This is a genomic window from Soehngenia saccharolytica DSM 12858, assembly GCF_059568515.1.
Genome location: NZ_JCANTN010000007.1, coordinates 1 through 57,671 on the forward strand (window position 1 = coordinate 1; position 57,671 = coordinate 57,671).

53 protein-coding genes, 7 tRNA genes, 1 pseudogene and 1 riboswitch (1 of these 62 running past the window's edge) are annotated in these 57,671 nt (G+C 32.8%); of the genes and pseudogenes, 50 read left to right on the top strand and 11 right to left on the bottom strand.

Going from position 1 to position 57,671, the window contains the following annotated elements:
* The 19 genes and pseudogenes from BO51_RS03110 to yihA all read left to right on the top strand — a co-directional run.
* Window positions 1–137: pseudogene (locus BO51_RS03110) on the top strand (IS110 family transposase); the annotation flags it as partial.
* Between the two features lie 308 nt (window positions 138–445).
* Entirely contained in the window at window positions 446–952 is a 507-nt protein-coding gene (locus BO51_RS03115) for a GNAT family N-acetyltransferase (RefSeq protein ID WP_496483887.1), read from the top strand.
* 23 nt (window positions 953–975) lie between these two features.
* Entirely contained in the window at window positions 976–2,145 is a 1,170-nt protein-coding gene (locus tag BO51_RS03120) for an AI-2E family transporter (protein WP_496483889.1), read from the top strand.
* A 6-nt stretch (window positions 2,146–2,151) separates the two neighbouring features.
* The gene (locus BO51_RS03125; RefSeq protein ID WP_496483891.1) at window positions 2,152–2,766 is read left to right on the top strand and encodes a DNA-3-methyladenine glycosylase family protein; all 615 of its coding nucleotides are present in this window, start codon (window positions 2,152–2,154) and stop codon (window positions 2,764–2,766) included.
* A gap of 208 nt (window positions 2,767–2,974) precedes the next feature.
* Window positions 2,975–3,048: transfer RNA gene (locus tag BO51_RS03130), tRNA-Gly, on the top strand.
* A gap of 11 nt (window positions 3,049–3,059) precedes the next feature.
* Window positions 3,060–3,136: transfer RNA gene (locus BO51_RS03135), tRNA-His, on the top strand.
* A 5-nt stretch (window positions 3,137–3,141) separates the two neighbouring features.
* Window positions 3,142–3,217: transfer RNA gene (locus BO51_RS03140), tRNA-Lys, on the top strand.
* 6 nt (window positions 3,218–3,223) lie between these two features.
* Window positions 3,224–3,299 (top strand) — tRNA-Lys (locus tag BO51_RS03145).
* A gap of 3 nt (window positions 3,300–3,302) precedes the next feature.
* Window positions 3,303–3,386 (top strand) — tRNA-Leu (locus BO51_RS03150).
* 87 nt (window positions 3,387–3,473) lie between these two features.
* Window positions 3,474–3,550 (top strand) — tRNA-Arg (locus BO51_RS03155).
* Window positions 3,551–3,629: 79 nt separating this feature from the next.
* Complete coding sequence (locus BO51_RS03160; RefSeq protein WP_496483893.1) at window positions 3,630–4,964, top strand: CCA tRNA nucleotidyltransferase; 1,335 nt, start codon at window positions 3,630–3,632, stop codon at window positions 4,962–4,964.
* A 20-nt stretch (window positions 4,965–4,984) separates the two neighbouring features.
* Window positions 4,985–6,328, top strand: a complete 1,344-nt coding sequence (gene glmM, locus BO51_RS03165) for a phosphoglucosamine mutase (RefSeq protein ID WP_496483895.1) — start codon at window positions 4,985–4,987, stop codon at window positions 6,326–6,328.
* 15 nt (window positions 6,329–6,343) lie between these two features.
* Window positions 6,344–7,207, top strand: coding sequence for a DegV family protein (locus BO51_RS03170; protein WP_496483897.1), 864 nt, complete (start codon window positions 6,344–6,346; stop codon window positions 7,205–7,207).
* A gap of 236 nt (window positions 7,208–7,443) precedes the next feature.
* Window positions 7,444–7,527, top strand: a tRNA-Leu gene (locus BO51_RS03175).
* Between the two features lie 124 nt (window positions 7,528–7,651).
* Window positions 7,652–8,953: a trigger factor gene (tig, locus tag BO51_RS03180; RefSeq protein ID WP_496483899.1), complete on the top strand. Its 1,302-nt coding sequence runs from the start codon at window positions 7,652–7,654 to the stop codon at window positions 8,951–8,953.
* Window positions 8,954–8,955: 2 nt separating this feature from the next.
* Entirely contained in the window at window positions 8,956–9,540 is a 585-nt protein-coding gene (gene clpP, locus BO51_RS03185) for an ATP-dependent Clp endopeptidase proteolytic subunit ClpP (RefSeq protein WP_496483901.1), read from the top strand.
* 10 nt (window positions 9,541–9,550) lie between these two features.
* Window positions 9,551–10,825: an ATP-dependent Clp protease ATP-binding subunit ClpX gene (clpX, locus tag BO51_RS03190; protein WP_496483903.1), complete on the top strand. Its 1,275-nt coding sequence runs from the start codon at window positions 9,551–9,553 to the stop codon at window positions 10,823–10,825.
* A gap of 47 nt (window positions 10,826–10,872) precedes the next feature.
* Window positions 10,873–13,233, top strand: coding sequence for an endopeptidase La (lon, locus tag BO51_RS03195; protein ID WP_496483905.1), 2,361 nt, complete (start codon window positions 10,873–10,875; stop codon window positions 13,231–13,233).
* Entirely contained in the window at window positions 13,220–13,801 is a 582-nt protein-coding gene (gene yihA, locus BO51_RS03200; RefSeq protein WP_496483907.1) for a ribosome biogenesis GTP-binding protein YihA/YsxC, read from the top strand. The genes lon and yihA overlap by 14 nt, the downstream gene beginning before the upstream one ends.
* 36 nt (window positions 13,802–13,837) lie before the next feature.
* On the opposite strand, the gene rd is transcribed toward yihA, so the two are convergent.
* Window positions 13,838–13,996, bottom strand: coding sequence for a rubredoxin (gene rd / locus BO51_RS03205; protein ID WP_135270866.1), 159 nt, complete (start codon window positions 13,994–13,996; stop codon window positions 13,838–13,840).
* Window positions 13,997–14,144: 148 nt separating this feature from the next.
* Here rd and BO51_RS03210 point away from each other — a divergent pair, with 148 nt between their 5' ends.
* The 3 genes from BO51_RS03210 to cls all read left to right on the top strand — a co-directional run bounded on the left by BO51_RS03210 (window position 14,145) and on the right by cls (window position 18,182).
* On the top strand, window positions 14,145–14,534 hold the full coding sequence (locus BO51_RS03210; RefSeq protein ID WP_496483910.1) for an ATP-binding protein: 390 nt from the start codon (window positions 14,145–14,147) through the stop codon (window positions 14,532–14,534).
* Window positions 14,535–14,892: 358 nt separating this feature from the next.
* Window positions 14,893–16,707 (top strand): translational GTPase TypA, encoded by a 1,815-nt coding sequence (gene typA, locus BO51_RS03215; protein ID WP_496483912.1) that lies wholly within the window; start codon window positions 14,893–14,895, stop codon window positions 16,705–16,707.
* Window positions 16,708–16,727: 20 nt separating this feature from the next.
* Complete coding sequence (cls, locus tag BO51_RS03220; RefSeq protein WP_496483914.1) at window positions 16,728–18,182, top strand: cardiolipin synthase; 1,455 nt, start codon at window positions 16,728–16,730, stop codon at window positions 18,180–18,182.
* A gap of 41 nt (window positions 18,183–18,223) precedes the next feature.
* On the opposite strand, the gene pepT is transcribed toward cls, so the two are convergent.
* On the bottom strand, window positions 18,224–19,450 hold the full coding sequence (gene pepT, locus BO51_RS03225; RefSeq protein WP_496483916.1) for a peptidase T: 1,227 nt from the start codon (window positions 19,448–19,450) through the stop codon (window positions 18,224–18,226).
* Between the two features lie 98 nt (window positions 19,451–19,548).
* Between pepT and BO51_RS03230 the strand changes: the two genes are divergently transcribed.
* From BO51_RS03230 to BO51_RS03265, 8 genes are all read left to right on the top strand, one after another.
* Entirely contained in the window at window positions 19,549–20,412 is an 864-nt protein-coding gene (locus tag BO51_RS03230) for a DegV family protein (protein WP_496483918.1), read from the top strand.
* 184 nt (window positions 20,413–20,596) lie between these two features.
* A complete protein-coding gene (locus BO51_RS03235) occupies window positions 20,597–22,489 on the top strand; it encodes an ABC transporter substrate-binding protein (protein WP_496483920.1) in 1,893 nt (630 codons plus the stop codon).
* Between the two features lie 137 nt (window positions 22,490–22,626).
* The gene (locus BO51_RS03240; protein ID WP_496483921.1) at window positions 22,627–23,613 is read left to right on the top strand and encodes an ABC transporter permease; all 987 of its coding nucleotides are present in this window, start codon (window positions 22,627–22,629) and stop codon (window positions 23,611–23,613) included.
* An 11-nt stretch (window positions 23,614–23,624) separates the two neighbouring features.
* Window positions 23,625–25,439, top strand: coding sequence for an ABC transporter permease subunit (locus BO51_RS03245; protein ID WP_496483923.1), 1,815 nt, complete (start codon window positions 23,625–23,627; stop codon window positions 25,437–25,439).
* A gap of 12 nt (window positions 25,440–25,451) precedes the next feature.
* Entirely contained in the window at window positions 25,452–26,444 is a 993-nt protein-coding gene (locus tag BO51_RS03250; protein ID WP_496483925.1) for an ABC transporter ATP-binding protein, read from the top strand.
* Window positions 26,437–27,975 carry an ABC transporter ATP-binding protein gene (locus BO51_RS03255; RefSeq protein WP_496483927.1) on the top strand — a complete coding sequence of 513 codons (1,539 nt, stop codon included), beginning with the start codon at window positions 26,437–26,439 and terminating at the stop codon, window positions 27,973–27,975. The genes BO51_RS03250 and BO51_RS03255 overlap by 8 nt, the downstream gene beginning before the upstream one ends.
* Window positions 27,972–28,178: a hypothetical protein gene (locus BO51_RS03260; protein ID WP_496483929.1), complete on the top strand. Its 207-nt coding sequence runs from the start codon at window positions 27,972–27,974 to the stop codon at window positions 28,176–28,178. Before BO51_RS03255 ends, BO51_RS03260 begins: the two co-directional genes overlap by 4 nt.
* 99 nt (window positions 28,179–28,277) lie before the next feature.
* The gene (locus BO51_RS03265; RefSeq protein WP_496483931.1) at window positions 28,278–29,003 is read left to right on the top strand and encodes an HAD family hydrolase; all 726 of its coding nucleotides are present in this window, start codon (window positions 28,278–28,280) and stop codon (window positions 29,001–29,003) included.
* Here BO51_RS03265 and BO51_RS03270 read toward each other — a convergent pair.
* Window positions 28,996–30,864: an ATP-dependent helicase gene (locus BO51_RS03270; protein WP_496483933.1), complete on the bottom strand. Its 1,869-nt coding sequence runs from the start codon at window positions 30,862–30,864 to the stop codon at window positions 28,996–28,998. The genes BO51_RS03265 and BO51_RS03270 overlap by 8 nt on opposite strands.
* 101 nt (window positions 30,865–30,965) lie before the next feature.
* Between BO51_RS03270 and BO51_RS03275 the strand changes: the two genes are divergently transcribed.
* The 5 genes from BO51_RS03275 (at window position 30,966) to BO51_RS03295 (ending at window position 35,515) form a co-directional block, all read left to right on the top strand.
* Window positions 30,966–31,529 (top strand): phosphatase PAP2 family protein, encoded by a 564-nt coding sequence (locus BO51_RS03275; protein WP_496483935.1) that lies wholly within the window; start codon window positions 30,966–30,968, stop codon window positions 31,527–31,529.
* Between the two features lie 17 nt (window positions 31,530–31,546).
* Window positions 31,547–32,353 (top strand): nitroreductase family protein, encoded by an 807-nt coding sequence (locus BO51_RS03280; RefSeq protein WP_496483937.1) that lies wholly within the window; start codon window positions 31,547–31,549, stop codon window positions 32,351–32,353.
* Window positions 32,354–32,390: 37 nt separating this feature from the next.
* The gene (locus BO51_RS03285; RefSeq protein WP_496483939.1) at window positions 32,391–33,329 is read left to right on the top strand and encodes a tetratricopeptide repeat protein; all 939 of its coding nucleotides are present in this window, start codon (window positions 32,391–32,393) and stop codon (window positions 33,327–33,329) included.
* 1 nt (window position 33,330) lies between these two features.
* Complete coding sequence (map, locus tag BO51_RS03290; protein ID WP_496483941.1) at window positions 33,331–34,083, top strand: type I methionyl aminopeptidase; 753 nt, start codon at window positions 33,331–33,333, stop codon at window positions 34,081–34,083.
* Between the two features lie 70 nt (window positions 34,084–34,153).
* On the top strand, window positions 34,154–35,515 hold the full coding sequence (locus BO51_RS03295; protein WP_496483943.1) for an MATE family efflux transporter: 1,362 nt from the start codon (window positions 34,154–34,156) through the stop codon (window positions 35,513–35,515).
* Here the strand turns inward: BO51_RS03295 and BO51_RS03300 are convergent.
* The gene (locus BO51_RS03300; RefSeq protein ID WP_496483945.1) at window positions 35,497–35,850 is read right to left on the bottom strand and encodes a DUF1667 domain-containing protein; all 354 of its coding nucleotides are present in this window, start codon (window positions 35,848–35,850) and stop codon (window positions 35,497–35,499) included. The two genes, BO51_RS03295 and BO51_RS03300, sit on opposite strands and share 19 nt — an antisense overlap.
* A gap of 70 nt (window positions 35,851–35,920) precedes the next feature.
* Here BO51_RS03300 and BO51_RS03305 point away from each other — a divergent pair, with 70 nt between their 5' ends.
* A complete protein-coding gene (locus BO51_RS03305; protein WP_496483947.1) occupies window positions 35,921–36,589 on the top strand; it encodes an MgtC/SapB family protein in 669 nt (222 codons plus the stop codon).
* 46 nt (window positions 36,590–36,635) lie between these two features.
* Window positions 36,636–37,253: a thymidine kinase gene (locus BO51_RS03310; RefSeq protein ID WP_496483949.1), complete on the top strand. Its 618-nt coding sequence runs from the start codon at window positions 36,636–36,638 to the stop codon at window positions 37,251–37,253.
* A gap of 14 nt (window positions 37,254–37,267) precedes the next feature.
* Here BO51_RS03310 and rodA read toward each other — a convergent pair whose 3' ends face one another.
* Entirely contained in the window at window positions 37,268–38,377 is a 1,110-nt protein-coding gene (gene rodA / locus BO51_RS03315) for a rod shape-determining protein RodA (protein ID WP_496483951.1), read from the bottom strand.
* Window positions 38,378–38,469: 92 nt separating this feature from the next.
* Here rodA and queG point away from each other — a divergent pair, with 92 nt between their 5' ends.
* The 9 genes from queG to BO51_RS03360 all read left to right on the top strand — a co-directional run bounded on the left by queG (window position 38,470) and on the right by BO51_RS03360 (window position 47,890).
* Window positions 38,470–39,471, top strand: a complete 1,002-nt coding sequence (queG, locus tag BO51_RS03320) for a tRNA epoxyqueuosine(34) reductase QueG (protein WP_496483953.1) — start codon at window positions 38,470–38,472, stop codon at window positions 39,469–39,471.
* Between the two features lie 62 nt (window positions 39,472–39,533).
* Window positions 39,534–40,721, top strand: coding sequence for a glycine C-acetyltransferase (locus BO51_RS03325; RefSeq protein WP_496483955.1), 1,188 nt, complete (start codon window positions 39,534–39,536; stop codon window positions 40,719–40,721).
* A 52-nt stretch (window positions 40,722–40,773) separates the two neighbouring features.
* Complete coding sequence (locus tag BO51_RS03330) at window positions 40,774–41,055, top strand: DUF503 domain-containing protein (protein WP_496483957.1); 282 nt, start codon at window positions 40,774–40,776, stop codon at window positions 41,053–41,055.
* A gap of 18 nt (window positions 41,056–41,073) precedes the next feature.
* Complete coding sequence (nth, locus tag BO51_RS03335; protein ID WP_496483959.1) at window positions 41,074–41,733, top strand: endonuclease III; 660 nt, start codon at window positions 41,074–41,076, stop codon at window positions 41,731–41,733.
* A 13-nt stretch (window positions 41,734–41,746) separates the two neighbouring features.
* Window positions 41,747–43,135, top strand: a complete 1,389-nt coding sequence (locus BO51_RS03340; RefSeq protein WP_496483961.1) for a VanW family protein — start codon at window positions 41,747–41,749, stop codon at window positions 43,133–43,135.
* Window positions 43,136–43,174: 39 nt separating this feature from the next.
* A riboswitch (cobalamin riboswitch) is annotated at window positions 43,175–43,352 on the top strand.
* Window positions 43,353–43,437: 85 nt separating this feature from the next.
* Window positions 43,438–44,361 (top strand): ABC transporter substrate-binding protein, encoded by a 924-nt coding sequence (locus tag BO51_RS03345; RefSeq protein ID WP_496483963.1) that lies wholly within the window; start codon window positions 43,438–43,440, stop codon window positions 44,359–44,361.
* A gap of 13 nt (window positions 44,362–44,374) precedes the next feature.
* Window positions 44,375–45,424: a FecCD family ABC transporter permease gene (locus BO51_RS03350; protein ID WP_496483965.1), complete on the top strand. Its 1,050-nt coding sequence runs from the start codon at window positions 44,375–44,377 to the stop codon at window positions 45,422–45,424.
* 10 nt (window positions 45,425–45,434) lie between these two features.
* Window positions 45,435–46,697, top strand: a complete 1,263-nt coding sequence (locus tag BO51_RS03355) for an ABC transporter ATP-binding protein (protein WP_496483967.1) — start codon at window positions 45,435–45,437, stop codon at window positions 46,695–46,697.
* 50 nt (window positions 46,698–46,747) lie between these two features.
* Window positions 46,748–47,890 (top strand): pyridoxal-phosphate-dependent aminotransferase family protein, encoded by a 1,143-nt coding sequence (locus tag BO51_RS03360; protein ID WP_496483969.1) that lies wholly within the window; start codon window positions 46,748–46,750, stop codon window positions 47,888–47,890.
* Between the two features lie 7 nt (window positions 47,891–47,897).
* On the opposite strand, the gene BO51_RS03365 is transcribed toward BO51_RS03360, so the two are convergent.
* Genes BO51_RS03365 through BO51_RS03385 form a run of 5 tightly spaced genes read right to left on the bottom strand, consistent with a single transcriptional unit; the run spans window position 47,898 to window position 51,993 of the window.
* Window positions 47,898–49,316 carry an O-antigen ligase family protein gene (locus tag BO51_RS03365; protein WP_496483971.1) on the bottom strand — a complete coding sequence of 473 codons (1,419 nt, stop codon included), beginning with the start codon at window positions 49,314–49,316 and terminating at the stop codon, window positions 47,898–47,900.
* A gap of 15 nt (window positions 49,317–49,331) precedes the next feature.
* Window positions 49,332–49,808, bottom strand: coding sequence for a DUF4330 domain-containing protein (locus BO51_RS03370; RefSeq protein ID WP_496483973.1), 477 nt, complete (start codon window positions 49,806–49,808; stop codon window positions 49,332–49,334).
* A 10-nt stretch (window positions 49,809–49,818) separates the two neighbouring features.
* On the bottom strand, window positions 49,819–50,307 hold the full coding sequence (locus BO51_RS03375; RefSeq protein WP_496483975.1) for a DUF4330 domain-containing protein: 489 nt from the start codon (window positions 50,305–50,307) through the stop codon (window positions 49,819–49,821).
* 11 nt (window positions 50,308–50,318) lie between these two features.
* Window positions 50,319–51,419, bottom strand: coding sequence for a glycosyltransferase family 4 protein (locus BO51_RS03380; protein WP_496483977.1), 1,101 nt, complete (start codon window positions 51,417–51,419; stop codon window positions 50,319–50,321).
* Window positions 51,412–51,993 (bottom strand): 5-formyltetrahydrofolate cyclo-ligase, encoded by a 582-nt coding sequence (locus tag BO51_RS03385; RefSeq protein ID WP_496483979.1) that lies wholly within the window; start codon window positions 51,991–51,993, stop codon window positions 51,412–51,414. Before BO51_RS03385 ends, BO51_RS03380 begins: the two co-directional genes overlap by 8 nt.
* Window positions 51,994–52,099: 106 nt before the next feature.
* Between BO51_RS03385 and ftsE the strand changes: the two genes are divergently transcribed.
* From ftsE to BO51_RS03405, 4 genes are read left to right on the top strand one after another with little or no spacing between them, the layout of a single operon-like run.
* Entirely contained in the window at window positions 52,100–52,786 is a 687-nt protein-coding gene (gene ftsE, locus BO51_RS03390) for a cell division ATP-binding protein FtsE (protein ID WP_496483981.1), read from the top strand.
* Window positions 52,770–53,672, top strand: coding sequence for a permease-like cell division protein FtsX (ftsX, locus tag BO51_RS03395; RefSeq protein ID WP_496483983.1), 903 nt, complete (start codon window positions 52,770–52,772; stop codon window positions 53,670–53,672). Before ftsE ends, ftsX begins: the two co-directional genes overlap by 17 nt.
* 13 nt (window positions 53,673–53,685) lie before the next feature.
* Window positions 53,686–54,816: a murein hydrolase activator EnvC family protein gene (locus tag BO51_RS03400; protein WP_496483985.1), complete on the top strand. Its 1,131-nt coding sequence runs from the start codon at window positions 53,686–53,688 to the stop codon at window positions 54,814–54,816.
* 53 nt (window positions 54,817–54,869) lie between these two features.
* Entirely contained in the window at window positions 54,870–56,096 is a 1,227-nt protein-coding gene (locus BO51_RS03405) for a S41 family peptidase (RefSeq protein ID WP_496483987.1), read from the top strand.
* A 117-nt stretch (window positions 56,097–56,213) separates the two neighbouring features.
* Here BO51_RS03405 and BO51_RS03410 read toward each other — a convergent pair whose 3' ends face one another.
* A protein-coding gene (locus tag BO51_RS03410) for a hypothetical protein (RefSeq protein ID WP_496483989.1) crosses the window boundary here: on the bottom strand, window positions 56,214–57,671 show its 3' portion. The gene runs 108 nt beyond the window's last position; the window shows 1,458 of its 1,566 coding nt (coding positions 109–1,566); its start codon lies beyond the right edge, outside the window — the gene reads right to left on this strand; the stop codon is at window positions 56,214–56,216.

The window sequence follows — 57,671 nt, forward strand, 5'->3', positions numbered from 1 at the left end:
AAAAGGTTGCATTAGGTGCTGTAATGAGAAAATTAGTAAATATTATATTCGCCGTCATGAGAGACAAAAAGCCTTTTGAGCTAAGAACCCCAGAAGAGCATGAGGAACTACTTCTTACTAGGTCTTCAGTAGCCTAATGATCTGTATTTAATGTTTAGTTTTCAAAGAACAATTTTAAATAACAGCTTCGTTTTTTAAACCAATAATCATTGGTTTATTAGGTGTGCATTTTTTTATTATTAATTTTTCAAAAAATATTTAATATTATTTTGCTAAAATCTATTGACTTTAATTAGCTGGTCTTTTTTTCTTGATGCTTAATCTATTAAATAATTACCCTAAAATATGGATAAAAAACAATTAAAAGATTTGTACAATTCGTATGCAACTGTATGATATAATCAGAATATAATTTTAATAATTTTAATTACTGGAGTGTGATTCCATGAATGAACTAGTACCTACTAAAGTTGAAGGCCTATACATAAGAAAAGCTACCAGAGAAGATGTACCTTTGATTTTAAGGTTTATTAAGGAGTTAGCTGATTATGAGAAAATGCTTGATCAAGTGGTTGCAACTGAGGAAATAATTGAGGACTCCATATTCAACAGAAATAAAGCAGAAGTCGTATTTGCAGTTTACAATGGGGAAGAAGTAGGATTTGCATTGTATTTTAACAATTTTTCAACTTTTTTAGGCAAACCTGGATTGTATTTAGAAGATCTATATGTAAGAGAAGAAATGAGAGGAAAGGGAATTGGGAAAACACTACTAGCTTATTTAGCAAAGAAAGCAGTTGAAGAAGATTGTGGAAGATTCGAGTGGTGGTGCTTGGATTGGAACAAACCATCAATTGATTTTTATTTGAAACTAGGAGCAATACCCATGGATGAATGGACAGTTTATAGAATGTGCGGCGATGCATTAGTTCAATTGTCAAGGGAATTCTAAATATTTTATATCTGGAGGATAAAATGAAGATAGAGTGGAATAAAAAATATACAACTATTTCTGTATATTCCATCATTGTTGTGTTTATCAGCATTGTTTTTTACATATTAATATCTGAATTTGGTGTATTCTTAGCTTGGTTAAATAGATATATAAAAGTATTTGAACCGTTTACTATAGGATTTACTATCGCTTATTTAGCTAATTTCATAGTAGATTTTACTGAAAGGAAAATGTTTGATAAATTGTTTAATCAACAAAAGAAAAAGAATGTCAAGAGAATAATGAGCATATTGCTCTCGTATCTATTACTGTTCTCTGGATTATTTTTGTTTATCTATCTCGTTTTACCTCAATTGATAAATTCTGTAACTGGAGCAGTATACACTGTTATTGACAATTATGATTCATTGTCTAAAAGTATAGTTGATTATATAAACAAACTAAATATATCGCAGTCATATATCGAGGACATTGTCTTAAAATGGAATAATTTCGTTGATAACTTAATAAATACTATCACCAATTCGTTGCCGTTGATAGGTTCTTATGCAGGCAAATTATTCTCAAGCATATGGAATATTGTATTAGGGATTATCATATCTATCTATATGCTGATTGACAAAGAAAGATTTTCTATGCTGATTAAAAAACTTGATTTTAGCATATTCTCAAAGGAAAGAGCGATGAGAAATATTGAATTGGCAAAAAGAGCAGATAATATATTTGGCAGGTTCTTAGTTGGAAAGATAATTGATTCGATAATAATTGCTATAATAACGTATATTGTTTTAATCGTTACAAAAATGCCATATTCGCTGTTGATATCATTTATAATTGGGGTAACAAATATCATTCCTTTTTTTGGACCGTTCATTGGAGCAATCCCATCATTTTTCATAATATTATTTGTTTCTCCAATAAAAGCAGTATGGTTTTTAGTTATTATATTTGCAATTCAGCAGTTGGATGGCAACCTAATTGGACCGAAAATACTTGGAGATACACTTGGTATATCTGCATTTTGGATATTATTTTCGCTGCTTATATCTGGCGAGATATTTGGATTTATCGGTTTGATCATAGGGGTTCCATTGTTCGTATTCATTTATTCAATCGTCAAAGACAATGTAGAGAAGCGACTTGAGAAAAAAGGCATGCCAGTGGAAACTATTAAATATAAGGAGTATTAGTAAAATATGTATTTTGAGTATGGAAATGAGGAAAAAGAATATTTATCTAAGAAAGATAGTACGATTGGAAAAGCTATTAGCCATTATGGCCATATATACAGAGAAGTAGAAAAAGACATTTTCAAAGCTTTAATAAAAAATATATTAAGTCAGCAAATATCAACTAAAGCATATGAGACTATTTTGAGCAGATTCATAAATCTAACGAATGATTTTGATGATATGAGATTAATGTCGATCGGTGAAGAAGATTTTAAAGAATGCGGAATAAGTAAAAGAAAAGCGGAGTATATAAAGACAATAATAGATCATAAATACATTTATAACTATGACTTTAATTCCCTAAAAGGATTGAATGACGATGAAGTGATAGAGTCTTTGATAAAGTTTCCTGGAATTGGCAAATGGACAGCGCAGATGACTTTAATATTTTCACTTGAAAGAAAAGATGTGTTAGCTTTAGATGATTTTGGAATTAGAAAAGGTCTGTCGATTATGTATCAAGTAAATGTGAATGACAGAAATGCAATGAAGAAATATAAAGATGTATTTACTCCCTATTCTACGATTGCCTCATTTTATATTTGGAGAGTTGCTATGGATAATGAATTTAGTAAATAGCATTATAGAGATTCAAAGAATAATTATTATTAATATCAGTTAAGTATATTGAGAATATTACAATTAAATTTTCAAATTTCTGCTAAAATTTATTTTATATTTGTATTGACAAGCACTAGTCAAATTGTTATACTTATTTAAGTCAGCACAAATTGGATATCGTTTATCGGATGTTAAACTTTTGCTCATCACTGATAATTTACGTTTTGCGGGTGTAGCTCAGTGGTAGAGCACTGGCTTCCCAAGCCAGCTGCGAGGGTTCGATTCCCTTCACCCGCTCCAACAAAAGCATGGTGGGTATGGCCTAGTTGGTTAGGGCGCCAGATTGTGGCTCTGGAGGTCATGGGTTCGAATCCCATTACCCACCCCATAGTTGATCCATTAGCTCAGTCGGCAGAGCACCTGACTTTTAATCAGGGTGTCCCGCGTTCGAGTCGCGGATGGATCACCATTATATGACTCATTAGCTCAGTTGGTAGAGCACCTGACTCTTAATCAGGGTGTCCAGGGTTCGAGTCCCTGATGGGTCACCATATGCGGGAATGGCGGAATTGGCAGACGCGCTAGACTTAGGATCTAGTGTCATTGACGTGGGGGTTCAAGTCCTCTTTCCCGCACCATATTAACCAGAGAATAAATTCTCTGGTTTTTAAATTATTATTTATTGTGATAAATTTGTGATATAATTAAATAAGCATAATTTATTAGCACCCTTAGCTCAGTTGGATAGAGTCGCTGGCTTCGAACCAGTTGGTCGGGGGTTCGAGTCCCTCAGGGTGCACCATTTAAGCCTTATCATTTGTTGATAAGGTTTTTGTTTTATTATATCAATTTTATGCTATACTTAACTAATGGAGGAGAAAATGAATATTTATATTCCCGAATACGTGAATAAAATTTTATATATGTTAGAATCAAATGGCTATCAAGCATATCTTGTTGGTGGCTGTGTGAGGGATCACTTAATAGGCAAAAAACCATCTGATTATGATGTGGCAACGAATGCGACTCCTGAAGAGATAGAAAAAATATTTAGCAGTTTTAAAATTGTAGATATAGGCAAAAGGTTTGGAACGATAACAGTCGTCATGGAAGAAGGCCAAGTTGAAGTGACGACATTTAGAGCAGAAGAGCAATATATCAAAGGCAGAAAGCCAAGTGATGTGAAATATATATCGAGCCTAATAGAAGATCTCAAAAGAAGAGATTTTACAATAAATGCAATTGCATATAACCCAAAAACTGGTATTATAGATCCGTTTGACGGTGTAAATGACTTAAGATTAAAAACGATAAGATGTGTTGGAGACCCAAATGAAAGATTAAAAGAGGATTATTTAAGGATACTTAGAGCTGTTAGATTTGCAACACAGCTAGGATTTACAATAGATGTGCGGACGGCGAATGCATGTGCTAAATTTTCTAGCAAATTAAAGGATATAAGCAAAGAGAGAATAAGAGATGAATTTATTAAAATTCTTCTTTCAGACAAACCATCTTATGGCATTAGACTTATGAAGGACCTCGGAATTTTGCAGGTTATTTTGCCTGAAATGATTCCTGCTATAGGATTTGATCAGAGAAATCCACATCACGACTTAACTGTCTTTGGACACACATTAGAGGTTTTGGATAATTCACCTAAAGTGTTGGAAGTAAGGCTTGCGGCATTATTCCATGATATAGGCAAACCCTATACTTTCGAGGTGGATGAGAATGGAATAGGTCATTTCTATGGACATGAAAAAATAAGCGCTGAGATAGCAAAAGAAGTTTTAACTAGACTCAACTTTTCAAATGAACTGATAAAAAACACTTTAGTTTTAATAAGCGGACACATGAATTATGCTAAAGAGTTAAATAAGAAGTATGTAAAAAAGCAACTACAAAAAATTGGCTACGAGAATTTTAACAATTTAATTGAACTCCAAATAGCTGATAAACTGAGTAAAAAAGGAGATAAGGACCTTAGCTATTTTGATGCGAAAAGAAGAATTCTAAGAGAAATTGAGGATGAACCTTATTCGAGAACTCATTTGGCTATTAATGGAGATGATTTAAAAGCACTAGGCATAGTTGAAGGCCCATTAATTGGCGAAATATTAGATTATTTACTCGAGATAGTAATTGAAAACCCAAAGAAAAATAACAAGGGTGAGTTATTAGATATAGTCAAGAAAAAGTACTTGAAAAAATAATTAAAACGGAGGAGGCTAATATGGGGAAATTATTTGGTACTGATGGAGTAAGGGGAGTAGCTAATAAAGACCTTACACCAGAACTAGCATATGAAATTGGGAGAGCTGGAGGATTTGTATTAACTCATGGGAATAGAGGGAAAGTAGTAGTAGGAAAAGATACTAGAGCATCTTCTGATATGCTTGAAGCTGCAATTAGTGCAGGACTTTGTTCTATTGGATTGGATGTAATACAAGTCGGAATAATGCCAACTCCTGCAGTGGCTTATTTGACAAGGAGATATAACGCTTTAGCGGGCGTTGTTATTTCAGCTTCTCACAATCCTTATGAATACAATGGGATTAAATTTTTTAGCTCAGAAGGGTATAAATTGCCCGATGAAATAGAAGATGAGATAGAAGATATTTTATTAAATAATAGGTCGATTGAATTGCGACCTATAAAGAATAGCATTGGAAGAATATACTACGAAAAAGATGCTCCAAGACATTATAAAGAGTTTTTGAAAGAGAAGATAGGAATTGACTTAAAAGGTTTTAAAATTGCCATGGATTGTGGGAATGGAGCATTGTATAAAATAGGACCTGAGATAATCAGAGAATTAAATGGAGAGGTAATAGCGATAAACACTGAACCTGATGGGACAAATATAAATGACAACTGTGGCTCTACTAATCCTCATCTTGCACAACAATTAGTTTTAGACACAAATGCAGATTTAGGTATTTCATTTGATGGCGATGGGGATAGAATAATTGCTATAGATGAAAAGGGCAGGATAATTGATGGAGATCATTTGCTGGCAATATGTGGAAGATTTTTAAAGAAACAAAATTGCCTAAATGAAAATACGATCGTAGGAACTGTCATGAGCAATATGGGACTTGAGGTATTTTTATCACAAAATGGAATGAAGTTGTTGAGAACACCAGTGGGAGACAGGTATATAATTGAAGAAATGAAAAGAGGAAATTATGTGCTAGGAGGGGAACAGTCAGGTCATATAATTTTTATGGACCTAAACACGACTGGAGACGGATTAGCCACGGGTTTGCAATTGTTAAAAATAATGATTGATGAGAAAGAAAAAGCATCGACTTTAAATGATTTGGTAGAAAATTTTCCACAAGTATTAATCAATGCTAAAGTTAAGCCGGAGAATAAAAATAAGTTTTTAGACTTTCCGGAAATACAAATTGCAATTAAAGAGTTGGAGAAAAAGTTCAGTGGAACTGGAAGGGTTCTTATAAGGCCATCTGGAACAGAGCCATTGGTAAGAGTCATGATTGAAGGAAGAGACTATGATTGGATAAAGAAAGAAGCAGAAAGTCTAGCTCTATTAATTGAAGATATATTATTATAGAATAGGAGAATGAATATGATGATTGTAGCAGATTCGAGCTGCGATGTTAACGAGCAATTACTAGAATCAATTAATATTAAAGAAATTGAAGAAAAAATCAATGACAAATTAGCAATAGATTTTGTGCCATTTAAAATATATGTAGACGGAGTTGAATTCATAGACGACGAAAATTTAAATAAAAACGAATTTGTCAATGCTATGAAGAATAGTCCAAACCCAATAAGAACTTCTTGTCCATCGCCTGGTGATTTTTTAAATTCATTTATGAAGAGCACTACATCTTTTGCCATTACAATATCTAAAGAGTTGTCCGGAGCATATAATGCTGCCATGACAGCTAAAGATATTGCATTGGAGCAAAAAGACAAGTTTATACATGTATTTAACTCTAAATCAGCTAGTGCTGGTGAGGTATTGGTGCTTTTAAAGCTCGTAGAAGAAATAAAAAAAGGCATATCTAACCTTGAAATAGTTGAAAATGTCGAGAAGTATATAGCTGAAATGAAAACCTATTTTATTTCTGAAGACTTGGGAAACTTAATAAAAAATGGAAGAATGTCAAAGGTAACTGGATTAGTTGCAAATATCTTAAACATTAAACTCATAATGAAAGCTAATGAATTCGGAGAAATAGAGTTGGCAGAGAAAGCAAGAGGAGTAGGAAAGGCATTTAAAAGACTGGCAGAGATAATAGAAAATACAAATGTCAATTTTTCAGATAGAATAGCAGTGATTTCACATGCGAATGCATTTGACAAAGCCTTAGGATTAAAAGACAGTCTAAAAAAACTAAAATTTAAGGACATTATTATTGTCGAAACTAATGGATTATCAACATCATATGTGAATGATGGCGGAGTGATAATCAGCTTTTAGAAACAGTTGTTAACTAAACTGTTTAGTTTTTGTAGTATTGCCTAGATTATACAAAATTTGCCTGTTTTTATTTTGACATAAGTTTGCAAGACTAAATTAGACTGCAAAGCAAAAAGGGGTCTAATTTAGTTTTACAATTAATGTTTTCTAGAAAAATAATGCATATTTTTGATATGCTGTTGACAAAATAACATTAAATGCTATAATTATAAAGGCAGGCAAATTTTATGCATTATGCGGGAATGGCGGAATTGGCAGACGCGCTAGACTTAGGATCTAGTGTCATTGACGTGGGGGTTCGAATCCTCTTTCCCGCACCAGAATCAACCAGTGGTATCGGCCATTGGTTTTTTTATATACTGTCTGTTTATATTAAAATTTTGTCAGTTGTGATATAATAAAACGATGAAATTAAAGCAAAAAATTATCATAGGGGGTTCATTAATGAAATTAGATTATGTAAAAAAAGAAAAAAATACCGTATATTTCGACGCTCAGTTTACTCCTGAAGAGTTTGAAGAAGCTGTACAAAAGGCTTATGTTGCTAATAGATCAAGATTTAACATACCAGGTTTTAGAAAAGGGAAAGCACCTAGACAACTTATCGAATTGAATTATGGCAAAGAAATCTTCTATGAAGACGCTATTAATGAGCTTTTACCAGATGCATATTCAAAAGCTATAGAAGAATTCAAATTAGAACCAGTAGATAGACCAGACGTAGATATTGATGATATAGAGAAAGACAAACCAGTAATTGCCAAATTTAGCGTAGAAGTAAAACCAGAAGTTAAATTAGGTGATTACAGCAGCATTGAAATTGAAAAAACTGACTACACTGTCACTGAAGAAATGATAAATGCAGAACTTGAAAGAGTTAGAGACATGAATGCAAGGATTATAGATGCTGGAGACAGAGAAATCGCAGATGGAGATATATTGACCATCGACTTTGAAGGATTTATTGACGGAGAGGCATTTGAAGGTGGAAGTGCTGAAGATCAAACACTCGAAATTGGTTCTGGACAATTTATTCCTGGATTTGAAGAAGGATTGATTGGAAAGAAAAAGGGAGAAGAAGTTGAAATAAATGTTAAGTTCCCAGAAGACTATTTTGAAGAATCTTTAAGAGGAAAAGATGCAACCTTTAAAGTGACAATAAAAGAAGTTAAATATAAGGAATTGCCAGAACTTGATGATGAGTTTGCTATGGATGTAAGCGAATTTGATACATTAGAAGAATACAAGCAAAGCATCAAAGAAGAATTAGAGAAATCATTAAAGGAACAAGAAAATATTGATATTGAGAACAAGATTGTTGAAAAATTAGTTGAGATATCTGAATTTGAAATACCAGAAGCTATGATTGAAGCTCAAATAGATTCTGAATTAGACAACTTTGATTACAGAATGAAAATGCAAGGCTTTAGCCTTGAAAAATATCTAGAGCTAACTAATATGACTATTGAGCAAATGAGAGAGAGCTTTAGAGAAATAGCAAAGAAAAAAGTAGAAGCCCAACTAGTTTTAGAAGCAGTAGCTAAAAATGAAAATGTTCAAGCAACTGAAGAAGATATACAAAAAGAATTAGAAAAAATAGCTGAATCATATAGCCCTGACAATAAAGAGAAATTCATTGAAGACATGAAAAAAGGAGATTTAAATTTCTTAACCGAGGGTATAATAAATGACAAGGTTTTAGATATGCTCAAAGAAAGAGTCAAATATGTTCAAATGGAGGGATAATCATGGCATTAGTGCCAATAGTTGTTGAACAAACAAATCGTGGAGAGAGGTCGTACGATATATACTCTCGACTATTAAAAGATAGAATTATTATGCTGGGTAATGAGATTAATGATCAAGTAGCTGAGTTAGTTGTAGCTCAGATGCTATTTTTGGAAGCTGAGGATCCAGAGAAGGATATTCAATTGTATATAAATAGCCCTGGTGGATCAGTAAGCGCAGGATTTGCAATTTTTGATACAATGCAATACATTAAGCCGGATGTAGTTACTATTTGCATCGGGAGAGCCGCTAGTATGGGAGCTTTTCTACTAGCAGCAGGTCAAAAAGGGAAGAGATTCGCATTGCCAAATGCTGATATAATGATTCATCAACCGCTTGGAGGAGCACAAGGCCAAGCTGAAGATATAAGAATTCAAGCTGAGAAGATTATTGAAATTAGAGAGAGAATTAATCGAATACTATCTGAAAGAACAGGACAGCCTCTAGAAAGAATCGCTAAAGATACAGATAGAGATTATTACATGAGTGCGTATGAAGCTGTAAAATACGGACTTATAGATGCAGTAATGGAGAAAAGAAATTAGAGGTGATTTAATGGCTAAAATTGATGATAAGCAACTTAGATGTTCATTTTGTGGGAAATCCCAGAATGAAGTCAAGAGGCTTATAGCTGGCCCAAATGTCTATATATGCAATGAATGTGTAGAATTATGTCAAGATATCATTGAAGAAGAATTTGTAGATTATGAATATGACTATGATTTTGAGGATTTGCCAAAGCCATCTAGCATTAAAGCTAGTCTAGATGAATATGTGATCCAACAAGAAAGAGCAAAGAAAGCTTTGGCTGTTGCTGTATATAATCATTACAAGAGAATAAATAAAAAGACAGACAAGAAAGATGACATTGAACTTCAAAAGAGCAATATTTTGCTGATTGGACCGACTGGCTCTGGGAAAACATTATTAGCTCAAACATTGGCAAAGATTTTAAATGTACCTTTTGCGATAGCTGATGCAACTGCTTTAACAGAGGCAGGCTATGTGGGGGAAGATGTAGAAAATATTATTCTTAAACTCATTCAAGCGGCAGATTATGACATTGAAAGAGCTGAGAAGGGAATTATCTATATAGATGAAATTGACAAAATTTCACGAAAGTCTGAAAATCCTTCAATAACAAGAGATGTAAGTGGAGAAGGTGTTCAACAGGCTCTATTAAAGATATTAGAAGGAACAGTTGCCAATGTGCCTCCTCAAGGTGGAAGAAAGCACCCACATCAGGAGTTCATTCAAGTTGATACATCGAATATTTTGTTTATTGTCGGAGGAGCATTCGATGGTTTAGAGAAGATTATCCAATCCAGAGTAGGGAAAAAATCCCTGGGATTTGGTGCTGAAATAAATACAAAAGAGCAAAATATAGCAAAACTATTAAATAAAATTCAACCTGAAGACTTGATAAAATATGGCCTTATACCTGAATTTGTGGGTAGATTGCCTGTAGTTGTAACTTTAGAAGAGTTAAATGAAGAAGCTCTAGTGAGGATTTTAACTGAACCTAAAAATGCTATTGTCAAACAATACAAAGAGCTTTTCAGCATAGATGGAGTTGAACTTGAATTTGAAGACGAAGCTCTAAAAGCAATTGCTAAAAAAGCTATCGAAAGAAAGACTGGTGCTAGAGGTTTAAGAAGCATCATTGAAGAGAAGATGGTGGATATAATGTATGAAATACCTGACAGAGAAGATATTGTCAGATGTATTGTCACAAAAGAAACCATCGAGAATGACCAAGGGCCTACTTTGGTGTTTTCAGAAAAAAAGACTAAAAACAATAAGAAGAGCAACAAAGAATCTGCATCATAAAGGCTCACGAATGTGGGCTTTTATTTTGCTATAAAGAGGTGAACAACTTGGATAAAATATATACAATAGAAGAAAAAACACTTCCCTTAATACCATTAAGAGGTGTATCCATATTTCCATATATGGTAATACATTTTGACGTCGGGAGAGAGAAATCTATACAAGCGCTAGAGTATGCAATGATGAATGACTCAATGATTGTGCTTTCGACTCAAATAGATCCCAAAATTGACGATCCCACTGAGGAAGACTTTTATGATGTAGGGACAATAGCGAATGTAAAGCAAATGTTAAAACTTCCAGGAGGAAGCATAAGAGTTTTAGTAGAGGGATTAAATAGATGCAGAATAAAAGATTGTGTTAAAACTGATCCCTTTTTTGAAGTGATAGTTGACGAGTACATTTACAACCCGGATAAGGTAGAAAAAACTCCTGAAATAGAAGCTGCAATGAGATTGATAATGAGTGATTTAGAGGATTATCTAGCATTAAACCCAAAGTCATCACAAGAGTTGTTGACAACTGTCGAGGACATAGAAGATCCGGGAAGATTTGCAGATGTCATTGCTAGCTACATCTTTTTAAAACAAGAAGATGACCAAGCTATATTGGAAGCATTTGATATATCAGAAAGATTAGAAGTTTTACACAAAATATTGCAAGCTGAAATAGAGCTGTTAAAAATTGAAGATAAGATAAACCAAAGAGTCAGAAAACAAATAAGCAAAGTTCAAAAAGAGTATTATTTGCGAGAACAATTAAAAGCAATTCAAAAAGAGCTAGGGGAAGAAGAAGACTATTCCTCAGAAATCGAAGAGTATAAAGAAAAAATAAGAAAGGCTAAGATGAGTAAAGAAGCAGAAGAGAAAGCTCTTAAAGAAGTTGAAAGATTATCTAAGATGCCTAGCTATTCTGCAGAAGTAGGAGTAATAAGAACCTATATTGATTGGCTTATCGATCTGCCTTGGGCTAAAGAAACAAAGGAAAAGATAGATATAAAGAAAGCAAGACTTATTTTGGATGAGGATCATTTTGGCTTAGATGATGTAAAAGAGAGAATACTAGAGTTTATTGCTGTTAAAAAATTAACAGGAACACTTAAAGGACCAATTCTTTGTTTAGTTGGTCCTCCTGGGGTAGGAAAGACATCAATAGCAAAATCTATCGCAAAAGCTTCAAATAGAAACTTTGTAAGAATGTCATTAGGCGGGGTTAGAGATGAAGCTGAGATAAGAGGGCATAGAAGAACATATGTCGGAAGTATGCCCGGTAGGATAATCTCATCGATAAAAAAATCAGGAAGCAAAAACCCAGTTTTTTTATTAGATGAAGTTGACAAACTGGCAAATGACTTTAGAGGAGATCCTGCGAGCGCATTATTAGAAGTATTAGATCCAGAACAGAACTCAACATTTACTGATCATTATTTAGAAGTTGCTTTTGATTTGTCAAAAGTAATGTTCATAACAACAGCTAATACAACTTCCACAATACCTCAAGCGTTATTAGACAGAATGGAAGTCATTAGAATTAGCGGATATACAGAAGAAGAGAAATATGAGATAGCACGTAGACATCTTATGCCAAAACAATTAAAAGATCACGGACTTACTAAAGACAATCTTTCGATTTCAGAGCAAGCTTTAAGAATGGTAATCAGCAATTATACACGTGAGGCTGGTGTTAGAAATCTAGAAAGAAATATCGCTAATTTATGTAGGAAGGCCGCAAAAAAGATTGTTGAAGAAAAAATCAAGAAAGTATCGATTAACGCCAATAATCTCGACAAATATTTAGGACCACCTAGATTTAGATTTGACACTGTTAAAGACGAAGATTTAGTAGGTGTAGTCAATGGTTTAGCTTGGACTGAGGTTGGCGGGGATACATTGAGCATCGAGGCTATTGTGATGAAAGGGAAAGGCAACATTCAGCTAACTGGCCAATTAGGCGATGTAATGAAAGAGTCTGCCATGGCTGGAATAAGTTATATAAGGGCAAATGCTGAAAAGTTTGGAATAGACCCTTATTTCTATAAAGATTATGACATACACATTCATGTACCTGAAGGAGCAATACCAAAAGATGGGCCGTCAGCAGGTGTAACAATGGCAACTGCAGTAATATCAGCGCTTAAAAATGTAAAGGTCAAAAAAGATGTTGCTATGACTGGTGAAATAACTTTAAGAGGGATTGTACTACCGGTTGGCGGAATCAAGGAGAAAGTTCTTGCAGCACACAGAATGGGAATAAAAACGATTATATTGCCTGAAGACAACAAGATAGATCTAGATGAAATACCTGAAAAGGTTAAAAAGAGCATAAAATTTGTATTTGCTAAGAAATTAGATGAAATATTAGAAATAGCTCTACTTAGCTCAGATGGTGTTAAAGATGAAAGTAAATAAATCGGAATTAGAAAAAATAGCTGTAGATAGAGAACATTATCCTAATGATGAATTGCCTGAAATTGCTTTTGTCGGAAGATCTAACGTTGGAAAGTCTTCATTGATCAATGCTTTGTTAAACAGAAAGAATTTAGCTAGAACTAGCAGCAAACCTGGAAAGACAAGAACAATTAATTTTTATTTAGTGAATGATAAAATTCGATTTGTAGATTTGCCAGGATATGGGTATGCTGAAGTTTCATTTTCAGAAAGAAACAAATGGGCTGACATAATTAATGAGTATCTGATCCATAGAGTAAATTTGAGAGCGATAATAATGATAGTAGATATAAGACATGAGCCAACTGACAATGACTTAATGATGTACGAGTTTTTAAATGCTTATGGTTACACAAATATTGTGGTTGCGACAAAAGCAGATAAAATATCAAAAGGCAAATGGCAAAACAATTTAAAAATCATCAGAAACAAATTAAAGCTTAAAGATGAGACTTTGTTAATTCCTGTATCTTCGGTTGACAAGGCAAATATTGAGAAGCTTTGGGAAGTAATAGATGGGTTGATATAACAGAAAAAGACCAGTATCTAGTACTGGTCTTTAGAATTATTCTTTTTCAAACATATCCTTTGTAGCTCCACAAACAGGACAAACCCAATCATCAGGGAGATCTTCAAAAGCTACACCAGGAGCTATTCCTCCATCTGGATCGCCTTCAGCTGGATCATAAACATAACCGCAAGGACCGCAAACCCATCTTTCCATAAAAACTCTCCTTTCATAATATATTGATTGTTTCAAGCTCATTATATCACAGTTTTCATAAAATTAATATTACAATTTGATTATACCAAGATTATATATGTGAAATATGGGTAAAATACTATTGAATATATAAACGGATGTGGTGAGAATGAACTATATTTATAAGAGTGCAGTTTGCAGTGATTTAGAGAATATAAAATACTTTATAGATAGAACCATAAAGACTTTAAATTACGTAATATCTAATAAAGATGTATTGTTTGACATTAAAGTTATTTTAAATGAATTGATTGTAAATGGTGCATTACATGGCAATGAGTGCATGAAGGATAAATGCGTAAATCTTACCATTACGCTAAATGATAATAAATTAACTATAGAAGTTGAAGATGAGGGCAAGGGAATATCCTATGACTTCGACGAATACAATCCATTTGATTTCAAGTCATGGGGAAGAGGATTAATACTTGTGAAAGGTTTGTCAGATGAGTTTAGAGTTGAAAACAACAGAGCTATATCAATAAAAAAACTATGCTAATATAGATACTTATATGCAATTATATGACAATTTTAATTTTTATTTGTCTTTTATGAAGTCCTTTTATTGTAAATTAAACATATCATGTTTTTGCTCCATAAAAATTAAAGCGCATGAGAGATTTTTATGTCAATCAATATCCCAATTGTTAAAAATCTCACAAAAATTCAATTTTTTCAAATGAGAAAATTTTAATTAGAAATAAGATTTTATCTTATAGAAAAATAAACTTGATCTTTGCCTTAATTAAACCTAGATTTGATAAATTTAGGTTTAAATTATTATATATTTATGGTAAACTATTAAGGTTGAGAAAGAATATAATTTTAAAAGTATTTTTAGGAAGGAAATGTAATATATGAAAAGAGAAGACATTAGAAATATTGCTATAATAGCCCATGTTGATCATGGCAAAACTACATTAGTTGATAGTTTATTGAGACAATCAGGAGTATTTAGACAAAATCAAGTAGTAGAGGAAAGGGTCATGGATTCTAATGACATAGAGAGAGAAAGAGGAATCACTATTTTATCTAAAAATACTGCTGTTATTTACAACGGTACTAAAATAAATATTGTGGACACCCCTGGTCATGCTGATTTTGGTGGAGAGGTAGAGAGAGTTCTTAAAATGGTCAATGGGGTAGTATTGCTTGTTGATGCATTTGAGGGACCAATGCCACAGACAAAGTTTGTGCTAAAGAAAGCATTGGAATTAGAATTACCAGTAATCGTGGCAATTAATAAAATTGATAGACAAGACGCAAGACCTGATGAAGTGATAGATGAAATTTTGGATTTGTTTATAGAATTAGGAGCTAACGACAAACAATTGGAAGCGCCATTTGTATTTATCTCTGCTAAGCAGGGCACAGCTACATTAGATGTAAATGATCCAAAAGAAGACATGAAAGATTTGTTTGAGACCATTATTAACTTTATTCCAGCTCCAGAGGGAGAAGAGAATGGGAAAGGACAAGTTTTAATTTCAACAATAGATTATAACGATTATCAAGGGAGAATTGGCATAGGCAAAATTGAGAGAGGAGAACTAAGAGCAAATCAAGATATCTTCGTTGTCAACTATGCTCACCCAGAAAAGAAAGAAAAAGCAAGAATATCTAAATTATATGAATTTCAAGGGTTAAACAAAGTAGAGATAGAAAGTGCAAAATTCGGGAGTATTGTTGCCATCACAGGTCCTTCGGATATAGAAGTTGGTGATACAATATGCGATGTTGAAGAGGTTGAAGCTTTACCCTTTGTAAAAATATCCGAGCCAACTCTTTCAATGACATTTAGTGTCAATGACAGTCCATTCGCTGGAAGAGAGGGACAGTTTGTTACATCGAGACAACTTAGAAACAGATTGTTCAAAGAATTACAAACTGATGTCAGTTTAAGAGTAGAAGAAACAGATAGCACTGATGCTTTTAAAGTTTCAGGTAGAGGGGAATTGCATCTTTCAGTTTTGATTGAGAACATGAGGCGAGAAGGTTATGAGTTTCAAGTTTCAAAACCAGAAGTTCTTTATAGAATGATCAATGGGAAGAAATACGAACCTATTGAAAGAGTTATAATTGATGTTAGCGCTGAGTTCATAGGTATTGTAATTGAAAAATTAGGGCAGCGAAAAGGTGAAATTGTGAGTATATCAGATAATTCATCAGGGTATTCTAGATTAGAATTTTTGATTCCTGCAAGAGGGCTAATAGGATACAGACAAGAATTCTTAAGCGACACTAAAGGCAATGGCATTTTAAATTCTTTATTTGAAGGGTATGAACCTTACAAAGGTGATATTCCAAAAAGAAAAGTTGGATCATTGATTGCATTTGAGACAGGTGAAGCCACTGCATATGGATTGTATCAGGCTCAAGACAGAGGGACACTCTTTATTACACCTGGTACAGAAGTTTATGAAGGCATGGTTGTAGGTTCAAATCCAAAAGGGCTTGACATAGAAGTAAATGTCACAAGAAAGAAACAACAATCAAATATCAGAGCTGCTGGCTCAGACGAAGCATTAAGACTATCTCCAGCTAAATCATTAAGTTTAGAAGAAGCTCTAGAATTTATTGAAAATGATGAACTAATTGAAGTGACACCTAAGAATTTCAGAATTAGAAAGAGAATATTAGATTCTAATTTAAGATATAAATCAAAGAAGTAATTAATATTTGGGGTGTTTAAATGAACGATTTTGCATCAGCTTATTTTCTCATTTTTTCCAATTTGTTTTGGGTCAATTTAATATTAGCGGTGATTTTGGTTTTCTTTGAGAGAAGAAATCCTACATCTACTTGGTTATGGCTGATGGTATTGTTCTTTTTACCTGTTGTAGGTTTTATTTTTTATTTAACTATTGGTCAAGACTTATCTAAGAAAAAGACATTTAAAGTCAAGGCTGATGAAGATGACTGCTTTGATGAAATGGTGAAAGAGCAAGAAGAACTATTTAACTCAAAAAAATTTAGAGAAGAAAATTCCGAATACTTTATTTATGAAGACATTATTAATTTACACTTAAAAGGAGATAAGTCTATATTTACTTATCACAACGATGTAGAATTAATTTTTAATGGAAAGGACAAATTTAAAGAACTATTTGAAAGCATAAAGAAAGCTCAAAACTATATTTACATTGAGTACTATATATTTAAAAGCGACCATATAGGAAGTGAACTACTTGGTATTTTAACCCAAAAAGCAAATGAAGGTGTTGAAGTAAAACTTTTAGTCGACGGTATGGGAGGAAGAAAATTGACTAAGAAATCTCTCGAGCCGTTAAAACAAGCTGGTGGAGAGGTGGCTTTTTTCTTTCCATCGATTATCCCATACATCAATACTAGAGTAAATTATAGAAATCATAGGAAAATATGCATAGTAGATGGGAAAGAGGCTTTTTTGGGAGGATTTAATGTAGGAGATGAGTATCTAGGACTATCTAAGAAATTTGGAAATTGGAGAGATACTCATATTAAGATAAGAGGAGAAGCTATTAGCTTTGTCTTATGGCAATTTTTTGTTGATTGGAGATTTGCAACTAAAAAAGAGCTAAAAGGTTGCCAGACTTATATAGACAATCCAGATAGTAGAAAGACTGGTATTCAAATTGTTAGCAGTGGACCAGACTCAAAATGGCCAGGCATTAAGGATGGCTATTTCAAAATGATATCAAATGCAAAACATAAATTATACATTGAATCGCCATATTTTATACCAGATGATAGCATCTTTGAAGCCATAAAAATTGCAAGTCTCTCTGGAGTAGATGTGCGTGTGATGGTACCTAATAAACCTGACCATCCGTTCGTATATTGGGCAGGAACGAGTTATATGGGAGAATTGCTGGAAGCTGGAGTTAAGTTTTATACTTATCAAAAAGGCTTTTTACATTCTAAAGTAATCATAATGGATGATTTTGTTTCATCCGTTGGAACCGCTAATTTAGATATAAGAAGTTTTAAGTTGAATTTTGAGATCAATGCATTTATTTACGATATGGATATAAATGCAAAACTAACTGGAAGGTTTCTAGATGATATTGAAAATTGCAAAGAAATGACATTAGAAGAGTACAATAACAGATCAAATATAATAAAAATGAAAGAATCCTTTTCAAGATTGCTTTCGCCAATATTGTAAAATATTAAAAGCTCAGCATTTGCTGAGCTTTTAATATTTTATTAAAATTTTTCAGTTGATAATCTGATTATCTCTAGTACAGTTTCAACTGCTTTTTCCATGCTTTGAATTGGAATGTACTCATATTTTCCGTGGAAATTGAATCCACCTGTAAATATATTAGGACATGGCAATCCCATGAAAGATAATCTAGCTCCATCGGTGCCACCTCTAATTGGCTGAATCTTTGGTATTATACCAACATTTTCCATAGCTTCTTTTGCAAGATCCACAATGAACATCTTAGGTTCGATCATTTCTTTCATGTTGTAATAAGAATCTTTCACTTCTAAAGTGATGATATCACCATATTTCTTGTTTAAAAAATCCACGATTTCTTGCAATAATATTTTCTTGTTTTCAAATAATTCTCTAGAATGGTCTCTAATTATATAAGAAATAGTAGTATTTTCAACTGTTCCACTTATATTTGTCAAATGATAGAACCCCTCGTATTTTTCAGTGAATTCTGGTCTCTCATTTACAGGTAGCATAGAATTTAATTCCATGGCTACTAAAGCTGAATTAACCATTTTACCTTTTGCACTACCTGGATGTACGTTTCTACCTTGTATTGTTATTTTAGCGCTAGCTGCGTTGAAGTTTTCGTACTCCAATTCTCCAATAGGTCCGCCGTCAAGCGTGTAAGCAAAGGAAGCTCCAAATTTTTTTACATCGAATAAATCTGCTCCTCTTCCTATTTCTTCATCTGGTGTAAAAGCAATTCTTATTTTACCATGTGGAAGCTCAGGATGAGATAATAAATACTCCATAGCAGTTATTATTTCAGCTATTCCTGCTTTGTCGTCTGCTCCAAGTAGAGTAGTGCCATCTGTGGTTATTAGATCTAGACCTATATTATCTAATAGTTCAGGGAAATCTGAAGGGGACAATACAATACCCGCTTCTTTATTTAGTTCTATATCTTTTCCATCATAATTTTTTACTATTTTAGGATTCACATTTTTCCCTGACATATCTGGGCTAGTATCCATATGAGCAATAAATCCGATAACAGGAAGATCTTTATTAGTATTTGCAGGACATGTGGCCATTACATAACCATTTTCATCGACTTCTACTTCTACTAACCCTATTTCCTTTAATTCATTTGCTATTTGTTTAGCAAATTCTAATTGATTTTTTGTGCTAGGGTAAGTAGGTGAATTTTCATCTGATGTTGTTTCAATTTTTACATAGTTTAAAAAACGTTCTGTTAAATTTTGCAATTTAATCCCTCCCAAAATTATTTTATATCAGTCTATTGTATAAGTATAGCTTTTCTTATATTATATAATAAACTATAAAGAAAACGGAGGGATTATTTATGGAAATAAAGATATTGACAGATTCAGCAAGTGATTTGCCAGAAGAACTAATAAAAGAGTATGATATAGACGTATTACCTATGACGACAATAAAAGATGATAAAGAGTATAAAGATAAAATAGACATATCGCCTAAGGTAATTTACGACGGAATGAGAAACAAAGAAGTATTTAAGACGTCGCAAGTTACACCAGTTGCATTTGAGGAGAAATTTGAATATTATGCAAAGCAAGGCATACCTGTCGTATATGTTGGGTTTTCTTCAGAATTATCTGCAACCTATCAATCGAGCGTAATAGCGCGAGACAATGTTTTGGAAAAATATCCTGATGCTAAAATAGAAGTAATAGATACTTTAGCAGCATCTGGTGGATTTGGACTCATTGTTTTGGAAGCTGCAAAGTTAGCAAAATCAGGAACAGATGTCAGGGCAATTTTAGAAAAAGTAAATCAAGCAAAAAAATCTATTGACCATATATTTACGGTAGATGATATTGAGTATTTGTATAGGGGAGGTAGAGTTTCTAGAACCTCGGCTGTTCTTGGAGGCATGTTAAATATAAAACCAATACTTGAAGTCAAAGATGGAAAACTAATTCCTTTAGAAAAAATAAGAGGGAAGAATAAAGTTTTTACTAGAATGGTGGAACTCATGGGAGAAAGGAGCATAGATAAAGACTTTTCAAACGCAACTATTTGCATAACTCATGGCGATGATTTGGAAGGCGCCCTTAAATTAAAAGAAATGATTGAAGAAACGTACAATGCTAAAAACTTTGTCATAAACATGATAGGTGCAACAATTGGTGCTCACTCTGGACCTGGAACATTAGCATTATTCTATCCTAAGACAAGACTTTAATGATAACAAACTTTAAAGCAATATAAATATTATACAAAATTCAAGCAATTATATAAATTAAAAACATATTGAAATTCTTATGGGATTAATATATAATCTCATTAATACCTAAATTGGTCAGAATATTCTTTCGAGACTCAAAATAGGTAATTCAGTGGTAAAAAAAAACAAAGGGGGAAATTTCATGAAGAGAAAAGGTATAGTATTGCTCTTGGTATTCACAATGGTACTTACATTGTTGGCTGGCTGTACTAGCAAAAATGAGCCGACAACACCAGAAGAACCGACTACAGAAGAACCAACTGGCGAGAAACCAACTAGCCCTACAGGCAAGTTGACTATTGGTAACACTACAGAATTGTCAGGGGACTGGGTTCCATATTGGCAAAACAATGCAGCAGATTATGATATTTACAATTTCATAACAGCTCTATCGACTGTAGACATGACATTTGAAGGCGAATATCTAGTAAATGAAACTGTTGTAGAAAAATACGAAACCACTGTAAACGATGACGGATCAAAGACTTACACTTGGACAATTAAAGATGGACTAATGTATGATGATGGGACTCCAATTACTGCAAAAGACTATGTCGCTACTGTTCTTTTATGGTCATCTTCAGTAATAGGGGAAATGGGAGCAAATAATGACTATGGCTATTATCTAAAAGGATGGAAAGATTATTCTACTGGAGCGACAAAAGAGTTCCCAGGAGTCAACTTAATTGACGACAAGACATTTGCTGTAACGATTGCAGCTGAAAACATCCCTTACTTCTTTGAACTTTACCTTGCAAAAGTCGAACCAACTAAATTATCATTCTGGACAGATGAAACTGTTGAAGTAAAAGATGATGGAAATGGAGCATATTTATCAGAAAACTTCACAAAAGAAAACTTTGAAGAAAGACTTAATGCGGCAAGAAGAGAAGTTCCTAGACCTTCTACTGGACCATATGTATTAAAGAGCTATGACGAAGCTGCAAAAACAGCAGTTTTGGAAGTAAATCCAAACTTCCCTGGCGATTACACTGGTCAAAAGCCATTGATTCAAACTGTTATCTACAAAAAGGTTAATCAGGAAACAGCATTTGACGAATTGTCTACAGGCTCTGTAGATTTACTATCGGGTATGGCAAGTGGAGACGAAATAAATGCAGGACTTGATTTAGTTGAAAAAGGCGGATTTGCATATACTGATTATCCACGTTCAGGCTATGGAAAAATTCAATTCCAATGCGATCATGGTCCAACTCAATTTGTTGAAGTTAGACAAGCAATAGCACACTTAATTGATAGAAACGACTTCGCTAAAGCATTTACTGGTGGATTTGGATCAGTTGTAAATGGCCCTTATGGAGAATCAATGTGGTTCTATCAAGAAACTAAAGCAGAATTGAATCAAAAATTAAATCAATACCCATACAGCCTTGATACAGCAAAAGAACTATTGGACAAAGCAGGATTCAATCTTGATGCAAATGGAAATCCATATGAATCAGGAATCAGATATAAAAAGATGGACGATGGTACTTTAATGCCATTAATAATTGAATGGGCTTCAAGTGAGCAGAATGCAGTATCAGACTTATTAGTAGTAAAATTACAAGAAAATCCAGACTTGGCAGCTGCTGGAATTCAGATAAATCAAACTGTAATGACATTTACTGAATTATTAAACTATCTATACAGAGATGCAACTCAAGGCGCTAAATACGGAGTGCCAACATACCATATGTTCAACTTGGCAACTAACTTCAATCCTGTATACGATCTATCGACAACTTATACAACAGATCCAGATATGTTTGCTCAAGGCTACAATACAAACTTTATTTTGGATGAAGAGTTAGATAAATTATCTAAAGAAATGGTAATAGTTGATCCTGAAGATAGAGAAACATTTAAACAAAAATTTGTCGCTTTTGTTGAAAGATGGAATTATTTGTTGCCAGATGTTCCATTGTATTCAAATATTTACCATGATTTCTACAATGAGAAATTAAAAGATTACAACATAAATTCACTAGTTAAAATCTCAAAAGCTATACTATATTCATATGTAGCTGAATAATTTAATTAACAATTAAATATAGATTAAGAAATAGGGGATATCCCCTATTTCTTAATCTAAAGAATAATTTACTGATGTAAATCTATAAATTCTGTAATACTACGAAAAAATAAAATTTTATTTAAGGCGGGGAAAAAATGGTAAAGTACGTAGGAAAGAGAATTATGTATATGATTTTAGTGTTTTTAATCATGTCTATAGTACTCTTCTTCTTGTATAATTTGATTCCAGGGGATCCAGCTAGAGCTGAATTGGAACCAATTAAAAACAAGATAACACCAGAAGAGTATCAATACAGATATCAATTAGCAAGGCAAAGACTGGGACTAGATGATCCTATGCCTGTTAGATACGCAAAGTGGATGAATGGAGTTCTACATGGAGACTTAGGCATGTCATCTATATATAAGGCTCCTGTCAATCAAGTGATAGTTAATCCAATGAAAATAACGGTTTTTATTAATATATTCTCAATAATAATTACATTGGCTATTACTATACCGCTTGGGATATTCACAGCAGTTAAGAAGAATTCAATTTTCGATAAATCAGTGCAAGTATTGACTATTATTGGGTATAGCATTCCAATTTTTATAATTGCACTATTATTCATATATCTTTTTGCAGTAAAACTAGGGTGGTTCCCAGTTAGTGGACTTAATACTCCAAACTTCTCGGGGACTGCATGGGAAGAGTTTAAAGATACAATGTATCACTTGGCGCTTCCATTGGGAGTAATGACTGTAGGCTCATTAGGAGGACTAACAAGGTATATAAGAGCTGCTATGATAGACTCATTGAGCATGGACTACATAAGAACTGCAAGGGCAAAAGGACTAAAAGAAAGAGTTGTTATATTTTCTCATGCTTGGAGGAATGCATTACTTCCTATCATAACATTGCTTATTAGCTGGCTTATGAGTGTATTTGCTGGATCACTAGTAGTTGAAAGGATGTTTAACCTTAAAGGTATGGGAGACTTTTACATCTCAGCGTTGGTTAATCAAGACTACAATGTCGCACTGGCTATCCAATTATTTTATATAATTCTTGCTCTGCTTGGCAACTTACTGTCAGATTTAAGCTATGGTATAGTTGATCCAAGAGTTAGAGTAAATAAATAAGGAGGAGAACTATGTCAAAAGAAAAAGATCAAAAGAAGAAAAGATCTCCTCTCCTTAAGATGCTATTTGGCGGGAAAGGTGATTTATCAATATATGAAGAAGAACTAGTGCAAAGTCCTTTGAGAACTATCATATCAAATTTTAGAGACAATAAAGTTGCCATGACAGGTTTTATTGGTTTCATTATAATACTTTTAATAGTCATTATTGGACCATTTATATACCCTATCGACACATCTTTTTCTGAAGTTTCTCAAATAAACGTAGCGCCCGGACTTGATATGATGGATGTACCTAAACAACTTCAGGGGAACATTAAACAAATTTCTATTGGACCTACTTTTTCGGTTGGTATTTCAAATGATGGAGAAGTCTTCATCTGGGGTAAAACAAGGATATCATCAGCTTTAGATGTCGCAAATATTCCGGAAGACATGGGGAAAATAGTTCAAGTTTCTGCTGGGTTTGACCACATTATCTTTTTAAATGAAGATGGGAAGCTATTCTTCTCTGGGAACAATAGGCAAAGGCAATGTAGCCCTCCTTATGAAGTCGAAAACTTAACAAATATAAAACAAATTGAAGCAGGTTATCAATCTTCAATAGTAGTCACTGAAGATGGATATGTGTATTATTTTGGGAATTCAATGAACAATGATTATAACGAGATGAATCCATATCAAGGCCAAATCGATAAAGTAGTTACAACTGCTGATGGAGTTATTGGATTAACTAAATCAGGAGAAGTCGTATACCTAGGAAATCAGCAAAATGCATATACTAGATTTCCTGAGAACATGGGGAAAATTGTAGACATAGGGACAACTGCAAGTACAGTAGCTGCTGTTAACGAAGATGGCAAAGTCTTTGTATGGGGCAATATCTCAACTAAAGGAGAAGGAAAACCTCCTGTATTGGAAGAAAAAATTATTTCTATTCAAGGTGGGAGATACCATTATACAGCTTTAACCGAGAATGGAAAGATTGTATCGTGGGGAGCTAATAATTACAAACAATCCGAAGTTCCATCAGAGCTAAAAGATGTCAAGATAGTAAATTATTATACTGACTATTATCAAAACTATGCAATTGATGAAAATGGAAATCTTCATACTTGGGGTTTGAAAGGATATGTATTTGGAACAGATGAATTAGGAAGGGATATTCTCTCCAGGTTGATTAATGGTGGAAGAATGTCCGTGTTTATTGGTGCGGTAGCAGTAGTTATTTCCACAATTATAGGGATCATCGTAGGTAGTATTTCAGGATTTGTCGGGGGTAAGGTTGACACAGTTTTACAGAGAATATCTGAAATGGTTGCATCATTGCCATTCTTGCCATTTGCAATGATATTATCTTCGCTCATTGGGAATGCGCTTACTTCAAATCAGAGAATATTTATGATAATGGTAATTTTAGGGCTATTATCTTGGCCGGGATTACAAAGACTCGTTAGAGCCCAAATATTGTCAATTAGAGAACAAGAATATGTAACTGCTGCTAAATCAGTTGGTATAAAACAATCAAGTATTATTTTCAAACATATATTACCAAATGTCGTTTCTGTAATTATTGTATCTGCTACTTTAGACTTTGCGACAAGTATGCTTACAGAAGCAACATTATCCTACCTTGGATTCGGGGTACAGCCTCCTCAGCCAACATGGGGGAATATGCTATATGGTGCTAACAATAGTATAGTTATTCAAAATTACTGGTGGAGATGGGTATTTGCTTCCATTATATTAGGTGTATGCGTAATTTGCATCAACTTAATTGGTGATGGTTTAAGAGATGCGATTGACCCTAAATCTCAAGAACGTTAGGGGGAAGAATAGATGGCACTATTAGAAATTAAGGATCTTCACACATTTTTCAAAACAAAAAGAGGCATAGTAAAAGCTGTAAATGGTGTAACTTATTCAGTTGACCAAGGTAAAACTTTGGGGCTTGTTGGCGAGTCCGGAAGTGGAAAAAGCGTATCTGCAATGAGCATTATCAAGTTGTTAGATGGCAATGGCTATATAGAAAGTGGAGAAATTCTATTCGACGGGAAAAATTTAGTTGAAGTTCCAATTAGAGAGATGACTCATATTAGAGGGAATGATGTTTCAGTTATTTTCCAAGAGCCAATGACATCATTAAACCCTGTATTTACCATAGAAAGACAAGTAGCAGAACCTTTCATGATTCACCAAAAAATGAATAAAAAGGAAGCTAACAAAGAAGTAGTTAACATGCTTTCTTTAGTAAAAATACCCAACCCTGAATCAGTAGCAAAACAATATCCTCATCAATTGTCAGGCGGTATGAGACAAAGAGTAATGATAGCGATGGCATTAGCTTGCATGCCAAAATTGTTAATTGCAGATGAACCTACCACAGCTCTCGATGTAACAATACAAGCGCAGATATTGAAACTAATGAATGAACTTAAGTCAAAAATAGGCACATCGATTTTATTTATTACCCATGACTTGGGAGTAATAAATCAAATGGCTGATGATGTGGCTGTAATGTATTGCGGCCAAGTTGTAGAAAAAGCTCCAAGAAGAACAATTTTTGCGGATATAAGTAAATACATGCATCCTTATACTGAAGGATTGATGTATTCTATACCAAGATTGGATACAGAAAAAGGTAAAAGGCTAGAAGCTATTCCCGGTTCGGTGCCACATCCATTGGACTTACCAAAAGGATGCAAGTTTGCACCGAGATGTAAATATGCTACTGATAAATGCAACAATGAAGAACCCGAACTTCACACAATAGAAAATGATCATCAAATAAGATGCTTTTATCCACAGAAAGGGGTGAGAGCAAATGCCTAAAATAAAAGATGGTAAAAAAGTATTAATCAGAGTGGAAAATTTAAAGCAGTATTTCCCTGTTAAAAAAGGATCTATCTTTAACCCAGAGCATTTGTTTGTTAGAGCCAATGATGATGTAACTTTGGATATTTATGAAGGAGAAACTTTTGGACTAGTTGGAGAGAGCGGTTGTGGAAAGTCCACACTAGGAAGAACTTTACTCCAATTGTATGAACAAACAGACGGAAGGACATTATATTATGGAAGAAGCATTGATGATATAACACCCAAATATGTTTTGGAAGTTTATAAGAATTTAGATAAAGAAGTTAAAGAACTCCATCAGCTTAGACACAGAGAGAACGAAGACAAAGAAAACTATGAAAAACTAACCGATGGAAATGAAAAGTACAAAGCTCTTGAAAAATATCGAGAATCAGAGAAAAAAGCGAGAAACAAATATCTGGATATTGTTGAACTCGTTGGAGGCTTTTTAGTAGCTGATGATTTTACTGAGATTTCAAAAGTGTTAACAAGCCAATATGAAGTAAAAATACAAGCTAAAGAAATTAGGGATGAAATAAGAAAATTACAAATTGAATCGACCGAACTAAAAAATAAGGGCAAGTCAAGTGATAGTCAGAACAGTAAAATAGAAGAATTAAGAAAAGAGCTTGAAAAGAAAGAAAAGGCTATTGCTGATTTTGAATTAGAAGTCGAAAAATTAAAAGATAAATATAATAGTCACCCTGATTTTGAAAAATACGAGAGCAAAAAAGACGATGGGATTAATTTAGCCAAATTGGAAGAAGAGGAAATGAGAAGACTAAGAAAGGACTTGCAACTCATATTCCAAGATCCTTATTCTTCTCTAAATCCTAGATTAACTGTGGGGCAAATTATTTCAGAGGGCTTGTATGCGCACAATATGTTCCCTAAAAATAGCGAGGAAACTCAGAAATACATTTTGTCAACCATGGAAAAATGTGGGCTAGCACCTTATTTTGTCCATAGATATCCTCATCAATTCTCAGGTGGACAAAGACAGAGAATTGGGATTGCTAGATCAGTTGCATTGGATCCTAAGTTTATAGTATGCGATGAGGCTGTGTCTGCACTAGATGTATCCATACAATCGCAAATAATAAATCTTTTAATTGATTTGAAAGAGCAAGAGAACCTAACTTATATGTTTATTAGCCATGATTTAAGTGTTATTAGGTATATCAGCGATAGAGTTGGGGTAATGTATTTGGGGAATATTGTAGAATTAGCTGATACTGAAGAAATATTTGAAAACATGATGCATCCTTATACTCAGGCATTACTGTCAGCCATACCAACTACTGACCCTGAAGGAACTAAAATAGAAGTGCTTGAAGGCGATATACCAAGCCCTATTAAGCCACCTACTGGATGTAAGTTCCACACTAGATGCAAGTATGCAACAGAAATATGCTCGCAAGTACAGCCACAATTTGAAGAAGCTAGACCTGGGCATTTTGTTGCCTGCCATCACAAGCTGAATGAGCAAAATAAAGAAATGATGTGATTAAAGTGTTTTTCCAAAGCAAAATAGATCGTGCTTTTAAATGGTTAAATGAAAAAAACAATAAGGATGAAAGCTCTGAAGAGAATGAAGACATTGAATTAGAAAAAATGGATATCTTAGCTATCATCATATCTGCAATTATTGTTTTTTTACCCATTTTCATAGTATTAGGCTTAATCATATTCTTTGTATTAAAGTTATAAATATCGGCACTTATGTGCCGATATTTATATTTGACAATAATTATTATTAGCATTATAATAGCCCAAAGTACAATCAAAAAATTCAAAGGAGTGATTAATATGAGCAATACTGCTGCGTTTTTTGATATTGATGGAACTATTTTTAGAAAGTCTTTAATGATAGAGCACTTTAGAAAATTAATTGCTTTTGAGATTATAAGCCCTGAAATTTGGTATACCAAGATAGAAAAGGCATATTTAGACTGGGAGAAAAGATATGGCGATTTTGAGGAGTATTTAGAAATACTTGCTGATGTATATGTTGAAGAATTAAAAGGGATAAGAAAAGACTATATGGAATTTATTGCAAAGCATGTAATAGAATTGAATTGGGACATGGTTTATAAATATTCTAGGAGACAAATAGAATGGCATAAAGAAAATGGGCATGACATATTTTTTATCTCCGGAAGTCCGGACTTTTTAGTTTCTGAAATGGCAAAAAAATATGGAGCTACAGAATATAGAGGCTCTGTGTATCTAGTCGATGAAAACAATTGTTTCACTGGCGAACTAATCAAGATGTGGGATTCTGAAAGCAAGGAAAAAGCACTAAATGAGATAATTGACAAATATGATGTGAATTTAACACAGAGCTTTGCTTATGGCGATACTTCTGGCGACTTTTCAATGTTGAAATTAGTTGGCAATCCGATAGCAATAAATCCAAACCTTGAATTACTAAATATGATAAAAAATGACGACTCCTTGTCAAAGAAAATTCAAATAATAGTAGAAAGGAAAAATGTAATATATAAACTAAATTCGGATGTTGAACTCATTTAGCGCTATTTATTTTATTCAATTCATCGATGAATTCAGATTGTTTTACAAATGTTGAGTCTAAGACATTGTAACATGTGAGTGTAAGTTCTTCTTTTGCTCTAGTCATGCCCACATAGAACAATCTGCGTTCCTCTTCAAAGTCGAATATATTTCCTCCATTTTTTAAATCCAAACTAGAAGAACTAGGAAACTGGCCATTAATTAGATCGATCATTATTACTTTATCGAATTCTAAGCCTTTAGCTCCATGAATTGTGGATAGCAATAAATTGCTTTTTTCCTTAGAGGAATCTTTTATGATTTTTTCTAGGTTTGTCAATTTGGAGCGAAACTCATCAACTGATTTTACATCTTCTGCTATTAATTTCAAATAAAAAATCATTTGCATAATTGTTTCGTACGTGTAGCCAAGCCTATTGGAATTTTCTTTTATGTAGTCATGGTAATTTAGGTTAAAGACTATATAGTCAATTGCGTCTTTTATGTTTAAATTGCTTATTTTCTTAAAATCAAGCTCTAATTCTCTAATTCTGGTTTTGTAAAATTCACTTAAACCAGGATAAGATAACAAATTAGAAAACACACTTCTACTACTTGGGTGTGTATAAGCCCAAGCAACCATTTTTTTTGAAATATATCCCTTCTTTTTGTAATAAATCTTTGAATACAATTGCACATCTGTTGGTTTACGAGAAAATTCTATAAAGTTAAATATGTCTTTTAGCAACCAGTGATTAAAAAACTTCAATTTAAAATCCCTCATGTAGAATTTGTAATTTTTTTTAGTCAAAAAGTAGATTAATCCAATTGAAGATAAATTATTTCTGTAAAGGACTGCCATTGATTTATCTAAATTATTATTTATTTCATCAATAATAAACCCATATTGATCTAAGATAGATTTAAATTTTAATATTTTTACAGGTGATTTATAAGGATTTCTTGTAAAAATATCTTTATCATATCTATTTATATTATTTGATATGAATGAATAACTTGCATTTACTATATTTTTTGACGAACGATAATTCTCTTTCAGGTAGTAAACTTTTCCATTTGGGTACATTTTATTAAATTCTAGCAATTGCTTCGGATAAGCGCCTCGAAAACCATATATTGATTGATCATCATCCGCTACAATAAATATATTGTTAGATGGACTTGAAATTAGGTTGATGATTTTAAACTGAATAATTGAAGTGTCTTGTCCTTCATCGACTTGTATAAAGTCATATTTATTTTTATAATAATTTAAGATTTTCTTGTCATTGGATAGGATTTCATACGCCATTGATAACATATCGTCAAAATCAATATAATTATTGTCTTTCTTGTACTTTTCGTATAAATAAAATATATCAATGAAATTTTCTACATCAATTTTTTTGTTTTTTATAAATTCTTCAGGCGTAATACACATATTTTTAATATATCCTGCATATGAAAAGAAATTTTCAAGTTTTTCTTCTGTTATCATATTTTTATTTATATTTAGATATATACTTGATATTAAAGTATATTTATTTATTTTTGTAGCCTCATTTTCTATTAAGAAGTAATTTTTATTAGCTTTCTTTGAATAAGCTCGAATGACTTCATAACAAAAAGCATGAATGGTCATAAAAGGTGGAACCATTGAATCTTCATGAAATAATTGCTGATATCTCATTTTCATATCAAGAGCAGATGCTTTGCTGAATGTGATTGATAGTATTTTATTAGGGCGAATTTTATTTATGTTAACTAAATTATATATACGATGAATTAAAACTGTAGTCTTTCCTGAACCTGGCACTGCTAAGATCAGAGCTGGACCATATAAATGGGAGACTGCAGACTTTTGTTCTTCACTTAATTGCATTTTATCCTCCTTATCAGGTAATATTATATCTCTGTTTTTAATTATACTCTTTATTCATTTGTAATAATATACTATAATAATAGTAAGTCAAGAGGTGAAAGATGAAAAAATTATTTCATAGATTTGATGACTATTTTATAGACATATTCAATAAGAGAATTAAAAATGGTTGGCTTGACAGAATAATGTATTTTATAACAAATTTTGGTGGAGCAATATTTAATACGATTATATCATGCATATTGATATTGTTCGGAAGTGGGAAGATAAGGTATTTGGGAATTGAACTACTTGTGGCGCTTATGTTCAGTCAATTTTTTGTACAAATTTTAAAAAGAACACTTGGCAGGCAGAGACCGTATAAAGTATTAAATGATTTAAATACTTTCGGAATAGAAATGAAAGATTATTCATTCCCGTCAGGGCATACTACGGCTAGTTTTTGTGTGGCCGTAGTTATTTCAATAAACTATCCACAGATGTTGCCTTTTACCGTATTGTTTGCCGTTTTGATTGGCATAAGCAGAATTTATCTGGGAGTTCATTTCCCATCAGATGTATTAGCGGGTGTCATTTTGGGAATAACCTCTGCATTTATAGTTCACTATTATTTCCAATGGGCAGTGCATATGTTAAATAACTTATTTACAGTATTCAAATTATAAAATTGAGGGGGATTATTATGAACATGATGAATTTTTTAAAGACTCGAAAATCAACAAGAGAATTTAAAGATAAACCGCTTACAGAAAGCGATTATAAGAAAATTGAAGATATTATAGCGGATATTAATTTTAAGGCGCAACAACATTTAATTAAGATGAAATTATATGAGTATGGTAAAAATATTTATAAAAATTTAAAAGGCGTAGCTGGCTATTCAGGAGTTATGATAGAAAGCCCTCATTATATAGCGCTAGAAAATGAAACAAGCAAGCGAGAATCTGTGATATACAGCGGGTATTTCATGGAAAAAGTCATAACAGAATTAAATAATTTAGGGATTGGAACTTGTTGGATCAGTTTAAGCAATGTAGATTCTGAATTAAAAGAACAAGTTTTTGGCGAAGACTCAAGCAAGGTTAATTACTTATTAGCAATAGGGTACCCAAAACCTAAGAGCCCATTTGCACAAGAACCTTTTAGTGAAAGAATTGGCGTAGAAGAAATGGTTTATATAAATAACCTTGATAAAAATGCAAGTATTAGTGAACTCGAAAATCGAGGATTAGGAGACTTGTTTTTCTATGTTAGATTTGCACCATCTACTTTAAACAAACAACCATGGAGATTTATACTGCATGATGACTACGTTGAATTATTATTGGTTGACGATGGCGATATTAACTATATTGATGCAGGGATCATCATGTATTATTTCGAAGAATTAGCTAAAATCCAAGGGATAAACAACAAGTGGGAGCTAGTGTTAGAAAAAACTGAGCATAAAAACGAAAAATATATTCTAATAGGGAGATATAAGATATAATTAAATATCTCAATTTATATTTATAAAGGAATGGAAAATGGAAGTTAAAGCAAAAAATTATTTTTTATTAGCAGAAAATTCATATCTAGATGGCGATAAAGAGAAAGCTATTGCTTTCTACAACAAAGCATTAGAATTTATTTCAGATGATAGTGAAAAAGCTATTGCATTCTTTAATATAGGTGCCATATACAATGAAATGGGATTGATATCTGAATCAATATTAGCTTTGGAAAAAGCTATAAGCATCAATCCATATTATACAGATGCACTCAAGTATTTAGGTATTATATATGAGGAAATAGGAGATTATAAAAAAGCACTGGATAATTATGAAAAAGTGCTTTTTTATAATAAATCTGATGTAGACGCTATGTATAATCATGCAAGATTGTTGGATTTACTTGGAGATGAGGAGCTAGCACTAAGTGAATATCTTAAAATATTGGAGTTAGAACAAGACAATGTATATGTTTTGAATAATATTGGTTCTATTTATGAAGGACGAAAAGATTATGAGAAGAGTCTTTATTACCTCAATAGAAGTTTAGAAGCTTCTAATGAGTATTATTTATCACATTTCAATATAGCAGTGGTATATAAAGAAATGAATGAAATTGATTTAGCAATTGAACATTATATGACTGCAAAACGACTAAATCCTAACTATGATAAAACGTATTTAAACTTGTCAGAGATTTACATTGAAGCAAGAAAATACGAAGATGCAATCGCCATACTTTCTGAAGGGATCATATTCAACCCAAATGCTTCAGATTTGTATTATAACAGAGCATGCTGTCATGCTATATCAAAAGAATATGAGAAAGCAATTAGCGATTTATATGTAGCAATTGAGATGGATAAAGGCTTATATTATTGGATAATATCTGACAGCGATTTTGAATTGATGAGAAAAACTGATATTTACAAGAAATTTATTAGTGAAATAAACAGTACAAAGAAAGGATATTAAGATGATTATAATTAAGACACAAGAAGAAATCTTGAAGATGAAAAAAGCAGGTGAAATTTTAGCGGATGTCCATAGGAAACTAGCTACAATGATTAAACCAGGAATCTCTACTTTGGAATTAGACCGTTTTGTAGATGAATATTTACTAAGCATAGGAGCATATCCAGAACAAAAAGGATATAGAGGGTTTCCTTATGCTATATGCGCATCGGTGAACGATGAGATTTGCCATGGATTTCCAAGGAAAGAACCATTAAAAGAGGGAGATATTGTTACTATAGATATGGTTGTGAATTACGAAGGATATTTAGCTGATTCCGCATGGTCCTATCCTGTTGGAGAAATATCAGAGAATGCCAAAAATCTTTTAGAAGTCACTAAAAAAGCATTGTATTTAGGAATTGAACAAGCTATTGTTGGCAATAGATTAGGAGATATCGGATATGCGATTCAAAGTTTTGTTGAATCAAACGGATACTCAGTTGTAAGAGACTTTGTGGGTCATGGAATTGGGAAAGAGATGCATGAAGACCCTCAAGTACCCCATTATGGAAAGCCAAATAGAGGAATTAGATTGACAGAAGGAATGGTAATAACGATTGAGCCGATGGTAAATGAGGGTGTATATTCGATGAAAATAGATGACAATGAATGGACAGCTAGAACTCTTGATGGCAAATTGTCGGCTCAATACGAACATACTATTGCAATTACTAAAGATGGACCGATGATTTTAACAAATCAAGATTTATAAAATTTAAGCTCCAGGAATTATTCAATAGCCAGGAGCTTAAACTTTCATATCAACCGCTATGGAGGGAAGAATGGCAAAAGATATAAATTTAACTGAAGGAAATATCATCAAAACTCTTACAAAATTAGCAATTCCAATAATGGGAACTTCATTTATACAGATGGCGTATAATCTAACCGATGTTATGTGGCTAGGGAGACTCAGCACTAAAGCAGTTGCTGCAGCAGGCACTGCAGGTTTTTTTATGTGGCTTGCCAATTCACTAGTTTTAATCACGCAAGTTGGATTAGGAGTAAATGTAGCTCAAAATATTGGAAAAGGCGATATAAAAAAGGCAAAAGATTACACAAATACTGGATTTCAAACCGGTATCATCATAGCGGTGATATATGCTGCTATTTTAGTGATATTTAATAAAGAACTTATTTCATTCTTTAATTTAAAAGAACTAGATGTAATACATATGAGTGAATCATATTTAAGGATAATTGGTTCGGGCATAATTTTCCACTTATTAAATCCAATATTTTCAGTATCTCTTAATAGTTCTGGAAATAGCGTCACTCCATTTAGAACTAATGCTATTGGTCTTTTATTTAACATTATAATAGATCCAGCGCTAATCTTCGGATTGGGTCCATTTCCTAAGATGGGAATTCAAGGAGCTGCGATAGCGACAATACTATCTCAGCTTATTGTCACAATAGGCTTTGTCATAGCAGGCAAGAGAAATGACCTTATTTATTCACATGTAAAGGTATTTAAAAAACTTGATATTACAAAATCAATAACTATAATTAAGCTTGGTTTGCCACCAGCAGTCCAAAATACAGTTCATGCTTTTGTAAGCATGATAATTACAAGAATTATAGCAAAATTTGGCGCTTTGCCAATTGCAGTAATGACAGTTGGGTCACAGATTGAGTCGTTATCATGGACAACATCAGACGGATTTTCTGCTGCGCTGTCAGCATTTGTTGGACAAAACTTTGGGGCTAAGAAGTATAATAGAGTAAAGGAAGGATATCATAAAGGAATTAAAGTTCTAACGGGATTTGGTTTGGCTGTTTCTTTATTATTTATATTATTTCCTGAGCCGATTTTTAGCATTTTTACTCCTGAGGATCCATTGGCAATAAAAGCAGGTGGTGCCTATTTGAGAATTTTAGGATTGTCTCAAGCATTCATGAGTCTTGAAATTGGTACAGCTGGGTCTTTTAATGGTTTAGGAAAGACTTTGCCTCCGACAGTTGTTGGGACAACATTAAATATTCTAAGAATCCCAGCTGCAATCATTTTATCAGGCACATCGTTAGGAGTTGAAGGGGTTTGGTGGACAATAAGCATGTCAAGTGTTTTAAAGGGTATTATTTTATATATAATGATTACAATGGAATTTAGAAAAGACATATATTATACTACTCTGCGCTGAGCCACAACATCTGCGCCAGTACCTAATATATTTTTAATTATGACTGTACCTTTTTCTATAGGGGCTTGGACTTTTGTGTTTTCTATCGTTTGAATTACATCAGCAATTAGATTGCAAGGGATTTCAGTAGTAGTCCTAACAGGGATTTTTGACATTTTTCCATTAGTCAATATTGCCCTTGCGGTCACAATTTTTGATTCTTCGCTGGAATTTAATTTTGCATAGGAAAGACCTTTTGAACATTTATAACCATTGTATGTTATGCGGTTGCCGTCTTTAATAATTTCAATACTGCAATTATTTTTACAACCATTGCAATTGAATAAATCATTCATAATAAACACCTCGATTATAATTATAGCATAACCATAGTCTTATTCAATAATATCAATTAGGGGGAAAGAGATGCTAAAAAATAGTGATATACTCATCAGGCTTATTTTGGCAGCCTTTATTGGAGGACTTATTGGTATAGAGAGGGAAGCTAGCAATAGACCAGCTGGATTTAGAACTCACATATTGGTAAGCGTAGGTTCTACTTTGATGATGCTAGTTTCGACTAATGGGGCTACTAATGGTGGAGATTCGACAAGGATAGCAGCTCAAGTTGTTAGTGGGATTGGCTTTTTAGGTGCAGGTACAATCCTTAGAAATGGCAATACAATTAAGGGACTAACAACTGCAGCAAGTTTATGGGTGTGTGCAGGAATAGGGTTGGCAATAGGTCAAGGCTTTTACTTTGCAGGCATAATAACAACACTAATTGCTTTTTTGTCTTTAATGTATTTGGGGAAATTGGAGAAAACAATATTATCAGATGTATATAATCAACTCACAATTGTAGGTAGAGAAAGAAATGGCTTGATTGGAGATATTGGGACTATACTGGGGAGAAACAATATAACGATTAAAAATATAGATATAAGAGAGATTAAAAAATTGGAATCAGGTGATAGTATAATAGAAATAAATCTATCTATAAAAAGACCTGTCGGATCAGACGACTATGAGTTCATACAGATGCTGAGTTTAATAGAAGGTATTGATTCTGTGGAAATAGATGGCATAAAATAAACGCTAAAAATTGACAAGAGAATAATTTGATATGGAGGTAATAGTTTTGCATCAATATAAAGGAAAGTTAATTATTCATACAGGCTCTATGTTTTCAGGGAAGACATCGTCATTGGAAAAAGATATTAAGAGATTTAATATTGCAGGGTACAAAACAATTGCATTTAAGCCGGCAGTTGATACTAGATTTAAGAGCTCCGATATTATATCTCATGATGAGATGAGCATTGAAGCAATTTTAGTTGAGAATATAGAGAGCATAAAAAAATATTGCGAGATAAGTAACCCTGAAGTTATAGCAATAGATGAAATCCAGTTTTTAGACGGGGATATAAAAGATATAATAAATACAATAACCGAATTTTTGTCCAGAGACATAACAGTTATCGTAGCAGGACTTGATGTTGACTTTGAGGGCAGACCTTTTGAAATAGTCAAGGAATTGATGCCACTCGCAGATTATTTGACAAAACATCATGCTGTTTGCGTGAAATGTGGTAGCGATGCATGGATTAGCCATAGAAAGACCAAGGATAAAGAGAGAGTTGTCATAGGAGCATCAAGAGAATATGAACCACTGTGCAGGAGCTGTTACTTAAAAGAGAAAAATGAAGAAGATGCTATCATAAATAAAAATCAAGTTTCATTATTTAAAAAGGGTTGATAAATCAACCCTTTTTAAAAACTCAATCCTTCTTTATGCAATCCAATGCTGAGAACTATTCCAACACACACTAGATTTATTAGTTGAAAAGTGCCTCCATAACTCATAAATGGAAGTGGAATGCCTGTTATTGGCATAAGTCCAATAGTCATACCTATATTTTGAAATATATGAAAAAACATCAATGATGCTATTCCTGTCACTACTAATGAGGCAAAAGTATCGGATGTATTTCGAGCTATTTTTATCATTCTCATCAATAGTATAAAATAGAGCACTAATAATATTGCTCCTCCGATAAAACCAAGCTCTTCCACCAGTACAGCAAAAATAAAATCAGTTTGTTTTTCAGGCAGATAGTTTAATTGAGTCTGAGTGCCATTGAATAAGCCTCTGCCAAATATTTTTCCACTGCCTATGGCAATTTTGCTTTGAAGTGCTTGATAACCAGTATTGGAAGCATCTCTTCCAGGATTCATGAAGTTTAAAATTCTTTCTTTTTGGTAATAGTCCATTTGCAACCAAACAATAGGTAGACTCAATATCCCTGCACCTAATGCTGCTAAGTAGTATTTAATCCTTAGACCAGCTACGAACAACATCACAGCAGTAAAGAAAACAAATACAATAGCTGTGCCTAAATCAGGCTGTTGTAAAATAAGAGCAATTGGTATTATCGCAAAAACAAGGATTTTTGCTAGTACTTTTGGAGAATTTATCTCCTCTTTATTTTTGTCAATTATTCTAGCTAAAAAGATTATAACTCCTAATTTCGCAAATTCTGCAGGTTGAAATCCAAATGACCCGATATAAAGCCAAGATCTCGAACCCCATTGCTCGTCGCCTACCCCTACAATTAAAACTGCAGCTAATAAACCAATTGACAAAACATAAATCGGGATATATAGTTTTTCTAACAGCTCATAGTCAAAGAATACAAGAACTAATATCGCAATCAACCCGATAATTGTCGAAGCAATTTGAGTTTTTACATATCTAGTGCTGTCTAAACTCAAAGTAGCTGAATATATAATAACTATGCCATAGATACACAATAGAATAGTTGTAATTAACAACAAGAAGTCAAATTTCTTAAATGATTTTTTGTTTAAATTTATAAGCATCAAATCTACCCCTTTTCCATTGATATTATAACACATTTAATTTATATCTGATAGTATGATTTAAGGGTACAAAATTTCTAATAGGTGATAATATGAAGGTTGAATTAATAATCGAAAAATCATTAGAAATCGGTTTAGACTTAATTGGCTTTACTGATGCATCAATTTTAAATAGAATAGAAGAAAAAATTAGTAACAGATTTGAAGAAAATTTAGCAACAGAATTTGAGAATAGCGACATATCAAAGAGAGTAAACCCTAGAGAAATAATGAAAAGCGCTAATAGTATAATAGTGGTAGGATTGCCTTACTTTTATGAAAGTTATAACAATAATAATAGACTCTATGGGAAATTAGCTAGGTCATCTTGGGGGATAGACTATCATATAGTAATTAAAAATTATTTAAATAAACTAGCAGATAAATTATTACAATATGAAAAATTTGAATACTCTATTCTGGCCGACACTTCACCTTTAGTAGATAGAGAAATTGCCTATAAAGCTGGGATAGGATACTATGGGAAAAATACAAGTATAATAAACGACAAATATGGATCTTTTATTTTCATTGGATACTTACTTACAGATTTACGCCTTGATAAATACAGTGTTCCAATAGAATCACAATGCGGGGAATGCGATATTTGTTTGAGAAGCTGCCCTGGTAAAGCTATAGAAGAGCCTTACAAACTCAATCCTAAAAAATGTATTTCGTATCTCACTCAAACAAAACATTATTTAAACGAAGAAGAAAGCAAAAAAATGGGTATAAACATTTATGGATGCGATATATGCCAAATTGTCTGCCCTAAAAATGAAAATATAAAAGAGTCCCATTTTGACGAATTTAAACCATATAAAACGAATGGAATTGTTGATATTAAAGAGATTATATGCATGAGTAAGAGAGAGTTTGAAAATAAATATGGGGATATGTCAGGCGCTTGGAGAGGCAAAAATGTTTTAACGAGAAATGCAATTATTGCATTAGAAAATATAGGATATATTGACAATGAGATAAAAAAAGCTCTAGAGAATAATAGCTCTGAATTTTTGAAGCCATACATTGTTAGGTATTTATCTAAATTTTGATTAAAATAGATTATTAATATGGTATAATTCTATTGTAAATTATAAATATTGGAGGGATATAAGTGTCAAATGTACATGAGTTGAACTTTTTAAAAGAAAAAATTCAAGAATTAAAGGATCAAGGAGTATATAGAAAACTACCTGTTTTAGATTCCCCTACGGGTCCTGAGGTCATTTTAAATGGAAAGAAAGTCATTAATCTATCCTCTAATAACTACCTTGGGTTTGCAAATCATGAAAGGCTTAGAAAGGCAGCAATAAAAGCTGTAGAAGAGTACGGAGCTGGTTCTGGAGCTGTAAGAACTATAATTGGAAATATGAAGATACATGAGGATCTAGAAAAAATTCTCTCTGAATTCAAGAGAGAAGAGGCAGTATTTGTTTATCAATCTGGTTTTAATTGCAATGCAGGAACAATACAAGCTATTACTGAAGAGGGAGATATAATAATTTCAGATGAGTTGAACCATGCTTCAATTATTGATGGTTCTAGATTATCTAAAGCTGATAGAGCAATTTACAAGCATTCTGATATGGATAGCTTAGAAAAAGTACTAAAAGAGAGCAGAAAAAAATACAAAAATATTCTTGTCATAACCGATGGAGTATTTAGCATGGATGGAGATATAGCTAAATTACCAGAAATAGTAGAATTAGCTGAAAGATATGATGCAATGACTTATGTTGACGATGCGCATGGTTCAGGTGTACTAGGAGAGAGTGGAAGAGGCACAGTAGATCATTTTAAACTACACAATAGAGTTGATTTCTCAATTGGAACTTTATCCAAAGCAATAGGCTCTGTTGGAGGATATGTAGCAGGTTCTCAGACCATGTATGAATGGTTGAGCCATAGAGCAAGACCAGCACTTTTTTCAACTTCCTTGCCTCCTGCAGCTGTTGGCGCATCAATTGAAGCGATTAAAATGTTAATGGAATCAACTGAATATACAGACAAACTTTGGGATAATGCAAGATATTTCAAGGCGAAAATGAGCCAATCTGGATTTGACATAGGAAATAGTGAAACACCAATTACACCTGTTATTATTGGTGAAGAAGGAAAAACTATGGAATTTTCCAGAAAGTTGCTTGAAAACGGTGTATTTGTTTCTGGAATAGTATTCCCAACTGTTCCAAAGAATACAGGCAGAGTAAGATGCATGGTTACAGCAGCTCATTCAAAAGAACAACTCGATATAGCAGTTGAGGTATTTAATAAAGTTGGCCGAGAAATGGGTCTTATATAATATGAATTAAGGGAAGACTAGTCTTCCCTTAATTTTAAATTTAGGTGATATTATGATTGTTGGGTGCTGTGAAATAGAATTGTATATATATGAATCATATTCATTAAAAAACAAGAGAATGGTAATAAAAAGCATAATAGAAAGAATGAAACGTAGATATAATATTTCTATATCTGAGGTTGGAGACAATGATATATGGAACAAATCATTTGTAGCATTTTGCACCGTGTCAAACAACTTAGTACACGTTGATAAAATTATCCAAGAATGTCTTGATTTTTTGGAATTAGATGATAGGATAGAGATACTAAATAGTGTAACGAATTATTATTAACAGGAGTACTTGATATAAATGAAAAAGAAATTAACAAAAAAAGAAGCTTTAGATGTGCTAGACATATTGGAGAAAATATATCCACAAGCGAAAGCTCAACTGAATTTTAGTAATGAATTTGAACTTTTAATTGCTACAATACTATCAGCACAATGTACCGATGTTAGAGTGAATAAAGTAACAGATAGATTATTTACAGAATTTAAAACCCCTAAAGATTACATAAATTTAGGAGAAGAAAAGCTAGCAGAGATAATAAAAAGCTGTGGAATTGCTAATAATAAATCTAAAAACATTGTAAATGCATGTATCATGCTAGAGGAGAAATACGGAGGGAAAGTTCCAGACAGTTTTGATGAATTAATTAAGTTGCCTGGGGTTGGAAGAAAAACAGCTAATGTGGTTTTGAGCAATGCTTTTAACATTCCTGCCATTGCTGTTGACACGCATGTTTTTAGAGTTTCAAATAGAATTGGGTTAGCTAATAGTTCAACTGTAGAGGGTACTGAAAAAGATCTAATGGAGATAATTCCAAAAGAAAAGTGGAGCAAAGCTCATCATATTCTCATATTTCATGGTAGAAACACATGTAAAGCTAGGAACCCTTCATGCAATGAATGCCCTATAAATAGTAAATGTTTATATCACAGAAAAAATATGCTGAATTTTAGAAAATAAAGGGGAATGATTTATGAGAAGAAGCACAAAAGTTGCTTTGACATTTGCTTTGACAATAATATTATTAGGGGTATTATCGTATTTTTATATTAATAATAAGCTAAATAGTGTGTATTTTTACGAAGGAATATATGTAGATGGCATTGAACTATCAGGTTACTCAAGGGATGAGGCTATAAATTTATTAAAAGATAAAAAGATAAAAGAAATTGAAGCAAAGAAAATGAAAATTCTATCAGATAGAAATAAGGAATTTGAATTCACATTGTCATTGAAAGATTTGGGATATGATTATAATTATGGAAAAGCAGTTGAAGAAGCCCATAATGTTGGTAGAGAAGGCAACTTTATTGAGCGATACAGATTCATTAGAAATCTTTTAAAAGACCCACTAAACATTGAATTAGTGTACTATTATGATCCAAATTCTATCGATAAATATGTTGATGAAATAAGTGAAACTTTATATGAAGAACCACAAGATGCTACTCTAAAATTTGATGGAACAAAATTTCATATAACTGATGAAGTAGTTGGGTATGAAGTTAATAAGGGAAAATTAAAATCAATGATAGAGTCAAATATTGATCAATTAAATGACATATATGTGCCTTATGATGAGATAAAACCTAAGACCACTGCAAAATTATATAATAAGGTCAACGGCCTACTTGCTCATTTTTCAACTAGTTTTAAATCCAGCGCGAGTGGGAGGATAAACAACATAAGGCTATCGGCAAATTCCTTCAAAGGGCTAATTGTTTTACCTGGAGAAGTAGTTTCATATAATGAAACTACAGGACCGAGAAGTTCGAAAAACGGTTATGAAGATGCCCCTGTAATAGTAAATGGAGAATTGACACCCGGAATAGGTGGAGGAGTTTGTCAAACCTCTACGACTTTATACAATGCGCTGCTACTAGCAGATTTAGAAATATTGGAGCGCCATCCTCACTCAATTCCACCTGCATATGTTCCAAAAGGGACTGATGCGGCAGTTGCGGGAACCTATTATGATTTGGTTTTTAAAAATAATTTTGATTTTCCTATTTACATTGATACAAAAATAATTGATAAGACCGTTCATTTTTATATCTACGGCGATGCCGCAAACAGGGATTATAAAATAAAAATCGGAACAAAATTATTGGAGACAATACCTTATAAGACTATAGAAAAGCTTAAGCCAAATCTTGAGCCTGGGACAAAGGAATTAATACAAGAAGGTAGAAATGGATATAAAGTGTCAACTTACAAATACAAGATAGTCAATGGAAATATTGTTGAAACAGTTAAGATATCCTCAGATTATTATAAAGAGAAAGATTATATTTATGAGGTAGGGCCAGAAAAAGAAGAAACACAAGCCATTGATCAAAATTTATCAGGGAACGGAGAATAAGGATTGATAATAATTAAATAATTTGTTATCATATATATGACAATTTAATAAAATTTAGGTATCTTTTAGATTTAAAAGGGAAAATGGTGTAAATCCATTACAGCCCCCGCTACTGTGAATGCTGACGAAATCAACATTATGCCACTGGGAAACTGGGAAGGCGTTGAAAGTAGAATGAAGCATAAGTCAGGATATCTGCCTAAATTTAAAGCCTCGGAGGGAGGGATGTGTATAAGTTTTTTTGTGCTTACCTCCATGGTAAGCTTTTTTGTTTTATTAATTACATCAAGGAGGGTATATGAATGAAAAAGAGAACTTTGTATTTGTTGTTAGCATTATTATTAATAGTAGGTTCGATATCAGGCTGTAGCAGTAATAAAAGCCCAGTTGAGCAAAATCCTGAAGAAGTAACAGAGAGCATTGAGATAACCGATGACTTTGGGAAAGTCATCACACTCGAAAAACCAGCAGAGAAGATCGTTTCTTTAGCACCTAGTCACACAGAAATACTATTTGCAATTGGAGCTGGAGAAAAAGTTGTTGGAGTAACTACAGCAGATGATTATCCTGAAGAAGTTAAATCAATTGAAAAAGTAGGCGGCTTTGATGGATGGAATCTTGAAATGATATTGGCGCTTGAGCCTGATTTAGTTTTAAATTATGGACAAGGCAATGAAGAAGATAATAAAAGACTTGAAGAAGCAGGTATTGTAGTAGCTAGTTTTATGCCAGAAACTATTGAAGAAGTGTTTACTACAATAGAAAAAATCGGCGTACTTACAGGGTGCAGTGATAAAGCTAGCGAGGTAGTATCTGATATGAAATCTGAGAGAGATGGAATAGTTGCAAAAGTTAAAGACTTGGGGACTAAGAGAGTTTTCTATGAAGTATATAACGATCCTTTGATGACAGCAGGGCCAGGATCTTTCATAGATGAACTCATAAATCTAGCTGGCGGGGAGAATATTGCAAAAGATGCCGATAGCCCATATCCACAATACGATGTTGAAAAATTGATAGAAAAGAATCCAGAAGTATATTTAATTCCAAATGATTCCACTACAACATTGGAAACATTAAAAGCAAGACCTGGGTTTGAGAATATTGACGCAATCAAAAATTCACAAGTGTATTTATTAGATGCTAACATAGTTTCAAGGCCAGGACCAAGGATTATTCAAGGATTAACTGAAATCGCTAAAGCAATTCATCCAGAAATAAATTAAAGTTGGGATAGAAATGGAACATAATTATAGGAAAAAGTCAAAACTTAGCATTATAATTGGCTTAATGGTGCTACTTGCTATAATTGTAGCTGTCGTGTCGGCAATCGGCAGCGCAAATATAAAAGCATCAGATGTGTACAGAATAATTCTTTCAAAAATTCCTATTATAAATAAATATGTAAATATAGAGAATATAACCGATGCTCAATTTGCAATAATCTGGAACGTAAGATTGCCAAGGGTAATTTTAGGAATATTGGTTGGCTCTAGTCTGTCAGTTGCTGGAGTATCGTTCCAAGGACTATTAAAAAACCCTATGTCAGACCCCTATATACTAGGGGTCTCATCTGGGGCTGCATTGGGAGCTACTATAGCTATCATAAACCATCTTGAATATGTTAAATATGGATTTTCAAGCATTACTTTTGCCGCATTCATTGGAGCTATTATATCTGTATTTATTGTGTACAATATAGGCAGAATAAACAATAAATTGTCAACAAATACTTTGCTTCTGGCAGGGGTTGCAGTAGGGCAGTTTTTTACTGCTATTATGTCATTTTTAATGGTTGTTAATTCTAATGATATGTCGAAGATAATATATTGGACGATGGGTAGTTTATCTGGAAAGGGATGGAATCCAGTAAAAAGCCTATCTATACCAATATTGTTGACTATAGTTGTGCTAATTTATTATTCAAAAGAGCTCAATATATTACTCACAGGAGACGAAACTGCAAAGAGCATGGGTGTGAATGTAGAGAGAACAAAGAGGATAATTCTAGTCCTTGGAACATTGCTCACTTCATTAGTTGTTTCTGTAAGTGGAATAATTGGATTTGTTGGGTTGATAATTCCACATATAGCCAGAATAATATTTGGACCGGACCATAAAATTTTGCTTCCTTGTTCTGCCATTGTCGGAGCTATATTTATGATAATTACAGATACTATTTCAAGAACATTGATTTCTCCAGTAGAAATTCCTGTAGGTATAATTACTGCGATGTTTGGTGGACCGTTTTTCATATATTTATTGAGAAGTAAAAAGAAAATGATGTGAGGAAATACATATGAATATTATTAATTTAAACAATGTAGAGTTTGGATATGGGAAATTAAAAGTATTGAAAAACATAGATTTGACCGTTGAAGAAGGCCAATTTCTTAGCATTATTGGACCAAATGGAGCAGGAAAATCAACATTATTAAAGTTAATCAACAATATTTATGAAAACTATGATGGGGAAATTTCCATTTATGGCAAAGATGTGAGAAGCTATAAAAGAAAGGAATTAGCAAGAATTGTATCTTTTGTACCACAGGATACTTTTTTAGACTTTGAATTTAGCATCGAAGAGCTTGTGTTCATGGGAAGATACCCTTTTCAAAAACGGTTTCAAAACGATCAAAAATATGATTATGACATTTCTTACAGGGCGATGGCATTAACTAACACTTTAGAGATAAAAGATAGACTTGTAACACAGATATCTGGCGGAGAAAGACAAAGAGCTTTAATAGCTAAAGCATTAGCTCAAGATCCTAAGATAATATTATTAGATGAGCCTACTTCACATCTAGATATCAACCATCAGATTGAAGTATTGGAGTTATTAAAAGAATTAAATAAAAAACAAAATTTAACAATAATTTCAGTCCTGCATGACTTGAATTTAGCTAGTAGATATTCTGACAAACTAGTATTGCTAAAAGACGGTCAAATATTAAAATCAGGGAATGTAGGAGAAGTGTTGACGGCTTCCAATATAGAAAATGCATACAATATGAGAGCGATAGTGGAGTTGAATAAATTTACAAATTCTTTGTTTATAACTCCTATTGAACCGAAGAAAAGAGATAAAAATGCTTCTTTGCCCAGCATACATTTAATAGCAGGTGGTGGCAGTGGGCAAATAATAATGTCAAGGCTTTTGAAGGAAGGAATAGATCTAAGTGTTGGAGTTTTAAATGTAGGGGATAGCGACTGGCAATTAGCAAAGAGTCTAAAAATTGAAATGGTTGAGGAAAAGCCATTTTCAGCAATTAAAGAGGAAACAAGCAATAGAAACCTAAATTTAATGAAAACTAAAGACATAGTTGTCATCGCACAAGTTCCGATTGGGCATGGAAATCTTTTAAACTTGGAGATGGCACTTACAGCTATAAATGAGGGGAAAAAAGTTGTTTATTTAAATGAAGATTCAGAGAAAAATATAGATTATACTAATGGAACTGCAACAAAAATAATGAACGATCTAATTTCAAAAGGTATGATAGTTTTTAATTCAATTGACAAGTTAATGGATTATATTGAAAATTATAAGTCTAAGTAACCCCTCATATGGTACAATATATGTATATATTAAAATATGGGGATGATTATGTGAAAACAAAAAAATTACTGATGATTCCAGGGCCAACACCTGTATCAAGAAGTATTCAAGACCAAATGGGAAGAGAGACCATTGCGTTTTCAGATGTGAATTTTGTAAATGATTTTAATTATTGTTTACGAGAATTAAAGGGAATTGTAAAATCAGATAGTGAAGTTTTTGTGATTTCTGGCAGTGGCACTTTAGCAATGGAAATGTCTTTAGCGAATGTGTTAAAAAAAGGGGATAATTTATTAGTTGTATCCCATGGTTATTTCGGGGATAGATTTATCGATATTGCTAAAAACAAAGGAATAAATGTCGATGTCCTAAGTGCTGAATGGGGTAAATCTGTGCCTATAGATTTAATCAGGGAAACCTTGAAGAAAAAAGCTTACAATGCGATTATAGTAACGCATGTCGATACTTCAACCGGTGTAAAAGCTGATATTAAAAGTATAGGTGAAATGTTGAGAGAATTCCCTGAGATCATTTATATAGTTGATGGAGTTTGTGCTACCGCTGGGGAAGAAGAATACATGAATGACATGAATATAGACATATTATTTACGGCTTCACAAAAAGCATTTGGGGTGGCTCCTGGATTGCTTATTTTGTGGGCGAATGAGAAAGCCATGAAAGCTAGGGAAAGACTCGGAGCTATAAGCGAATACTTCGTAGATTTCAATAATTGGTTGCCAATCATGCATGAACCAAGCAAATACTTTGCAACGCCGAGCGTGAACTTGATTTGGGCATTAAAAGAGTCTATAAGACTTATAAATGAAGAAGGTATCGAAAATAGGATTTATCGTCATGAATTATTTGGGAAAGCTTATCAAAAATCTTTGGAAGAGCTTGGATTTAAGATACTTGCCGACGAAAGATACAGAGCTAATACATTGTCAAATGTTCTCTATCCTGATGGGATTGAAGACGAATTGTTCAGGAATACTCTAGCTATAGAGGGAGTTCAAGTTGCAGCAGGGCTAGGAGCATTTAAGGGAAAAATGTTTAGAATAGGGCATATGGGAAATATTGACAAACATGACTTGATTTCTTCAATTGCGAGTATTGAAAGAACATTGTATAAATTTAACATTGATAAATTATCAAAAGGAGTAAATGTAATTCAAAAAGAATTGGTTAAATAAGCAAGGGCTACTGCCCTTGCTTTAAGTTTAATGCGCATAGAACCATGCTGATATTTATCCAAAACATTAAAAATATACGATTGTAAAACCAAACATAATCAGCTAAACCCATGACCAGTATTCCAAGTGTGCTAGCCAAAGATGCAGAAATGATTAATGATTGTTTAGAGTTTTTAAATTTATTGATTTTAATGTAACTGTTTTTAGCAAGCCTAAACATGAACATGATAAAAGAAAGTATCGATAAAATCCCTGCTTCAAGCCATAGCTGAATAAATAAGTTGTGAGTGTGTGCTACTGTCGTCAGACCGAAGCTTTTATATCTCTGATAAATTAAGGATACTGTCTTGCTTCCTAAACCAACGCCTGTGATCCAATAATCTCGGAGCATTACTAAAGCTGGCCCCATAATCATTTGTCTGTACTTTAATGATGTGTCGTTTGGATTAAATATTGTCATTAACCTATTGTAAATTGAACTTGGCAGAAATGGTATTGCAGCAAGTCCAAGGACAATCAGAACAGGGATGTATTTTTTATTCCATAAGAAAACGAATATGAAAATGCAAACTGCAAATGCCACCCATGCTGATCTTGAACCAGTCTTAAATAACATCAATAAAACAGGCAACGATGATAAAACAATTAAAATTTTGTATACTACATTCTTAGTTTTTAAAAAGAGCGGAAAGAAAAACGGAATTGATAAAACCAAGAATTCGCCGTATACATTTGGATTTCCAAAACTTGAAAAAACCCTTGCTCCTAGATTTTGATTGATAGTTAAATCAGTTAACGATGGATTTACTTCTATTCCGACAATTCTCCACTGATATAATCCATAAATAGAAGTCAGGATAGCAGTCACTGCTATAAATTTCGCAAGATCAAACAGCTTCTTTTCTGAGTTAACTTCCAATATTATGACAGCTATAAATACGAAAGTAGCAATATAGAAAACAAGTTGATTAAAACTTTCTCTTGGGAACACTGAACCTATCCCTGCTATGAACAGTGTTAGAAAAAAAATAATGAGTGAGTAATCTAGTTTTTCTAGTTCCAACTTAGGATTTTCAGACAATCCTTTTTTAAAATAAAATAATGTTGTTATAAGAGCAATTAATATGACAGCATATAAATTGCTCCACAAATGATCTGGAATTGTAAAAATAAAAATTATAGACACTCCTATTACATAATGTAAATTAGATCCAATAAATTTGAAAAACTTGATGAAATAGCTATTGTCAAATACATTACTCAATTTAGAATAAACTAAATGTATAAGGATAGATGGCAAACTGATAATGTAAATTAAGATATTCAATGAAATGCTATTAGCCCAATTTACATTTTTTGAAGTGTCAGTTGTTAAGTAATTAATAAATCTGCTATTTTGTAATTGCCTTATAAGAGTATCTTTCATATAAATCTCCTTTTGTTATTCATTTAAGATGTTTACATAAGAGATTCTGCCATCTTTTAGTATTGAATTGCCAGCATATAAAGTTATTGTTTGCCCTACATAGTAGACAGATTTATCAAGAGATATTCCATTTGGATTTAGTTCGCCAGACGCTTTCATAGTCAGTGTCAATGATATATACCCTTCCTTCTCTGAAGCTACAACATTTCCAGAATCGTCACTAGCAAAGACGACACTTGGACCTTTCTCAATTTTGGTAACTTTGCCAAAAGATGAACCTTGAATTGATTCTTTCACAGGGCTATCTATATGTATACCGTTTAGTACTGTTTCTGGAACCGCTTCAATATAAAAAGATATCTCAATATCTTTTTTTTGGACTTCATTTGTAGCTACATTCGCTTTTTCGAATTTAGATTTTACACTAACCGCAGCTAATACAATTACAATAATGATTAGTAAGTCTATCCAAGTAAATTTGTGTTTTCTCATAACAAACCTCCTAAAGCTGATTTACGGCATCTATTCTACCGTAGAATATTGAACTTCCTACTTTTAAATTGATTATTTGACCAATGTAATAAGTACTTCCGCCAATTACTACACCATTGTCTCCAACTTTTCCATTTGCTGTCAACGTAATATATATAGATGAATATCCATCTTTAGTTGAAGTGGTTTGTCTACCGAATTTATCTTTTCCATAAGATATGGAAGGACCCACGTTCTTTTCAGTGACATTTCCAAAACTTGCATTTAGCAAAGATTCACTTGCTGGGTCTCCTATTTTCACATTTTCCGCAGTGAAGGCATTAACTTCCTCTTGAAAAAATATGATTTCTATTTTACTTTCTTCATTCACAACGATATCTTTAACGCCGATTATTCCAAGTTTGTTTAATGCAAATACAACAAGTGCAATTAAGATTATCCCGATCACTATATCAATGACATTTAATTTTTTATGAAGTTTTTTATCGCTTTTATTCATGTGAATTCCTCCTATTTTAGATAAATTTTTAGAGTCTCTTCTGCTAAATATTTTAAATCGTATTTACTTACAATAGAGTCATAGCCGTTTTTCCCCATACGATTTCTTAATTCATCATCCTTAGTAAGTTTTAGCATTTCTTCCGCTAATTTTTCACTATCACCATATGGGACCAAAATGCCATTATTTAATTTATCTTCAATTATTTCCTTAGTTCCACCGCTATCAGTCGAAATGACAGGGAGTTTACAAGCCATCGCTTCTAACAGAGATATGCCAAACGCCTCATATTGTGAATGGCAAATGAAACAGTCAGATGCTTTTAAAAAATCCATTACATTATCTTTAAAACCTGTGAAAATTAAATGTTCATTTATTCCAAGTTCATCAGCATATTCTTTTATGGATTCAAATAAAGCTCCATCACCTACTAATATGAATACTACTTTTTTATTGACTTTTTCTTTTTCCATTAATTCAAAATAAGTTCTTATCGAATCAATAAAAAATTTATGCCCTTTTTCCCATCTGAATCTTGCCACAGAAGTTATGACTATGGCATCTTTATCAATATTATACATTTCTCTGACATTTTCTTTTGGCGGAGATTTCCATTTATCTAAATCTATGCCGTTTGGTATATATGATATTTTTTCACGAGGAAGTCCCTCTTTAATGAGCTTTTCTTCTACTGATTTGCTCACTGCAATTATCTTATCTGTTTTAAAAGATAAGAGTTTATTAAGATATATAACTGACTTTTTATTCTCAAAAAACATATGTCGACTGTTTATTATCTTTACTTTATTGCCTAAACACTTTGAAAGCACAGCTATAGAGTGTTCTCTTAAAAAGTGAGTGTGTACAACATCTACACTGTTTTCTACGCAAATTTTTTTTAAGTTTATAGCAGCTTTTATATCAAATGTTTTGTCCATTTCCATTTGTAATAAAGGAATATCAATCTCTTCAAACAATTTTCTTCCTGGGCCATCTTTAGAATATATTATTATAATATTTGCTTTTTCTTTGATTTCGTTAATTGTATTATAGACAGATATTTCAGTACCAGCATGCCCTAAGTAATTGAACATATGCACAATATTAAGCATTTTTAACCTCACATTCTATAAAATCTTTTTCAGTGATGATAAAATCAACAGGTATATCATACTTTTCAGAAGGAACTTTGTCAATTACTTGAAAGCTAAACGCAAGGCCAATAGTTACAGCGTCCTCACTTAGTAATGGAAGAAATTTATCATAATAACCGCCACCATAGCCGATCCTATACCCATTTTTATCAAACATCGCTCCAGGTACTATTACTAAATCGATAGACTTTTCATCTGCTAATTTTATATTATTAGGATCTGGTGATAGTATGCCAAAATATCCTGGAACTAATTGATTGAAGTTATCTATATAACATGGAAGCATGATTTTATTTTTACTGTCTATATATGGAACTGATATTTTTTTGCCATCCTTAATAGCTTTATTGATAAAATTGTGAGTATTCACTTCGTTGTCGAAGCTGACATAGCACATAATATTGATAGCATTTTTATAATAGCTTGATTCTATGAGACTATTCATTATCATATCACTATAACTTTCGACTTGTTCTATGCTTAAACTTTTTCTAATTTCCAATATCTGTTCTCTCAATATTTTTTTATTCAAAGAATATCACCTCAAGTGTTTATTTATCTTTCCATTTATAATATAATATATCATTAGAAAGCAAAATGAAATATAAAAGTGGAAACTGAATTTTGAGGTGATAAATTTGATTAGATTTGTTAATGTTTCTAAGGAGTATAAGAATGGTGTTATTGCTTTGTATGACATCAACATTGAAATAAATAAAGGCGAATTCGTATTTTTAGTAGGTTCAAGTGGAGCTGGGAAATCAACTTTAATTAAACTTCTTTTAAAAGAAGAAGGAATTACACGAGGCAAATTATTTTTGAATGGCGCTGACATAACAAGAGTACCTAATAGGAGGATACCCTTTATAAGAAGACAATTAGGAGTGGTGTTTCAAGACTTTAGGCTGCTGCCTAATAAGACAGTTTATGAAAATGTAGCTTTTGCGATGGAGATAATAGGCGCTAGCCCTAGAGCGATAAGAAGGAGAGTTCCAACAGTTCTAAGCATGGTGGACTTGAGTAGAAAAGCCTCTTCTTATCCCGATCAACTTTCCGGAGGAGAACAGCAAAGAGTTTCTATTGCAAGGTCAATTGTAAACAATCCTCCAGTGCTTATAGCAGATGAGCCTACTGGAAATCTTGACCCTGAAACTGCAAATGGTATAATGAAAGTATTGGTGGATATCAACAATAGGGGGACAACCGTTTTAATGGCTACGCATGCGAAGGAAATTGTAAACAATATGAGAAAAAGAGTTATAGCCCTGGAAAATGGACGAATTATTAGAGACGAAGAGAAGGGTGGGTATGGCAGTGAAGCTTAGAGTATTTAGAAATATGTTTAAACAAGGGATTCAGAGCATGTGGAGAAACAAGAGCATGGGTTTGGCTTCAATTACTAGCATCTCTGCTGTTTTGATGATACTTGGAATAGTTTTAGTATTGATATTGAGCATAAATAATGTCGTAAATGATACAAAATTGAAATTTGACGAAATAGAAGTATTTTTAGAAGACGATATAAGTAGCTCACAGATGACAAAAATAGAAGAAACAGCTAAAAATATTTCTGGTGTAGTATCAGTTATATATAGATCAAAGGAACAAGCACTTGATTTGATGAAACAAGATTGGGGAGAAGATGCATATCTTTTGGAGGATTTAGAAACAAATCCATTGCCAAATTCTTATATTATCAAAGTTGAAGATATTGAACTTGCAGATAATTTAGTAAATTCAATAAAAACACTTGACGGAGTCGAAGAAGTGAAATATTATAAAGATATAATTGATAGATTGTTGAGTTTCGCAAGCTATATAAGGATTGGCGGAATAATTATAATCTCTGTTTTAGTTTTTGTCTCTATTTTTATAATATCCAATACAATCAAGTTAACAGTAACTTCTAGAAAACGAGAAATTAACATAATGAAATATGTTGGAGCTACTAATAGCTACATAAGGGGACCTTTTATAATCGAGGGTGTGTTTTTTGGATTGGTTGGAGCATTGTTTTCTATAGTGGTAGTCTATTATGCATACAGATATTTATACCTCAATATGAATGAGAGCTTCTATAATATGTTCACATTTTATTTAATACCTCCTGAGTCCATAATCACTGATATTGCGGTTATATTTTTGACTATTGGAGCTGGTATTGGAGCTATGGGAAGTATGCTATCGCTTAAAAAGTTTCTAAATGTTTAGGAGGATTGTGAGAATGAAACATAAGAAGATGATTTCGCTATTTGTAGCTATGGTTTTTATATTTTCAACTGTTTTTCAAGTTTATGGGCAAACAATAAGCGATTTAAAAAAACAGCAATCGGAAATACAATCTCAAATAGATCAGACTAAGAAAGAATTAGAATCCATGCAAAACCAAACCGACACATTAGAAAACCAGATTAAAGAACTGGACTTGAAGATTTCAACTGCACAGAGTGAATTGGACAATGTGGAAAAAGAATTGGAAATAATAAATGCAAATATTGATCAAGCTGAAAAAGATCTAGCAGAGGCAGAAAAAAACATAGCTGAAAAAACTGATACTTTTAACCAAAGGTTAAGAGTTATGTATAAAAATGGGAATGTAGGATATCTTGAAGTTTTGTTGTCGTCTGGGGATATTAAAGATTTTTTATCTAGGCAAACTATGATAGAATCAATCGCTGAGCAAGATAAGGAATTAATACAATACATGAAAGAGCAGCGCGATATAGTCGAGCAGAAGAAAGTAGAACTAGAAGCACAAAGAGCTTCAGTTGAAATAACGAAATCTAAATTGGAATCAAGAAAAAGGGATTTAGAAACGGTTAGCAGACAAAAAGAAGATCTCATGGGAAGATTAGTCAAGGACATAGACGCATATGAAAAAGAATATGATAAGCTAAATGAATATGCAAAACAAATTGAGTCTAAGATAGTTGAACTTCAACGAAATACTAATCCTTATTCTGGTGGAGTAATGTTATGGCCAGTTGAAGGCTATTCCAGAATCAGTTCTTCATTTGGATACAGGATTCATCCGATATTTAATGTTCAAAAGCTGCATACAGGTATAGATATACCTGCACCTACTGGGACTAAGGCAAGGGCAGCTTCCGATGGAATTGTAATATACGCAGATTGGCTTGGATCATATGGAAAGACTGTCATGATAGACCATGGAGGTGGCATAGTAACGCTCTATGCACATAATTCTTCAATACTAGTGTCAGAAGGAGAAACTGTTTCAAGAGGACAAGCAATATCAAAAATTGGGAGCACAGGTAACTCTACTGGTCCTCATTTGCATTTTGAAGTTAGAAAGAATGGGGCTTATGTTGACCCTATACCTTGGTTAAAGTAAAAGGAGAGTACTCTCCTTTTTTATTTTTAGTTTCATATTATAAGGGGTGCAAAATGAAAAACAAAAAAAGAACGATCATATTTTTAATTATTTTAATAGTAAGTAATGTAGTTACATTTGCTTTATCGAACTATTTAACAGTAAATGTAAATGATAAAGTGATAATACCAAGTTCTGAATATAAAGTTTTAAAGGAATTATACGAAGACAATAAGAAGGTGGCTTTAGTAAGGAAAACAATAGATGAATTGTATCTTAGGGAAGTTGATGAAGAAGCTTTATTGGATGGACAATTAAAAGGAATGGTCAATGCTTTAAATGATCCATATTCAGTGTACATGACTAAAGATGAATATGAGAGCTTTAATGCTGAAACGGACGGCGAATATGGTGGAGTTGGAATCATTGTAACACCGGGTGATGACAATTTAATCACTGTAGTATCCCCAATAGAAGACACTCCTGCAGAAAAAGCAGGAATACAGACTGGAGATAAGATATTAAAAGTAGATGGAAAAGAATTTTTTGCTGAAAATATGGATGAAGCTGTAAAAATAATGAGGGGTGAGCCTAAAACTAAGGTGGTACTCACAATTCTAAGAAAAGATAAATCTAGTGAAGTCAGCACATTTGATGTAGAACTGACTAGAGAAATTATAAAATTGGTTTCTGTTAAATCTAAGATGTTAGAGGATGGGATTGGATATATAAGAATAACTTCTTTTGATAAAAACACAGCTGATGATTTTAAAAGGCAATTGAAAGATATTGAAGGCAGCAGTGCAAAAGGTCTGATCATAGATTTAAGAAATAATCCAGGTGGATTGTTGGATGTGTGTGCAGACATAGCAGATGAATTACTAGATAAGAAGATAATTGTTTACACTCAAGATAAATATGGGAATAAGGAATATTTGTATTCTGACAGCAACATGACTAAGCTGCCAATTGTTCTGTTAGTAAACGAGGGCAGTGCTAGCGCTTCTGAAATACTAGCGGGAGCAATAAAAGACCATCAAAGAGGAACTTTAGTTGGAACAACAACCTTTGGCAAAGGAGTAGTCCAAAGAATAAAAGATCTACCTGATGGTTCAGGTTTAAAGATAACTGTATCTGAGTATTTTACACCTAATGGCATAAACATTCATGGGATAGGCATAAAACCAGATATTGAAGTTGAACTTAACGAAGGAGTAAAAGACATTGGACCAGATTATTTGGACCAAGACAACCAACTTCAAAAGGCGATTGAAGTATTACAAAACAAAATAAATGAATAGAACAAATTCATAAGAAATAAACTCCTCATAAATTAACTAGGTCTAATGAAGAACTGTTAATAATATGAGGAGCTTATTTTTAAATTTTTAATTAGACTTAGTTAAGTAATTAAGAAACTATTTATTTAAGTTGTTTGCCTTTATTGAGAAAATTATTGGAGTTGAATCTGTATCATAAGGAAGAGCTGAATTAGTATAGATTTTATCCTCATCAACATCATAGATGGTTTTCAATCCAAATACTTTCCCCAACTGAGTTTGTTCATTACTATATAAATCAATGACATACGCTTGATAAAGGTCGGTCAGACCTATGTTTTCCATAGCGAATATCTTTGAATTTGATGTTTGCGTATAATATACAAAATCTTTTTCTAAAGTTTTTATTGCGAGATTATTCTTTAAATCGTATATATTTAAAGAATTGGTGTTTTTTGATTCATCAAATTTTAAATATACCAATGTATCGTTATTTATTACCGTAGCTTTATAACCATCGTCAATATATGACAATTCGCCAGATTCATTCACTTTATATATGCTGTTGTTCTTTTCTGGATACAATAGTTCTTCAATTATTATTTCATCACCATATGATTTAATGTTAGCTATATTTTTATTTAGTTGACAATATAAGTAATATTTCTGCTCACTCAAATTATATCTGTAAATCCTTGAATCATTTACTGCGGAAACATCTAATAAGTACAATTCATTTTGACTTTTCCAAGAAGTTTTATCGATAGATTTGCCTTTAAGGTCTTTAAGCTCCTTAATTTTGTTCTCATCATTTATATAAACATATACATTTCCAAATTCGTCTACAAAACTTATATTGTTTGAACAATTGCAGATTTGTGCATTTACTACATTTGTGGTAGTGGATAAAATAAGTTTTTTTGTTGATGATTTTAAATTGTAATAATATAAATTGTGTGCAATTGTGTTACCTGATTGATCAACCATATCATTAAGGTATATAAACCCTTTGCCATATGAATAAAATAAAATATTCCCGTAATCTATGAGATTTGAAACTAAATCTCGCTCAATTTTCTCTATTTCTCCTGTTTGAATATCAACCTGAACATCTAAATTTATGATTGGCACTTTGTTGTTTTCTTTTTGGTAAACATTTTCAAAAGATATATCCCAATAGTAATTATCGCCTCTACTGAGGACTTGCACAGTTGGAGAAGTGGAAGAATACAGTCCATAATCTGCCTTGACTTTGTTAATTATGTCTAGTAAGTTGTAATTGACTTGTATCGGATCGTAATTTTCGCTAATCACTTCTAGCTCTAATGAGCTTAGATTTGGAATATTGTCAACTAGTGCAACTGTAACTTGTGGGACAATTAATTGGGAAATATTATTCTCATCATCAACTTTAAGATGGATTTTCAAGCTTGTTCCATCTAGTTTTATCTCAGAAACATCTACATTTGAGCACTCAACTAATCCGCCATATATTAATATTTTTTTCTCGTTTCTATCTTCTATAATCTCTGCTCGAGGGCTTGTATTTTGATAGCTTGTGGATAAAAGGATCTTATCCACCTTAAAATTAACGTC

Coding starts and splice junctions, on each gene's coding strand:
- BO51_RS03370 (WP_496483973.1), bottom strand. CDS start 49,808: ATGAGAAAACACAAATTTACTTGGATAGACTTACTAATCATTATTGTA.
- BO51_RS03115 (WP_496483887.1), top strand. CDS start 446: ATGAATGAACTAGTACCTACTAAAGTTGAAGGCCTATACATAAGAAAA.
- BO51_RS03380 (WP_496483977.1), bottom strand. CDS start 51,419: ATGCTTAATATTGTGCATATGTTCAATTACTTAGGGCATGCTGGTACT.
- BO51_RS03230 (WP_496483918.1), top strand. CDS start 19,549: ATGGAAATAAAGATATTGACAGATTCAGCAAGTGATTTGCCAGAAGAA.
- BO51_RS03270 (WP_496483933.1), bottom strand. CDS start 30,864: ATGCAATTAAGTGAAGAACAAAAGTCTGCAGTCTCCCATTTATATGGT.
- BO51_RS03345 (WP_496483963.1), top strand. CDS start 43,438: ATGAAAAAGAGAACTTTGTATTTGTTGTTAGCATTATTATTAATAGTA.
- BO51_RS03170 (WP_496483897.1), top strand. CDS start 6,344: ATGATGATTGTAGCAGATTCGAGCTGCGATGTTAACGAGCAATTACTA.
- BO51_RS03250 (WP_496483925.1), top strand. CDS start 25,452: ATGGCACTATTAGAAATTAAGGATCTTCACACATTTTTCAAAACAAAA.
- BO51_RS03330 (WP_496483957.1), top strand. CDS start 40,774: ATGATTGTTGGGTGCTGTGAAATAGAATTGTATATATATGAATCATAT.
- clpP (WP_496483901.1), top strand. CDS start 8,956: ATGGCATTAGTGCCAATAGTTGTTGAACAAACAAATCGTGGAGAGAGG.
- BO51_RS03275 (WP_496483935.1), top strand. CDS start 30,966: ATGAAAAAATTATTTCATAGATTTGATGACTATTTTATAGACATATTC.
- BO51_RS03350 (WP_496483965.1), top strand. CDS start 44,375: ATGGAACATAATTATAGGAAAAAGTCAAAACTTAGCATTATAATTGGC.
- cls (WP_496483914.1), top strand. CDS start 16,728: ATGAACGATTTTGCATCAGCTTATTTTCTCATTTTTTCCAATTTGTTT.
- queG (WP_496483953.1), top strand. CDS start 38,470: ATGAAGGTTGAATTAATAATCGAAAAATCATTAGAAATCGGTTTAGAC.
- BO51_RS03210 (WP_496483910.1), top strand. CDS start 14,145: ATGAACTATATTTATAAGAGTGCAGTTTGCAGTGATTTAGAGAATATA.
- BO51_RS03160 (WP_496483893.1), top strand. CDS start 3,630: ATGAATATTTATATTCCCGAATACGTGAATAAAATTTTATATATGTTA.
- BO51_RS03120 (WP_496483889.1), top strand. CDS start 976: ATGAAGATAGAGTGGAATAAAAAATATACAACTATTTCTGTATATTCC.
- typA (WP_496483912.1), top strand. CDS start 14,893: ATGAAAAGAGAAGACATTAGAAATATTGCTATAATAGCCCATGTTGAT.
- tig (WP_496483899.1), top strand. CDS start 7,652: ATGAAATTAGATTATGTAAAAAAAGAAAAAAATACCGTATATTTCGAC.
- BO51_RS03285 (WP_496483939.1), top strand. CDS start 32,391: ATGGAAGTTAAAGCAAAAAATTATTTTTTATTAGCAGAAAATTCATAT.
- glmM (WP_496483895.1), top strand. CDS start 4,985: ATGGGGAAATTATTTGGTACTGATGGAGTAAGGGGAGTAGCTAATAAA.
- BO51_RS03405 (WP_496483987.1), top strand. CDS start 54,870: ATGAAAAACAAAAAAAGAACGATCATATTTTTAATTATTTTAATAGTA.
- ftsX (WP_496483983.1), top strand. CDS start 52,770: ATGGCAGTGAAGCTTAGAGTATTTAGAAATATGTTTAAACAAGGGATT.
- rd (WP_135270866.1), bottom strand. CDS start 13,996: ATGGAAAGATGGGTTTGCGGTCCTTGCGGTTATGTTTATGATCCAGCT.
- BO51_RS03235 (WP_496483920.1), top strand. CDS start 20,597: ATGAAGAGAAAAGGTATAGTATTGCTCTTGGTATTCACAATGGTACTT.
- rodA (WP_496483951.1), bottom strand. CDS start 38,377: ATGCTTATAAATTTAAACAAAAAATCATTTAAGAAATTTGACTTCTTG.
- BO51_RS03240 (WP_496483921.1), top strand. CDS start 22,627: ATGGTAAAGTACGTAGGAAAGAGAATTATGTATATGATTTTAGTGTTT.
- BO51_RS03295 (WP_496483943.1), top strand. CDS start 34,154: ATGGCAAAAGATATAAATTTAACTGAAGGAAATATCATCAAAACTCTT.
- BO51_RS03125 (WP_496483891.1), top strand. CDS start 2,152: ATGTATTTTGAGTATGGAAATGAGGAAAAAGAATATTTATCTAAGAAA.
- clpX (WP_496483903.1), top strand. CDS start 9,551: ATGGCTAAAATTGATGATAAGCAACTTAGATGTTCATTTTGTGGGAAA.
- BO51_RS03305 (WP_496483947.1), top strand. CDS start 35,921: ATGCTAAAAAATAGTGATATACTCATCAGGCTTATTTTGGCAGCCTTT.
- BO51_RS03280 (WP_496483937.1), top strand. CDS start 31,547: ATGAACATGATGAATTTTTTAAAGACTCGAAAATCAACAAGAGAATTT.
- yihA (WP_496483907.1), top strand. CDS start 13,220: ATGAAAGTAAATAAATCGGAATTAGAAAAAATAGCTGTAGATAGAGAA.
- BO51_RS03355 (WP_496483967.1), top strand. CDS start 45,435: ATGAATATTATTAATTTAAACAATGTAGAGTTTGGATATGGGAAATTA.
- BO51_RS03245 (WP_496483923.1), top strand. CDS start 23,625: ATGTCAAAAGAAAAAGATCAAAAGAAGAAAAGATCTCCTCTCCTTAAG.
- BO51_RS03400 (WP_496483985.1), top strand. CDS start 53,686: ATGAAACATAAGAAGATGATTTCGCTATTTGTAGCTATGGTTTTTATA.
- BO51_RS03265 (WP_496483931.1), top strand. CDS start 28,278: ATGAGCAATACTGCTGCGTTTTTTGATATTGATGGAACTATTTTTAGA.
- BO51_RS03365 (WP_496483971.1), bottom strand. CDS start 49,316: ATGAAAGATACTCTTATAAGGCAATTACAAAATAGCAGATTTATTAAT.
- BO51_RS03255 (WP_496483927.1), top strand. CDS start 26,437: ATGCCTAAAATAAAAGATGGTAAAAAAGTATTAATCAGAGTGGAAAAT.
- BO51_RS03300 (WP_496483945.1), bottom strand. CDS start 35,850: ATGAATGATTTATTCAATTGCAATGGTTGTAAAAATAATTGCAGTATT.
- nth (WP_496483959.1), top strand. CDS start 41,074: ATGAAAAAGAAATTAACAAAAAAAGAAGCTTTAGATGTGCTAGACATA.
- map (WP_496483941.1), top strand. CDS start 33,331: ATGATTATAATTAAGACACAAGAAGAAATCTTGAAGATGAAAAAAGCA.
- BO51_RS03340 (WP_496483961.1), top strand. CDS start 41,747: ATGAGAAGAAGCACAAAAGTTGCTTTGACATTTGCTTTGACAATAATA.
- BO51_RS03375 (WP_496483975.1), bottom strand. CDS start 50,307: ATGAATAAAAGCGATAAAAAACTTCATAAAAAATTAAATGTCATTGAT.